Annotated in this window: 63 protein-coding genes and 1 pseudogene (2 of these 64 only partly in view); 21 read left to right on the forward strand and 43 right to left on the reverse strand. The window is 62.6% G+C overall.

What is annotated here, in order from left to right:
- From BLW80_RS18165 to BLW80_RS18200, 8 genes are all read right to left on the reverse strand, one after another.
- Positions 1 to 444 carry the 5' portion of a DUF2460 domain-containing protein gene (locus BLW80_RS18165; RefSeq protein WP_093758991.1) on the reverse strand. The gene continues 195 nt to the left of window position 1, outside the view, so the window shows 444 of its 639 coding nt (coding positions 1–444); its start codon is at positions 442 to 444; its stop codon lies off the left edge, out of view.
- Between the two features lie 58 nt (positions 445 to 502).
- Positions 503 to 1,072 carry a phage tail tape measure protein gene (locus tag BLW80_RS18170; RefSeq protein ID WP_093758992.1) on the reverse strand — a complete coding sequence of 190 codons (570 nt, stop codon included), beginning with the start codon at positions 1,070 to 1,072 and terminating at the stop codon, positions 503 to 505.
- Positions 1,065 to 1,280, reverse strand: a complete 216-nt coding sequence (locus BLW80_RS18175) for a rcc01693 family protein (protein WP_093758993.1) — start codon at positions 1,278 to 1,280, stop codon at positions 1,065 to 1,067. Before BLW80_RS18175 ends, BLW80_RS18170 begins: the two co-directional genes overlap by 8 nt.
- The gene (locus tag BLW80_RS18180; protein ID WP_093758994.1) at positions 1,277 to 1,603 is read right to left on the reverse strand and encodes a gene transfer agent family protein; all 327 of its coding nucleotides are present in this window, start codon (positions 1,601 to 1,603) and stop codon (positions 1,277 to 1,279) included. The genes BLW80_RS18175 and BLW80_RS18180 overlap by 4 nt, the downstream gene beginning before the upstream one ends.
- A gap of 170 nt (positions 1,604 to 1,773) precedes the next feature.
- Positions 1,774 to 2,181: a phage major tail protein, TP901-1 family gene (locus BLW80_RS18185; RefSeq protein ID WP_093758995.1), complete on the reverse strand. Its 408-nt coding sequence runs from the start codon at positions 2,179 to 2,181 to the stop codon at positions 1,774 to 1,776.
- Between the two features lie 12 nt (positions 2,182 to 2,193).
- Entirely contained in the window at positions 2,194 to 2,604 is a 411-nt protein-coding gene (locus tag BLW80_RS18190) for a DUF3168 domain-containing protein (protein WP_093758996.1), read from the reverse strand.
- Between the two features lie 170 nt (positions 2,605 to 2,774).
- Positions 2,775 to 3,095 carry a head-tail adaptor protein gene (locus tag BLW80_RS18195; protein ID WP_093758997.1) on the reverse strand — a complete coding sequence of 107 codons (321 nt, stop codon included), beginning with the start codon at positions 3,093 to 3,095 and terminating at the stop codon, positions 2,775 to 2,777.
- Positions 3,092 to 3,658, reverse strand: a complete 567-nt coding sequence (locus BLW80_RS18200; RefSeq protein WP_093758998.1) for a head-tail connector protein — start codon at positions 3,656 to 3,658, stop codon at positions 3,092 to 3,094. Before BLW80_RS18200 ends, BLW80_RS18195 begins: the two co-directional genes overlap by 4 nt.
- A gap of 73 nt (positions 3,659 to 3,731) precedes the next feature.
- Between BLW80_RS18200 and BLW80_RS18205 the strand changes: the two genes are divergently transcribed.
- From BLW80_RS18205 to BLW80_RS18215, 3 genes are all read left to right on the forward strand, one after another.
- On the forward strand, positions 3,732 to 4,538 hold the full coding sequence (locus tag BLW80_RS18205; RefSeq protein ID WP_502688611.1) for a S1 family peptidase: 807 nt from the start codon (positions 3,732 to 3,734) through the stop codon (positions 4,536 to 4,538).
- A 111-nt stretch (positions 4,539 to 4,649) separates the two neighbouring features.
- Positions 4,650 to 4,970, forward strand: coding sequence for a hypothetical protein (locus BLW80_RS18210; RefSeq protein WP_093759150.1), 321 nt, complete (start codon positions 4,650 to 4,652; stop codon positions 4,968 to 4,970).
- A 188-nt stretch (positions 4,971 to 5,158) separates the two neighbouring features.
- A complete protein-coding gene (locus tag BLW80_RS18215; RefSeq protein ID WP_089267048.1) occupies positions 5,159 to 5,368 on the forward strand; it encodes a hypothetical protein in 210 nt (69 codons plus the stop codon).
- Positions 5,369 to 5,449: 81 nt separating this feature from the next.
- Here BLW80_RS18215 and BLW80_RS18220 read toward each other — a convergent pair whose 3' ends face one another.
- The 4 genes and pseudogenes from BLW80_RS18220 to BLW80_RS18235 form a co-directional block, all read right to left on the reverse strand.
- Complete coding sequence (locus BLW80_RS18220; RefSeq protein ID WP_093758999.1) at positions 5,450 to 5,761, reverse strand: hypothetical protein; 312 nt, start codon at positions 5,759 to 5,761, stop codon at positions 5,450 to 5,452.
- An 84-nt stretch (positions 5,762 to 5,845) separates the two neighbouring features.
- Complete coding sequence (locus BLW80_RS18225) at positions 5,846 to 6,193, reverse strand: DUF2019 domain-containing protein (RefSeq protein ID WP_320443757.1); 348 nt, start codon at positions 6,191 to 6,193, stop codon at positions 5,846 to 5,848.
- A gap of 20 nt (positions 6,194 to 6,213) precedes the next feature.
- The gene (locus BLW80_RS18230; RefSeq protein ID WP_170849702.1) at positions 6,214 to 7,050 is read right to left on the reverse strand and encodes a hypothetical protein; all 837 of its coding nucleotides are present in this window, start codon (positions 7,048 to 7,050) and stop codon (positions 6,214 to 6,216) included.
- An 88-nt stretch (positions 7,051 to 7,138) separates the two neighbouring features.
- A pseudogene (locus tag BLW80_RS18235) lies at positions 7,139 to 7,345 on the reverse strand (phage major capsid protein); the annotation flags it as partial.
- A 120-nt stretch (positions 7,346 to 7,465) separates the two neighbouring features.
- Between BLW80_RS18235 and BLW80_RS18240 the strand changes: the two are divergent.
- Positions 7,466 to 7,786 carry a hypothetical protein gene (locus BLW80_RS18240; protein WP_170849703.1) on the forward strand — a complete coding sequence of 107 codons (321 nt, stop codon included), beginning with the start codon at positions 7,466 to 7,468 and terminating at the stop codon, positions 7,784 to 7,786.
- A 132-nt stretch (positions 7,787 to 7,918) separates the two neighbouring features.
- On the opposite strand, the gene BLW80_RS18245 is transcribed toward BLW80_RS18240, so the two are convergent.
- Positions 7,919 to 9,178, reverse strand: a complete 1,260-nt coding sequence (locus tag BLW80_RS18245; protein ID WP_093759001.1) for a phage major capsid protein — start codon at positions 9,176 to 9,178, stop codon at positions 7,919 to 7,921.
- A gap of 209 nt (positions 9,179 to 9,387) precedes the next feature.
- On the opposite strand from BLW80_RS18245, the gene BLW80_RS30420 reads away from it, so the two are divergent.
- On the forward strand, positions 9,388 to 9,552 hold the full coding sequence (locus BLW80_RS30420; protein WP_170849704.1) for a hypothetical protein: 165 nt from the start codon (positions 9,388 to 9,390) through the stop codon (positions 9,550 to 9,552).
- On the opposite strand, the gene BLW80_RS18255 is transcribed toward BLW80_RS30420, so the two are convergent.
- The 3 genes from BLW80_RS18255 to BLW80_RS29930 form a co-directional block, all read right to left on the reverse strand.
- Positions 9,549 to 10,268, reverse strand: coding sequence for an HK97 family phage prohead protease (locus tag BLW80_RS18255; RefSeq protein WP_093759003.1), 720 nt, complete (start codon positions 10,266 to 10,268; stop codon positions 9,549 to 9,551). The two genes, BLW80_RS30420 and BLW80_RS18255, sit on opposite strands and share 4 nt — an antisense overlap.
- 227 nt (positions 10,269 to 10,495) lie before the next feature.
- The gene (locus tag BLW80_RS18260) at positions 10,496 to 10,678 is read right to left on the reverse strand and encodes a hypothetical protein (protein ID WP_093759004.1); all 183 of its coding nucleotides are present in this window, start codon (positions 10,676 to 10,678) and stop codon (positions 10,496 to 10,498) included.
- 12 nt (positions 10,679 to 10,690) lie between these two features.
- On the reverse strand, positions 10,691 to 10,906 hold the full coding sequence (locus tag BLW80_RS29930; RefSeq protein WP_139285850.1) for a hypothetical protein: 216 nt from the start codon (positions 10,904 to 10,906) through the stop codon (positions 10,691 to 10,693).
- 192 nt (positions 10,907 to 11,098) lie between these two features.
- Between BLW80_RS29930 and BLW80_RS18265 the strand changes: the two genes are divergently transcribed.
- Positions 11,099 to 12,109 carry a tetratricopeptide repeat protein gene (locus BLW80_RS18265; protein WP_170849705.1) on the forward strand — a complete coding sequence of 337 codons (1,011 nt, stop codon included), beginning with the start codon at positions 11,099 to 11,101 and terminating at the stop codon, positions 12,107 to 12,109.
- A 50-nt stretch (positions 12,110 to 12,159) separates the two neighbouring features.
- Here the strand turns inward: BLW80_RS18265 and BLW80_RS30425 are convergent, their stop codons facing one another.
- The 7 genes from BLW80_RS30425 to BLW80_RS29935 form a co-directional block, all read right to left on the reverse strand.
- Positions 12,160 to 12,309, reverse strand: coding sequence for a hypothetical protein (locus BLW80_RS30425; protein WP_170849706.1), 150 nt, complete (start codon positions 12,307 to 12,309; stop codon positions 12,160 to 12,162).
- A gap of 59 nt (positions 12,310 to 12,368) precedes the next feature.
- Positions 12,369 to 12,626: a hypothetical protein gene (locus BLW80_RS18270; protein WP_089267034.1), complete on the reverse strand. Its 258-nt coding sequence runs from the start codon at positions 12,624 to 12,626 to the stop codon at positions 12,369 to 12,371.
- A 75-nt stretch (positions 12,627 to 12,701) separates the two neighbouring features.
- Positions 12,702 to 13,382, reverse strand: a complete 681-nt coding sequence (locus tag BLW80_RS18275) for a metallophosphoesterase (RefSeq protein WP_093759006.1) — start codon at positions 13,380 to 13,382, stop codon at positions 12,702 to 12,704.
- Positions 13,383 to 13,425: 43 nt separating this feature from the next.
- Positions 13,426 to 15,054, reverse strand: a complete 1,629-nt coding sequence (locus BLW80_RS18280; RefSeq protein ID WP_139285852.1) for a chymotrypsin family serine protease — start codon at positions 15,052 to 15,054, stop codon at positions 13,426 to 13,428.
- Between the two features lie 86 nt (positions 15,055 to 15,140).
- On the reverse strand, positions 15,141 to 16,346 hold the full coding sequence (locus BLW80_RS18285; protein WP_093759008.1) for a phage portal protein: 1,206 nt from the start codon (positions 16,344 to 16,346) through the stop codon (positions 15,141 to 15,143).
- A 36-nt stretch (positions 16,347 to 16,382) separates the two neighbouring features.
- The gene (locus BLW80_RS18290) at positions 16,383 to 17,654 is read right to left on the reverse strand and encodes a DNA-packaging protein (RefSeq protein ID WP_093759152.1); all 1,272 of its coding nucleotides are present in this window, start codon (positions 17,652 to 17,654) and stop codon (positions 16,383 to 16,385) included.
- The gene (locus BLW80_RS29935; RefSeq protein WP_139285853.1) at positions 17,623 to 18,348 is read right to left on the reverse strand and encodes a hypothetical protein; all 726 of its coding nucleotides are present in this window, start codon (positions 18,346 to 18,348) and stop codon (positions 17,623 to 17,625) included. Before BLW80_RS29935 ends, BLW80_RS18290 begins: the two co-directional genes overlap by 32 nt.
- 12 nt (positions 18,349 to 18,360) lie before the next feature.
- On the opposite strand from BLW80_RS29935, the gene BLW80_RS30430 reads away from it, so the two are divergent.
- Positions 18,361 to 18,825 (forward strand): hypothetical protein, encoded by a 465-nt coding sequence (locus BLW80_RS30430; RefSeq protein ID WP_170849707.1) that lies wholly within the window; start codon positions 18,361 to 18,363, stop codon positions 18,823 to 18,825.
- Between the two features lie 46 nt (positions 18,826 to 18,871).
- Here the strand turns inward: BLW80_RS30430 and BLW80_RS18310 are convergent, their stop codons facing one another.
- From BLW80_RS18310 to BLW80_RS18320, 3 genes are all read right to left on the reverse strand, one after another.
- On the reverse strand, positions 18,872 to 19,180 hold the full coding sequence (locus tag BLW80_RS18310) for a hypothetical protein (RefSeq protein WP_139285854.1): 309 nt from the start codon (positions 19,178 to 19,180) through the stop codon (positions 18,872 to 18,874).
- 29 nt (positions 19,181 to 19,209) lie between these two features.
- Positions 19,210 to 19,494, reverse strand: coding sequence for a DUF3551 domain-containing protein (locus BLW80_RS18315; protein WP_170849708.1), 285 nt, complete (start codon positions 19,492 to 19,494; stop codon positions 19,210 to 19,212).
- Positions 19,495 to 19,660: 166 nt separating this feature from the next.
- Positions 19,661 to 19,825, reverse strand: a complete 165-nt coding sequence (locus tag BLW80_RS18320) for a Flp family type IVb pilin (RefSeq protein ID WP_093759013.1) — start codon at positions 19,823 to 19,825, stop codon at positions 19,661 to 19,663.
- 230 nt (positions 19,826 to 20,055) lie between these two features.
- On the opposite strand from BLW80_RS18320, the gene BLW80_RS18325 reads away from it, so the two are divergent.
- The gene (locus BLW80_RS18325) at positions 20,056 to 21,543 is read left to right on the forward strand and encodes a serine hydrolase (RefSeq protein ID WP_093759014.1); all 1,488 of its coding nucleotides are present in this window, start codon (positions 20,056 to 20,058) and stop codon (positions 21,541 to 21,543) included.
- 19 nt (positions 21,544 to 21,562) lie between these two features.
- Here BLW80_RS18325 and BLW80_RS18330 read toward each other — a convergent pair whose 3' ends face one another.
- The 5 genes from BLW80_RS18330 to BLW80_RS18350 all read right to left on the reverse strand — a co-directional run bounded on the left by BLW80_RS18330 (position 21,563) and on the right by BLW80_RS18350 (position 28,598).
- Complete coding sequence (locus tag BLW80_RS18330) at positions 21,563 to 23,176, reverse strand: MDR family MFS transporter (RefSeq protein ID WP_093759015.1); 1,614 nt, start codon at positions 23,174 to 23,176, stop codon at positions 21,563 to 21,565.
- A 235-nt stretch (positions 23,177 to 23,411) separates the two neighbouring features.
- Entirely contained in the window at positions 23,412 to 24,689 is a 1,278-nt protein-coding gene (locus BLW80_RS18335; protein WP_093759016.1) for a ComEC/Rec2 family competence protein, read from the reverse strand.
- Between the two features lie 13 nt (positions 24,690 to 24,702).
- A complete protein-coding gene (locus BLW80_RS18340) occupies positions 24,703 to 26,736 on the reverse strand; it encodes a S8 family peptidase (RefSeq protein ID WP_244528297.1) in 2,034 nt (677 codons plus the stop codon).
- 35 nt (positions 26,737 to 26,771) lie between these two features.
- Entirely contained in the window at positions 26,772 to 27,962 is a 1,191-nt protein-coding gene (locus BLW80_RS18345; protein ID WP_093759018.1) for a patatin-like phospholipase family protein, read from the reverse strand.
- Positions 27,963 to 28,076: 114 nt separating this feature from the next.
- Positions 28,077 to 28,598, reverse strand: coding sequence for a YcgN family cysteine cluster protein (locus BLW80_RS18350; protein ID WP_093759019.1), 522 nt, complete (start codon positions 28,596 to 28,598; stop codon positions 28,077 to 28,079).
- Between the two features lie 291 nt (positions 28,599 to 28,889).
- On the opposite strand from BLW80_RS18350, the gene BLW80_RS18355 reads away from it, so the two are divergent.
- The 3 genes from BLW80_RS18355 to BLW80_RS18365 are packed head-to-tail and all read left to right on the forward strand — an operon-like array spanning position 28,890 to position 32,356.
- Positions 28,890 to 31,178 (forward strand): transglycosylase domain-containing protein, encoded by a 2,289-nt coding sequence (locus BLW80_RS18355; protein WP_093759020.1) that lies wholly within the window; start codon positions 28,890 to 28,892, stop codon positions 31,176 to 31,178.
- Between the two features lie 24 nt (positions 31,179 to 31,202).
- Complete coding sequence (locus BLW80_RS18360; protein ID WP_093759021.1) at positions 31,203 to 31,781, forward strand: DUF1214 domain-containing protein; 579 nt, start codon at positions 31,203 to 31,205, stop codon at positions 31,779 to 31,781.
- Positions 31,778 to 32,356, forward strand: coding sequence for a DUF1254 domain-containing protein (locus tag BLW80_RS18365; RefSeq protein WP_089267023.1), 579 nt, complete (start codon positions 31,778 to 31,780; stop codon positions 32,354 to 32,356). The genes BLW80_RS18360 and BLW80_RS18365 overlap by 4 nt, the downstream gene beginning before the upstream one ends.
- A 103-nt stretch (positions 32,357 to 32,459) precedes the next feature.
- On the opposite strand, the gene BLW80_RS18370 is transcribed toward BLW80_RS18365, so the two are convergent.
- Entirely contained in the window at positions 32,460 to 33,593 is a 1,134-nt protein-coding gene (locus tag BLW80_RS18370; protein WP_093759153.1) for a helix-turn-helix transcriptional regulator, read from the reverse strand.
- A gap of 242 nt (positions 33,594 to 33,835) precedes the next feature.
- On the opposite strand from BLW80_RS18370, the gene BLW80_RS18375 reads away from it, so the two are divergent.
- Positions 33,836 to 34,657 carry an outer membrane protein gene (locus BLW80_RS18375; protein ID WP_093759022.1) on the forward strand — a complete coding sequence of 274 codons (822 nt, stop codon included), beginning with the start codon at positions 33,836 to 33,838 and terminating at the stop codon, positions 34,655 to 34,657.
- Positions 34,658 to 34,790: 133 nt separating this feature from the next.
- The gene (gene olsE / locus BLW80_RS18380; protein WP_093759023.1) at positions 34,791 to 35,771 is read left to right on the forward strand and encodes an ornithine lipid hydroxylase OlsE; all 981 of its coding nucleotides are present in this window, start codon (positions 34,791 to 34,793) and stop codon (positions 35,769 to 35,771) included.
- Positions 35,772 to 35,803: 32 nt separating this feature from the next.
- Here olsE and BLW80_RS18385 read toward each other — a convergent pair whose 3' ends face one another.
- A complete protein-coding gene (locus BLW80_RS18385; RefSeq protein ID WP_244528299.1) occupies positions 35,804 to 36,595 on the reverse strand; it encodes a hypothetical protein in 792 nt (263 codons plus the stop codon).
- A gap of 16 nt (positions 36,596 to 36,611) precedes the next feature.
- The gene (locus BLW80_RS18390; protein ID WP_068730489.1) at positions 36,612 to 36,818 is read right to left on the reverse strand and encodes a hypothetical protein; all 207 of its coding nucleotides are present in this window, start codon (positions 36,816 to 36,818) and stop codon (positions 36,612 to 36,614) included.
- Positions 36,819 to 37,087: 269 nt separating this feature from the next.
- On the opposite strand from BLW80_RS18390, the gene BLW80_RS18395 reads away from it, so the two are divergent.
- Positions 37,088 to 38,062 carry a DUF2336 domain-containing protein gene (locus tag BLW80_RS18395; protein WP_244528301.1) on the forward strand — a complete coding sequence of 325 codons (975 nt, stop codon included), beginning with the start codon at positions 37,088 to 37,090 and terminating at the stop codon, positions 38,060 to 38,062.
- Here BLW80_RS18395 and BLW80_RS18400 read toward each other — a convergent pair.
- Entirely contained in the window at positions 38,059 to 38,406 is a 348-nt protein-coding gene (locus BLW80_RS18400) for a DUF1491 family protein (protein ID WP_093759025.1), read from the reverse strand. The genes BLW80_RS18395 and BLW80_RS18400 overlap by 4 nt on opposite strands.
- Positions 38,407 to 38,547: 141 nt before the next feature.
- Here BLW80_RS18400 and BLW80_RS18405 point away from each other — a divergent pair, with 141 nt between their 5' ends.
- Positions 38,548 to 38,829 carry a type II toxin-antitoxin system RelE/ParE family toxin gene (locus BLW80_RS18405; RefSeq protein ID WP_349633108.1) on the forward strand — a complete coding sequence of 94 codons (282 nt, stop codon included), beginning with the start codon at positions 38,548 to 38,550 and terminating at the stop codon, positions 38,827 to 38,829.
- A 74-nt stretch (positions 38,830 to 38,903) separates the two neighbouring features.
- Positions 38,904 to 39,227 carry a helix-turn-helix domain-containing protein gene (locus BLW80_RS18410; protein ID WP_093759026.1) on the forward strand — a complete coding sequence of 108 codons (324 nt, stop codon included), beginning with the start codon at positions 38,904 to 38,906 and terminating at the stop codon, positions 39,225 to 39,227.
- A gap of 31 nt (positions 39,228 to 39,258) precedes the next feature.
- Here BLW80_RS18410 and BLW80_RS18415 read toward each other — a convergent pair whose 3' ends face one another.
- Positions 39,259 to 39,975 carry a peptidoglycan-binding domain-containing protein gene (locus BLW80_RS18415; protein ID WP_244528303.1) on the reverse strand — a complete coding sequence of 239 codons (717 nt, stop codon included), beginning with the start codon at positions 39,973 to 39,975 and terminating at the stop codon, positions 39,259 to 39,261.
- Complete coding sequence (locus tag BLW80_RS18420; protein ID WP_093759155.1) at positions 39,968 to 41,770, reverse strand: PAS domain-containing sensor histidine kinase; 1,803 nt, start codon at positions 41,768 to 41,770, stop codon at positions 39,968 to 39,970. Before BLW80_RS18420 ends, BLW80_RS18415 begins: the two co-directional genes overlap by 8 nt.
- A gap of 447 nt (positions 41,771 to 42,217) precedes the next feature.
- On the opposite strand from BLW80_RS18420, the gene BLW80_RS18425 reads away from it, so the two are divergent.
- Both BLW80_RS18425 and BLW80_RS18430 read left to right on the forward strand, forming a co-directional pair.
- Positions 42,218 to 42,607, forward strand: a complete 390-nt coding sequence (locus BLW80_RS18425) for a DUF5330 domain-containing protein (protein WP_093759027.1) — start codon at positions 42,218 to 42,220, stop codon at positions 42,605 to 42,607.
- A 92-nt stretch (positions 42,608 to 42,699) separates the two neighbouring features.
- A complete protein-coding gene (locus BLW80_RS18430) occupies positions 42,700 to 43,143 on the forward strand; it encodes a SufE family protein (RefSeq protein ID WP_068734257.1) in 444 nt (147 codons plus the stop codon).
- A 73-nt stretch (positions 43,144 to 43,216) separates the two neighbouring features.
- On the opposite strand, the gene thrS is transcribed toward BLW80_RS18430, so the two are convergent.
- The 4 genes from thrS to BLW80_RS18450 form a co-directional block, all read right to left on the reverse strand.
- The gene (thrS, locus tag BLW80_RS18435) at positions 43,217 to 44,428 is read right to left on the reverse strand and encodes a threonine--tRNA ligase (protein ID WP_093759028.1); all 1,212 of its coding nucleotides are present in this window, start codon (positions 44,426 to 44,428) and stop codon (positions 43,217 to 43,219) included.
- A gap of 323 nt (positions 44,429 to 44,751) precedes the next feature.
- The gene (locus tag BLW80_RS18440) at positions 44,752 to 45,351 is read right to left on the reverse strand and encodes a DUF6456 domain-containing protein (RefSeq protein WP_093759029.1); all 600 of its coding nucleotides are present in this window, start codon (positions 45,349 to 45,351) and stop codon (positions 44,752 to 44,754) included.
- Between the two features lie 537 nt (positions 45,352 to 45,888).
- Entirely contained in the window at positions 45,889 to 46,302 is a 414-nt protein-coding gene (locus tag BLW80_RS18445; protein WP_089267012.1) for a Ros/MucR family transcriptional regulator, read from the reverse strand.
- Positions 46,303 to 46,465: 163 nt separating this feature from the next.
- A complete protein-coding gene (locus BLW80_RS18450) occupies positions 46,466 to 47,329 on the reverse strand; it encodes a hypothetical protein (RefSeq protein ID WP_093759030.1) in 864 nt (287 codons plus the stop codon).
- 352 nt (positions 47,330 to 47,681) lie between these two features.
- Here BLW80_RS18450 and BLW80_RS18455 point away from each other — a divergent pair, with 352 nt between their 5' ends.
- Positions 47,682 to 49,331, forward strand: a complete 1,650-nt coding sequence (locus tag BLW80_RS18455) for a glycosyltransferase family 39 protein (protein ID WP_089267010.1) — start codon at positions 47,682 to 47,684, stop codon at positions 49,329 to 49,331.
- Positions 49,332 to 49,485: 154 nt separating this feature from the next.
- On the opposite strand, the gene BLW80_RS18460 is transcribed toward BLW80_RS18455, so the two are convergent.
- Positions 49,486 to 50,199, reverse strand: a complete 714-nt coding sequence (locus BLW80_RS18460) for a DNA helicase (protein ID WP_093759031.1) — start codon at positions 50,197 to 50,199, stop codon at positions 49,486 to 49,488.
- Between the two features lie 227 nt (positions 50,200 to 50,426).
- Here BLW80_RS18460 and bla point away from each other — a divergent pair, with 227 nt between their 5' ends.
- The gene (gene bla / locus BLW80_RS18465) at positions 50,427 to 51,296 is read left to right on the forward strand and encodes a class A beta-lactamase (protein ID WP_093759032.1); all 870 of its coding nucleotides are present in this window, start codon (positions 50,427 to 50,429) and stop codon (positions 51,294 to 51,296) included.
- On the opposite strand, the gene BLW80_RS18470 is transcribed toward bla, so the two are convergent.
- Positions 51,256 to 52,212, reverse strand: a complete 957-nt coding sequence (locus BLW80_RS18470; RefSeq protein ID WP_093759033.1) for a DMT family transporter — start codon at positions 52,210 to 52,212, stop codon at positions 51,256 to 51,258. The two genes, bla and BLW80_RS18470, sit on opposite strands and share 41 nt — an antisense overlap.
- A 109-nt stretch (positions 52,213 to 52,321) precedes the next feature.
- Between BLW80_RS18470 and pdxR the strand changes: the two genes are divergently transcribed.
- Positions 52,322 to 53,204, forward strand: partial view of a MocR-like pyridoxine biosynthesis transcription factor PdxR gene (gene pdxR / locus BLW80_RS18475; RefSeq protein ID WP_093759034.1) — the 5' portion only. It continues 614 nt past the right edge of the window; the window shows 883 of its 1,497 coding nt (coding positions 1–883); the start codon lies at positions 52,322 to 52,324; its stop codon lies beyond the right edge, outside the window.

Below are 53,204 nucleotides of genomic sequence, written 5' to 3' on the forward strand. Positions count from 1 at the left end.
ACCGCTCGCCAGCTCGTTGCCGCCAACGGCGATCCGCACGCTGCCGTCGACGGGCTTGGTGATCGGCCGCTGATACGGCGCAAAACTGCTGCCATAGGTCTTCATCAATTGAAACGCGGCGGTTGCGCCATCGCCGATGCCGATGCCCTGATCGCGAGGCGAGATCGTTCCACCAGAAACGTTAGACGTCTGATCGAGCCGGTCGCGCCAGCGAAATCCGTGCAGCCGTCCCCGCCGCTCCTCGAAGAACGCCACCACGCTCTGCAGCGCCGCCAGCGTCTTGATGCCGTAGCCCGCGTCAAAGCGGCGGCGCGAATGCGCCCAGCGTGCGTTACGCTCCTCGCGCCCGGAGCCGAACGACACGATCTCCGTGCGCCGCTCCGGTCCGCCTGCGCTCTTCAGCGCGATATCGAGCGGAAACAGGATGTCGTGAAAGGCTGTCATGAGACTCTTCCTTTACCCTCCCCCTCCAGGGGAGGGTAAGCAGATCGCACGCTATCCATCACAGACTGCGCTGTCCGCGCGCCACCGCGCGGGCAATCTGGCCGGTGACGTAGCTCTCCGAACGACGGAAGCCGTCGAGATCCGGCGTCGCGATCTGCACATGGATGGTGTTGCCACCGCCCTGCACGGCGACGCCGAGGCTGCCATCCGCGGCACGCTGCAGCGGCATGATCGCTTCCGGCCCGGACTCGCCGGCCAGACCGGTGCCGCCGCCGGGCATCGGGAAATAGCTGGGCGTGCCGATCACGCCGCCCGACGCGAACGCCTTCACCGGACTGCTGACACCAGCCTTGCCCGCGCCGCCGAACAGGCTAGAGACCAGCGAGGAAATGCTCGATGACATCGCGCCGGCGCCGGCCTGCAGCGCGGATTTCGTCGCCAGATCGGACATTTTCAGCGCCAGCGATTTCAGCACGTCGTCGAACTTCTGGCCCGATGCGACCGAACTCGAAAAGGCCTGGGTCATCACTTTCGAGAAAGTCGTCGCGGCTGATGTCAGGCCAGCGGTCTTCGTGGTCATGCTGTCGAGCGTGCCGGACGCCGCCGAGAGGTCACTGGTGTCACTCATGGAGAAGCTCCCCGGAATCCGGAAACTGTTTCATCAGGTCATTGAGCGCGCCGCGATCCATCGGCGTGGATACAGCGCCGCGCACCGCCGCGATGGCATGCGCCAATTCGCGCGGCGTCATCCGCCAGAACGCATCGGGCGACAGCCGCAGCACGCCGAAACCGAACTGCATCGCCTCGGCCCATGGAAATGGCGCAGGCGATGTCATCGCGCGGCCTGCGGCGTGTCGGTGAAGGTCGCTGATATCAGTTCGGCGGCGATGCCGACAAAGCCTGCGGCGCCGCCCGGCACGGTCATGGCCGCGACCTCGTTGTCGCTGACGGCTTCCCCCGCCCCGCGCAATCCGGCGCCGATGATGCGGATGAGATCGCGCGCCGACATCCGCCCGGAGCCGAAACGTTCGGCCAGCGCCGCAAGGTCATCGGCGCCGAACGCGCTTTCGAGCTCCGCCAGCGCACCGAGCGTCAGCACCAGTATGCGGCTGCGGCCACCGAGTTCGGCGGCGATCTCGCCGCGCAATCTGTTGGGCATGATGATCTCCGTTCTTACCCTCCCCTGACGGGGGAGGGTCGGTGAGCAGCGCGCGAAGCGCAATGCGAGACGAGGTGGGGTGAAGCCACAGGCACCGTCGATGAACATTCACCCCACCCCGCCACGCGCTACGCACGTGACGACCCTCCCCCTCCAGGGGAAGGTAAGGGTCACACCGCGGCAAAGGTCAGCGCGCCCGCAGACTCGAGCGCGAGATCGAAGCTCACTTCGCCATTGTGCTCGCCGGCAAATTCGAGACTGGCGATCTGGAACAGCCCTGTGATGGTGCCGAAATCGGGTACCAGCACCTGGCAGTTATTGATGGTGCCGTCGAAGAACGCCTGCCGCACCAAGGCGTCGGACGAGCCGTCCTTGAACAATCCGCGGCCGGAAATCGACGCGCGCCGCACGCCGGCGCCGGCCAAGAGCTCGCGCCAGCGATCGACGGATTCCGCATGGGTGATGTCGACGATCTCCGCATTGAAGGCGATGCGCCGACTGCGCAGCCCCGCCACCGTGACGAATGTCGTACCGTTATGGATCTTGATCAGCAGATCCTTGCCCTTCTGTGCGCCCATCGCGTGCTCCCCTTAATCCTCTGGTTCGGTGATGGCGCGAAACCGCACCACGGCGTGATAAGTCCGGCCATCGGCCTCGCGCCGGATATCGGCGATGGCAAAGCGCAGATTGACCAGCCGATGGCCATCCGGCGTCAGCGGCGCGTCGTCCAGCGCCTGCAGCAGCGCGCCGGTGATCACATGCGCCTCCTTGTGGCCGCCCTGCCGCGACCAGGCATGCAGCGTGAGCTGATGCTCCTGCACCTGGCCGTCATCGGCGGAGACATCGACGATGCGCGCATCGCCGAGCGTGACATAGGGAAAGGCGGCATTGGCCGGCGGCTCGTCATAGACGCGGTGACCGCCGAGCGCGAAACCCAGCGCCGTGTCGGCCTTGAGCGCATCAAAGATCGCCGCGCGCAAGGCGACGTGAGCTGCGGGCATGGGATGATCCCTCTTTTTTACCCTCCCCTGGAGGGGGAGGGTCGATGCGAAGCGTCAGCGAGCATCGGGGTGGGGTGAAGCCACAAGCATCGTCGATGAACATTCACCCCACCCCGCCACGTGCTATGCACGTGACGACCCTCCCCCTCCAGGGGAGGGTAAGATTCAGTTCAGTCGATGCGCCATTCGGCATCGATCTCGACGAACCGGCGCTCATCGATCTCGCGCAGTGCGGTGATGCGATAGATTTTCGCGCCGTCGATGAAGCGATGCCGCAGGGTCAGCGCAAAGCCGCTGCGCAGGATGATGCGCAGATGCACCAGCGCGCCGTCGGCATCGGCCTCGACCGCGTGAGTCATGCGCGCCGGCAGCACCGCGGCCCAGATCGTGACGACGGCGCTGTAGCTGCGCGCGACGCCGCCCTGCCCGTCATCGGCCTCGATGGGCGCCTCGATCACCAGCCGCGTCTTCAACCGTCCGGGATCGATCATAGCGACAGCCCACGATTGGGCGCGATCAGCGCGTGCAGACCTGCGGGCTGCATCGCAGTGCCGCCGATCGCTGCGAGACCACGATTGTCATACCAATGCGCCAGCAGCATCTTCAGCGCATGAATGAGATCCGCCGGCACGTCGCTCGCAAGCGCGCCGAAGCCGCAGATCACATCGAGCTCGATGCCGGCGACACTGCGGCCCGGTGCGGGTAGTCCCCAGCACGGCGCGGCGATGACATTGGCAGCGCTATCGACGACGAAACTCTCGACATCCAGCGCATGCGCGACGCCACTCGCATCGAACACCCGCACCGCGAGCAGTGTCTGCAGCGGCCCGATGCGCGGCGTGAACCGCCCATTCGCCGGCCATGCATCCAGCACGAACCGCCAGGTCTGCGTCAGCAGCGCCCGGCGTGTCAGCGCTTCCACATGCGCGCGGGCGGCGGCGATCAGCGCGGTGATGACAGTGTCATCGTCGGCGTGGTCGACACGCAGAAATTGTCTGGCCTCGGCAAGCGACAGCGGTTCGCTTGCCGGCGGCACCAGCAGAATGGCGGACATGGGGATCTCCCGGGAGGCTCGTGTGACCAATCAGGGAATTGACATCGCGGGTCCGCGGGGCTGACATCCCGCCATGATTCAGACAGGTTCCCGCATGCCGCCGCGCGCTCGCGTGACGCGGCGCTCTCTCGCCATTGCCAGCATTGCGCTTGCATCGCTCATCTCAATTCCCGCCTCCGCGCTCGTCGGCGGCGCGAGCGTGCGCGATGACGAGATCGGCCGCGCGGTGATCACCATTGTCGGCTCGCGCGGCAATTTCTGTTCGGGCGCACTGATCGCGCCGACCCTGGTGCTGTCGGCGGCGCATTGCGTGACGCCCGGCGCCAGCTACAAGATCGTGCTCTATGACGCCCAGCGGCAGCCGCAACTGCTCGCGGTGAAACGCGTCGCCGATCATCCGCAGTTCAATGCGGAGGGCATCAAGGCGCATCGCGCCAGCGCCGATGTGGCGCTGCTGCAGCTCGCAGATCCGCTGCCCGGCAAGACCGCGCTGCCGCTCGGCGTGCCCACCGAGCCCTTCGCCGCCGGGCAGAGCTATCTCGTGGCCGGCATCGGCGTCGCCGCGCGCGGCGACGGCAAGAGCGGCGGCACCGTGCGCGCCGCGCAGCTCACCTCCACCAGCCATCCCGGCAAATTGCAGATAAGACTGGTCGATCCCGCCACCGACAACACACGCGACGGCCTCGGCGCCTGCACCGGCGATTCAGGCGGGCCCGTGCTGCAACAGCAAAATGGCCGCAACATCGTGATCGGCGTGGTGTCGTGGTCCACCGGCGCGAAGAACGCCGCCGGCTGCGGCGGCCTCACCGGCGTGACGCCGCTGACGCTGTATCGCGACTGGATCCTGCAGACGGCACGCGCCTGGGGCACGCCGCTCTGATCGCAGGCGCCATTCAGGCAACGCTGTGCAAGCAAGCGCCGCGAAGGCAGGTGTCGTTAAGATCCGTGAAAGGTTCTCCGCTATGATCCGCGAATCATGGAGACATCCCGCATGCTGCGCCTGCTCACTCTCACCGTCGTCGCGATGGCCCTGATCGCGGGCGCGCAGGCTGCCGACATGGCCGGCCAGGGCCGCATCGGCCGGCTGTTCGACGAGCCGGTGGTGAAGAGCCGCCGCGTGGTGGTGGTCAAGGACGAAAAGCCGATAGAAGAGCCGATCGTGCAATATGCGCCGGAGGTGGATATCTCCTCCATCGTGCATGGCTATTACGGCAAGCCGAATTCCTATTATTACCGCAACTATTACGGCACCCCGTCGGAGACGATCTTCAGCCGCGCGCCCTATGGCTGCGGCTATTACGGCTATTGCTGAGCGCCGCGCGGAACAGGCGCGCCGACTGCGGAGGCTTCAGACTGCGACAGCATTTTCATGCGACAGCATTTCCTGCGACAACATTGCCTGCGACATTGTGATAGTGGCGTCTCTCATTCTTGTGAACTGCATTTCCGAAACGCCTCCCTAGCTAGAGGGGTGCTTCAGAGCATCACGGGAAGCCGGTTATGGGAAAAGAAGAAAAGACCGAAGCCGAACTTGAGGAAATGATCGCCCAGCGCATTGTTGTCGGCGGCGTCTATGTGTCGGTACGCAGGGATGCCCTGCTCGGCTGGCGGCCGATGGTGATCACCGCGCCGAAACACGCCACCTATGCCCAGCAGCTCGCCGACGAAGTGGCCGTGGAACTGCGCAAGAAGTTCGTGCTGAAGGATTGAACCTGTCCACACCAGGAATTCCGGGCGCATGGTCCCATGCAGCAGTATCGCCTGCGGCAGCAGCCCATGCGCCCGTATCGCCTAGTCTTTCTTCTCGGTCACATTGCTGATCGTCTTGACGCCATTGCTCTCGGTATAGGTCACCGTGACGCGCTCGCCGGCATGCAGCGACTCCGGAACCGTGCGCAGCCTGAATTTCTCCACCGCGCCCGGTGTATTCGCGCCGACGGTCTCGCCAGCCGGCGCCTGCTTGATCACCACTTCGCTGGTGGTGCGATCGAGAATGGTGACGACCCCGGTGAAGGTCTGGTCAGCAGCCTGGGCCGCCGATCCCGCAAAGGATCCCATCACGGCAATCACGGCCGCACACGCGACGCGTTCGGTCAGTCTCATTGTCGTTCTCCCAAAGCTTGCGTGAATGGAGGTAACGACGGCAGCGGGGAAATGGTTCCGTGCGGACGTAGGCAGCAACGGCAATTATACCGGCTTAAAAACACCCAAATCTAAGTTTCGGAGCGACATGCCTGCATCCCCTGACTGCGGAAACCATTGCAATTGTACGATCTCCTCAAGTTGAGCTCGCGCTTGGCCAGGTGCAACCGCAAGCGTGAGTTTGGCGGCCTGCAAGCGCACCTGGACGTTTGGATGCTTGAAAAGATCGAGCAGCAGAATGCGCTGATCGCCCTTTCTGCGCTTCAGTTCATTTGAGACATCCATCATGTTGTCGAAGAGACGGTTGAACTTTTCTATTTGACCGCCGAGACTGGCCTCGTCCTGCGCCACCACAATTTCAGCGAACGATTTCACCAGATCAGCCGTGGACATCTCAGTAAGTGCTATCCGCTTCATCGCTGCAAAACCTTGAACAGCTCCAGTGTGTCTAGACCTACTCGCCGACGTTCCTCTAAGCTTTTGTCGCTTAGATATTCGCGAGGCGTAAGGCCGCCAAAGTCGGCATTCTTGGTCATGTACCATCCCGTGATCTGATAGTGCTTCAATCTCGGAATACTGACAACATTCGATCGATCATCAATCTGGCTTCGTGACAGGCGCCATCGCTCTGCGGCTGTCTGCTCAATGATGTGGTGATCATCGTAACCCGGCCTTCCCTTGCCAACGGCATTCTGCAGCTCGCGCATAGTTTTCGGCGGATCGCGAGCGGCTTGGATCAAGTCCTGATAGCTTTCAAGCCACTCGATTTCATTCATCAGACCGATGAAAACATCTGCAATCAGGCCGCTATTTCGGCCGAGAAAACTCGCGATCGAGCGAAGAACGGCGTTGCGCTGCGAACTTTTTGGGGGCTTGTCGTCGGGAATTTGCGGCGGTTCTTCGGTCGGCCCGCCAAGGTCTCCTGCCAGTTGCACATTTTCCCAGGCATCTCCACTGTCATTGTCTCCACCAGCCCCGAGATCTTCGAGCTGATTGATAATGACATACGGCCTCCCGGATCCGGTTCCAGTGCGGTCAGGATCCCGCCCGAACGTGAACTGCCCCCCGCCCTCCCCCTCCGGAATTCGCGGCTGACCTTCATACTTTCGCGCCAGCGCCGGATAGACATCGGCCTTCTCACTTCCCGGTTTGAGAAACCGCGCAGCGTGCGGATTCAAGTAGCGCGCCGCATCAGGCCGCATGAAGCGCTGCAGCTGATGCCGCAGATAAACGTTCTCGCGCAGGTCCATGCGAGTTGTTCCGACCGTTGGTGAGGCCAAACAAAAAGCCGGCCCAAGGGCCGGCTCCGATTAATCAAGATCGAACTGAACGCGCCCCTCAGCTCGCCGCCATCTTCAGCAGCTTGATCGCCTCAAAATCCTGCACGCCGCCCCCAACCCGTTTGGTCGTGTAGAGCAGCACATAGGGCTTGGCGCTGGTGGGATCGCGCAGCACCCGCACCCCTCGGCGATCTACGCTTAGATAGCCGCGCTTGAAATCGCCGCAGGCGATCGACAGCGCCCCCGCCGCGACATCCGGCATATCTGCGATACACGCCGCGCACGTCAGATCAGCCTCACACAAGCTCTTTCTGGCAAACATGCATCGCACAACCGTCGCCATCGCTCTCGCGCAGCGACGCGCCGATCAGAAGGAATGCCCGTCGTGCTGCGCCAGCTCGTTTTCGCCTGCATCGCCGCTGCTGTGACGTTGCCGGCGGCAGCCGCCGATCTCTCGGGCACTCCGCGCTATGGCCAAGGTCAGGTGGTCGAGCCGGCACCGCTTGTTGGCGGCGGGCGTTTCCTTGCCGTCGAATCCCCGCCATTCGACAAGGTCACCACTTATTCGTCCCCGGGCGGAGCTCCAATTCAGGTTCACCGCTATTTCGGCCCGCCGCAGGTTTCCTATTACTACAGCCATTATGGTGTGCCGCCGGAGCTGCTTGTTGGCCGCCAGCAATTTGGCTGCAACTACCGCTATTGCTGATCCACAGAGCATGATCCCGAAAAGCGGCTTTCCGGTTTTCGCCGACAAACGAATTCGTTTGTCGAGGGATCATGCTCCACAAAGGAGAAAGCGGCGGACGACGGCACGTCGCCCGCGCCAATCGCCGATCTCTCAGCTCACCGCCATCTTCAGCAGCTTGATCGCTTCGAAATCCTGCACGCCGCCGCCCACCCGCTTGGTGGTGTAGAACAGCACATAAGGTTTGGCGCTGTAGGGATCGCGCAGCACGCGGACGCCAACGCGGTCGACGATGAGATAACCACGCTGGAAATCGCCGAAGGCCAATGCGAGCGCATTTGCCGCGATGTCCGGCATGTCCTCCGCTTCCACAAGCGGGAACGTCATAAGCGTGGCGCGCCCTCCGGCCTGCGCCGGTGGCTGCCAGAGATAGGCTCCGGTGGAGTCCTTGAACTTGCGGATGGTCGCCTGGGTCTTGCGATTCATCACGAAGCTGCCATTCTGGCGATAGCCCGCTTTCAGGCTGTAGATCAGATCGATCAGCACATCCGATGGGTTGGAAGCCGCAAACGCTCCCGCCGCGCCGGAGGCGATGTAACCGAGATTACCCCAGCTCCAGGATGCATTGGCCATCGTGGTGTAGCTGAGAAATCCCTTCGGCTTGTTGACGCCGTCGCCTGCCACAAAGGCCGCGCCTTCCTGCATAGCGAAGACCAGTTCGACTTCGGAGGCGATCCACTGGTCGAGATCCACCGCGCTGTCGTCGAGCAGCGTCGCCGTCGCTGCCGGCATGGCATAAAGCTCCATCGCCGGAAATGACAGCGCGTCGAATGTCGCCGACGTCGTCTGCGTCCGCGCGTCGGTTTCGCCGACCCAACCCGTCGCCGGCCCCGCGGTCATGAACGGCTTCTTGTAGACATTCCCGGAGATCTCGCGCACCGACGCGATGCTGCGGATCGGCGAGATCGCCATCACGCGCTGGTTGATCGCGTGTTCGAGCTCCACCGGCACCAGATAGCCACCGTCGGCATTGCTGCCGACCGACATAGCCTTGGTCTCGATCTGGCGCAGGCCATCGACATCACCGGCACGCACATAGGCATCGAAGGCACTCTTGTGCTCGCGCGCCACGCCATCGCGCGGCTGCCGCCGGATGCCATCGATCGAGGGCCGCGCCTGGCGCAGCGCCAGATCATCGAGCCGCCGATGTTGCGCATCCAGCGCCCGGTTGATGCGATCGACTTTCTCCTCCAGCAGCACGTCGCCGCGCTTGTGCTCGATAACAGCCAGTCGCTCGTCGTTGGCGGCCTTGAATTCCTCGAAGGTCTGACGCAACTCATCATAGTCGTCGCGCGCGCCGGTCGAGAAACCGGCTTTATGTTCGGGGGCAGCATCGGTGATATCGAAATTCATGGGGCAGATCTCCGTTGAAGGGTCGTTGGGGTGTGGAACCGAGGTCACGCGAACAGAGCCGCGCTGGCACGTTGACGGGCTCGGTGGAGCTTGCGAAACTTGCCGCGAGCGACGTTGAATTTGATCTGGAATTTGATCTGGAACAGTGAACCCGTGGGCGGGGTATGGTGTTATCGCCCGGTATTGGTGACCAACACGGAGCCGACGCGATGCAACACGCTCAACCACCGATGACGAAATACGAGCAGTTCCTGCAGCAGGCGCAGGCCCAGATGCTCGCCTTCGAGCGGCGCGAGAGTGAGTTCCGCAAGCAGGATCGTGAGGAGCGCGCGGCGCAACTGTACCTGCCGATCCCGCGCGACGAGCTGCACTAGGTCCTTTCACGGTTCTCGGATTTCCGGCGAAACGCGACACCGGCGCTCACCGCGCCTAGCGCCCGCTTGCGATCGGCGCGGGCGCGCAGCGAACAGGTCTGGACAGGCCCGCTCGCCTTGCGCCCGCGCCGGATGACCGGCGCCGGTGGTGCATCCGCGGCGCCGCTCAAGCCGGTGAGATGTGAGCCGGCGACGTCGCCGGTGAGTTGCGTCCAGTCGCGCTCGGCGCGCAGGCGCGAGCGCGGCGCCTCCTTCACGGCGCTCACCCGCGCACCGTTGAGCAGCGGGAATGTGACGATGGACACTTCCCAGAGATCGACCTGATAGAGCTTGCGCACGCGCGTCTTCGGCTCGATCTGGCCGCGCTGGGTGCGATAGCCGATCGATAATCCGTCCACCGCACCGGCCTGCAGCAGCGCCAGCAATTCGCGGGCGCGTGTCACATCCGGGATCAGCCGGCCTCGCGCCCATAATCCGCGCAGGTCTTCCTTCATCTCGAGCCAGACACCGACGGGCTCCGAGGGATCGTGCTGGAACAGCATCGGGATTTTTCGCAAGCCCCGCTGCTTCAGCGTCTGCGTGAAGGCGCCGGGCATCATCATGTCGCGCGCCTGGTCGATCTCGCCGAACAGCGAGGCATAGCCCTCGATCACGCCGTCCGGCGTGAGTGCGAGGCGTGCAGGAGATGGCCAGGGAGATGGCGACGGGGCATGCATCGGCGGCCTCGCAACATGCGGGGGAAGAAGAGCGACAATCGATGTCAGGAGTGTCCCCTCTCCCCCGGGCGCAGCGCAGCTGCGTCTGGCGGGAGAGGGTCAGGGAGAGGGGGCGCTACAAGCACTGCGGCGCCCTCTCCCGTCTCGAATGCACGATGTGCATTCGATCCACCCTCTCCCGCGGCGCACGGCTGCGCCGTGCTGGGGGAGAGGGGAAGAAAAACGAACTACACTTTCGCGCGCCGCGGCGGCTTCCGTCGCGCTGCCGGCTTCACCCGCGGCCTCGAAGCTAGCGCCTTGCGTTGCAACTGATCGAGATGGGCGAGAAATTCTCTGAAGACGCTGAGATGATCCTTGCCCGCTTTGGTCTCCGGGCGGATCGAGCGCATCACGTCGTGCAGACTGTCCATGGATGATCCCTTTCAGATGTCATCGGTCTCGTCGCGCATGCGGTGGCGGCGATGCGCACGGCGGTTGAAGCGTGCGAGCTGCCGCACGAATTCGTCGAAGCGGCGCGAGGCGCCGGCAAGTTCGCGCAGCGCGAACAAGGCCGCAGCGCTGGCCACGCTCGCCCACAGAAACAAAGCGAGATGCGCGAGGTCGCCGCGCTCGGTGAAAATGCGGATCAGGTCATCCATGGCGATTGTCACTTCCATCTTGCGCGCCCCGCTGCCGCGTTCGCGCGCCGTCGAACCTTTTGGCTGACGCCGCCGACCAAGCAGCAACGCCGTCCCGGCTCCCTCGCCATCCGAGCACGACACATGCACCCGAACGCACGATCTGGCCTGTCCTTGCGCCTATCCTTGCGCCTGCCGTTTTGCAGCACGCTGATGGCAATGGCGCTGGCCGCCAGTGCCGCCGCGACGCCGACTTATGCCACCGCCGCCACACTGGCCGGCCCGGGCGGCGATTATGCCATTTGCCTGAAAGGCCGCGGCACAAAGGCGATGGAGGCCTGCGACCGCGCCATCGGGCTCGACTATTACCGCGGCGGCGATCTGGCGGCGCTGCATCGCAGCCGCTCGCTCTTGCATGAGACCTATAGCGAAACGGATGCAGCCATCGCCGACGCTGACGCCGCCATCCGACTCGAGCCGGACGACGCATCGGGCTACGCCATGCGCGGCCACCTCTGGCAGGTCATGAAAGTGTATGACCGGGCCATCGCCGATTTCAGCGCCGCCATTCGGCTGCGGCCCGACGATGCAGACTTCTACAAGGACCGCGGCAGCATCTGGTTCGACACCGCCAAGCCCGACCAGGCCATTGCCGATTTCGATGCCGCGATCCGCCTCGCGCCGGACGATGCCTCCGCCCATGAGAGCCGCGCCCGGGCCTGGAAAGACAAGCACGATCTCGACCGCGCCATCGCCGATTACAGCGAAGCGATCCGTCTCGATCCCACCAATGCCGTGACAGTCTATTGGCGCGGCCGCACCTTTGACGACAAGGGCGACAGGGACCGCGCCATCGCCGATTTCGAGACAGCGATACGGATCAGCCCGGACTATCCCAGCGCCTATAACAGCCGCGGCGTCATCCACTACATGCGGAACGATCTCGACCGCGCCATCGCCGATTTCGGCATGGCCATCAAGCTCAACCCCGAGTCCGAGCTCTATCTGTTCAACCGCGGCGCGGCCCTGATCGACAAGCACGAGCCGCTGCGCGCTATCGCCGATTTCGATGCCGTGCTGACGCACACGCCCGACAATGCCAAGGCGCTGTATTACCGCGGCGTGCAGAAGCGCGTCACCGGCGATGCCGAAGGCGCACTCAACGATATCGCTGAGGCGACCCGCATCGATCCCGACTGGGTCGCGGCACAAACCACGCACTAGACGCCTTTGCGGGGGGCCGTTGCACGCAGCGCGATACGGGCCGATATCCGTCAGCGATCGCGGTGGACGTCCCAGTAATTGGTGACGCCCTCTTCGTGGTTCCTGCCGCTGGGCGGCGCCCGCGGCGTGTGCAGGAAGGCGCGATATAGAACGGCGAGGATTCCGATCAGCAGCAGCAGCGGCAAGATCCAGTCCGGCATCGGTGCATCTCCTCAGTCTGTCGTGGCGCCAAGCATCGCCGGTGTCACAGTCATGGCGATCACTCCGTCCGCGTCGCCGCCGCGCGGCGCAGGCGCCAGAACCACACCAGCAGCAACCCACCAGCACCGATGCCGACAAGACCACCGATCACCAGTGCCTGCACGCGCTCAGTGCCCGATGACGACAGTGCCACGACCGCGCCGGCCACGAGGCAGGTCGCTCCTACGGCGTCCCCGACCCATGGCCATCGCGCTGTCACCCAGCCCCAGACGAGCTCGGCAAAAAATTCGACGACGGTTTCGATGATCGAGGACATGCCAGCGTGCCGGTTCAGTTGCGTTGCCGGTTAGGCGTCGCGGCGCGGTCTTTGGTTCAAGAGGTCATATCCGCCTCAAGGCGCCGGCGGCGCGGTGATCTCGATCAGCTCTACCGGCCCGCCCGGCAGCGCGTCATCGAACACGCCGATCACCAGCCGGCCTGTCTTCCAGGCATAGGTGTCGAGATTACTGCGGCCCTGTTTCAGCAGCGGCCCATCGGCATGGCGGTCATGGCCATGCACCACATGGCGCGCGCCCTCGCCTGCATCATGGCCGGACGCGTCATCATCCGCATAGCGCTTGGTCATCAGCAATACCGGGTCCTGCTGCGTCAGCGGCAGCGCGGGATCGACGCCGGCATGGACATAGATGCGATGCGCATCCATGTGCCACAGCGGCCGGCCATCGAGCCAGTCGATGTCATGCACCGGCACATCGGCGATGTCGCCGCCATAGGAGGCCAGCGCGGTATCGCCGCCTTTCGTCATCCAGCTCGCCATCGCCACATCGCCGCGCAGCGCGGCGACCATCAGCGCATCGTGATTGCCCTTGAGCATCGCCAGCCGCAGGCCAGGTGCCACCCCTGCCCGCAGCCGCGCAATGACGCGGCGCGAGTCCGGCCCCTTGTCGACATAGTCGCCGAGCACAATGAGCGTGGCACTTTCACCGGCCCGATGCGTCTCGATCTCAGCCAGCGCCCGATCCAGCAGATCGCGCCGGCCGTGCAGATCGGGGATGACGTAAGTGATGGGCATGATCCACTCTATCACACGACAGCTCGCGATCGATTGCAAAGCATCAGAGCAGATTAAGATGGTTCCGGTCGAGAAAATCCTTTAGCGGCAAGACGAGGCTTTTCTCGTTGCTTCTCGCCATCAATATGCCGACCAGTCGTTCCTGGGTATCCAGCACTGGCGCCCCACCGTCGCCCGGCGAGGAAATTCGTGTCACTGCAATCACGTCCTGTTCGGCACCCGACGCACTACCCATTGAAAAGAGGGATGACTTCTCAATTCCGATCATCGTCCCTGACACCGATTTCGACGTGCGCCCGATCAACTTCAGGGTATCGCCGGGTTTCGGCATATCGGCGACGCCCGTTATCCCGGTATTTGCCAGATCCGTGCGCGACGTCTCGATAAGCGCGATCCCTTCGACAATCGCTGCAACCTTTCCGACGTCACGCGACGGCGCCTCGTCGATCGTCGCCGGCGATACGATCATCGTTCCGACGTTGCCGACGACATAGCCGGCGGTCAGGAGATAGTGCTTGCCGTCGCGATCCTTCACGAAACAGCATAGCGTTCCCGCAGCGGCCGTATCCACAGGACCGATGCTGGCGCCGGGATGTGGAGTCGTGATGGCCACGCCGATCCGGCTGCGCGGGATTTTCTCGATCGCGCCGAGAAACTCCTTCGTATTCGCCGATGTCTGAGCCGTCTGAGTCAGCTGACCGCGCCGCGCAGCCAGATACGTGATGCGCTCCTGCACGTCGGCGTCCCTTGCTTCGGCTTTGATCTCGATGAGCCTCTTGAGATATTCCTTGAAGCCGCCTTCGGCGCTGTCGAGCATCTCTTTGATCTTCGCGGCATTGGCCGCGGGGATGATGCCCGATCTTTCGATGTCGATATAGCCCGACAGTTTGTAGGCGAAGATGAGATTGGTTCGCGACGCCAGCAGCCGCTGGACTTCCACCTGGGCTCGCGCCAGCGGACCGTCCTGCGCTTTCTTACGGTCGTCGTCCGAAACTGCTCTGTCCCGCAGGCTGACATATTCCTTAAACGCGACCAGCGACTTCGAGAACGAACAGAAATCTGAATCCCCAATGTCTTTCCAGACGGGGTCGGCCGATCCGATCCGCGCCAGGAAGATCCGGCAGGCGATCTCGAAACTCGCACCGTCCACGTCGGTCTGTTGCGGCGGAACGAACGTTCTCGCCTCTCGGCCATTGCCCTCGCGTTTGGGGGCATCCGGCCAGTTTGCGGTGACATAGATCGCGGTGCCCACCTGGTCGATGCTGCCGGTGATCTCGTTCGGCGGACGCACCCATCGCTGCAACGTTGACAGCACGGATGTGACGTTGATGCCGGCCGCTTCGATTTTCAGTTCGTCGAGCAGCGATGTCGGAATGTCTCCCAGATCGGAAACGGACTGAATGTGGATCGACTCGCCCGGCGCGCGAAATTCACCCGTCTTCGCGGCTCCCGGCTCGGTCCGGTAAAGCTGATACAGGCGTCGTTGTTGCTGCACGATCAACCGGCGAAATGAATCGCCGGTGGCCGGAACGCTCAGTCCGTCTTTCGTTGCGGCGAAGCTTCCATAATGGACCGTGGAATCGAACCATGTCAGGTAGGTCTCCCGCAAGCAGAGCACTGCAAGAGAGACGAGAATGAACGTGTAGAATGCCTTCGCGGCAATTTCGAACATGGACCGCCCCATCGCATCCACCGATCGATCTACCTATAGTAGAATCGCAGAAGCCGAGCAACGTCCGCAGTGCGTTCTGTCCGCCGCTAGCCCAACCGATCCCCGCCCTCCACCGGCGCATAGCCCACCGCTTCGCGTTTCTCGTTCAGCGTCAGGAAGTCCGCGCTGCTGACGCGCTCCCACAGCGCGGTACGATCGGCGGCGAGCGCATCCACGCGGTCGGTGTCGATGTCGATGCGGATGCCGTCGCCGAACGCGGGCGCGAGCCATTGCGCCAGCGCGTTGCCGGTGCGCGCCGCCAGCGGCAGCACGGTCTGGCGGAAGAACACGCGGTTGGCTTCCTGGAAATTCGCGAATGTGTTGTCGCCGGGGATCCCCAGCAGCATCGGCGGCACGCCGAAGGCGAGCGCGATCTCGCGCGCGGCAGTGTGCTTGGCCTCGAGGAAATCCATGTCCTTCGGCGTCAGCGACATCGCCTTCCAGTCGAGCCCGCCTTCCAGCAGCAGCGGCCGCCCGGCATTGGCGGCGCCCTGATAATTGCCCTCGAGTTCGCGCTTGAGGCGATCGAATTGCGGCTCGGACAGCACCGATCCCTCCGGTCCCGCATAGACCAGCGCTCCCGACGGCCGCGCCGCATTGTCGAGCAGCGCCTTGTTCCATTTCGACGAGGCGTTGTGGGTGTCGAGCGCGGTCGCGGCCGCGTCGATCGGCGCCAGACCATAGTGATCGTCGAGCGGATGAAAGAAGGTCAGATGCAGGATCGGCGGCACGCCGGACGCCTGCTGATCGAAGCGCACGCTGCGGCCGCCGACGCTGTAGTCATAGGCCTCGGCCCAGCCGTCGCTGCCAGGCACGACTTTCATGCGATCCGGCCGCAGCGCGTAGAGTTCGCGGACCTCGTGCTGCCGCACCTCGTGCTGCCGCACCTGCGTGTCGAGCGTGACGGCTTCGACATAGGCATTGCCGGCGAGCAGCAGATGCGCATAGAGCGTCTCGAAGAACACCCCGCCATCCTGCCGCGGATTCGGCCGCGTCAGCAGCTGTGCCAGCGGATGCGCCTCGCGTTCCTGCGCGCCGTCGAAGACGAGAAAGCTGCAGGCCGCCGCATTCTCGGCGATCAGCCGGACGGCGCGGTGCACGATGGCATTCGACAGATAGCCCTCACGGGCGAGCGCCGCAAAATCCTTCGGCGTCCATCGCGCCCGCCCGCCGCTCTCGAATGCGAGCACGCGCGCGGTGCGCGACGCCTTCACTTCCGGCGCCGCCAGATAGGCTTTCAAGCGATCGAACATGATATGATCCAATTCAACTGTGCACGGGACACGAGGTCACAACACCCTGATCCTTGGCCCATCCCCGCGCGGCACCAGCGCCAGCGAGGCAACCGCCCAGACCATGGCGTCCAGGCGATCCGGCGAATGGCCAGACGACAGGCCCGAACTTGCGAAGTCGCACATCTCGTCTTCGAGCGCGGCAAAACTGCCGGCGTGCTTCACGCGCCCCTGCTCGTACAGTGTCGCCACCGGCTCGGCGCGCAGCCATTTGCCGCGCAAGGCGCGCACCGGCGTCACCGGCACGGTGTGATCGACTTCGTTGATCACGCTGCGCACCATCTCACCGCCCTGATTGACTTCCACCACCAGCGCATCGGCCTCCAGCCGGCGCCACAGTGCGATCGCCTTGTTGGCCCAGGCCGTCGGCGTCACCGACGATACGGTGTCATCGGCCAGCACATAGACGATGCCGCCCTCGGCGATCCCCGCGGCAACGATGCCGCAGCAGTCTGCGCGCTTGCCGGACGACACCGGCGGATCAACCGCCACGACGATGCGCTGCAACGGCGGTGCCTCGCGCACGCGGCACCGTTCGAGCAGCCCCCGCGACCACAGCGCGTCAGGCCGATCCTCGATGATTTCGCCGTCGAGCTCCTGTCGGCCGAGCCGAGTGCCAGCATAGCGATCCATCACGCTCTGCAGAAACGTCGGCGCGAGGTTGAACGCATTCACTACGGTTGCGGCGCGCGTCGTCACCGTCGTCGGATCGCCCATCAGGCGTTTCAGCAGCGCCGTCGGCCGCGGCGTCGTGGTGATCATCTGCCGCGGCCGGTGGCCCAGCCGCAGCCCGAATTGCAGCATGTCGAACGTGGTTTCGGCATAGCGCCACTTCGCCATCTCGTCGGACCATGCGCAGGAGAATTGCGGGCCGCGCAGGCTCTCGGGATCTTCCGCGGAGAATACCTGTGCGACGGCGCCATTGCTCCATTCCAGCCGCTTGCGTGACGGCATCCAGACCGGGCGCTCGTGATCCGGATGCACACTGAGCAGCCCGGACACTCCCTCGATCATCACTTCACGCACGTCGTGTTCGGTTTCGCCAACAAGCGCAATACGACGGGCTTTTTCGTGCGCTAGTGGCGCCTGACCGAGCGCCTGCGCACGCACCCATTCGGCACCGGCGCGTGTCTTGCCTGCGCCTCGTCCGCCAATCATGAGCCATGTCAGCCACGGCGCACCATTCGGCGCGATGTCAGGCGGCACCTGATGCGCATGCGCGAAGACATTCCAGCACTCACTCAGGAAGCCTCTCTCGCCCCGCGTCATTCCCGTCGACAGGAATTGGCGGTCGCCCGCCAGGCCGTCTTGCAAGACGTTCAGCAATGCGTCGACGGAGTTCGTCGAGGTCTCGGGGGCGGTCGTCATCTTCGGCGGGCCTCTGTTCGTTGCCGCCCTGCACTTTCTTCAGTTCGGTCAATGTGCGCGCCAGGGAAGCCAGCGTGCGGGCGCGGCGCTCGGCCTCTGTGCGCAACGCTTCATTCAAGCGCCGGCGGCCAACGATCTTCTGGATCGAATCGAGTTCGCGTTCGATGGCTTGGGTAACGCGATCGGTCAGCGGCGCGTCAGGCGGCAAATCATTGAACCGATCGACGGCCGTTCGCCGTCTTGCACGCGGAGCGCTGGACCGCTTCTTGGTAACAGCTTTCATTGCGGCCGGTCGCTTCTTGATTTGAGTTGGAGGTATATCAACTTCAGCAGCGGATGCTGGTTTCGGCCTCCCCGGTCCGGCGAAGATTGTCGTTGCCGCAATCGTCCTCTTCCGGGCCGCCACGCTGGCCCGGATTTTTTCAGCGGCTGCTGCCATGGTGGCCGGGTCAACGGCGCTCCATGTTTTCTGTGAATTCTTTACTTTCGAGTTCTTGGAGCTCTTCTTCGCCGCCCTTGGTTTCCGCGCGGCCTTCACAACGACAGCAGCCCGCGCCGGCTTTCTCGCCGGGCGGGCTATTGGCTTTCTGACCATGTTGGGAACTCGTTGCTGCTGTCAGTCGATCATGCCGGACTGACTGAAATTGATCGGCCGATCGCCGAAACCGATCACGTCCTGAAGAACACAAACCAGACCACGCCGAGGATCAACACAGCGAGGCCGAGGCTGATCGCCAAAAGCGCGAGGATCGACGGACCCGGTTCGGCCTGGCGTGCCTCGGTCGCGGATTCGACGATCTGCTCTTTTTGCTTGGTTGCCGAATTCCTGATTATCATGGCACCCTCGTTTGGCTTGCTGTTGGATGCCGATGAGATTCCTTGCGGCACCGTATGGAAAGCAACGCAGGATTTGGATCGATGTTCCGGGTATTCACCGCACACCGGGCTAAACAGCGCGGCGCAGATTCGCCGCCAATCAGCAGCGGCGTTTCCTGCGAACCCAATTGTGGAGCATGCCGCAAACCTACTTCGACAGCGCAACGCTGTCAAGGCTAAAAATCCTAGAATTTGAATTTAGTCCTTAAATCGGAATTTTGTCCGAGCGATCAACGCGCTGGCTATCGCGGCGGCTGCGACCACGCCGCTCCCGGCGCACCGGTGATCTTGCCGGGATAGTCGATATTGACCACGCAATTGCCGCGCAACGCAGCCGCGGCCTGCAGGCACTGCTGATAGTCGAAGAACCGGCAGATCTGCGGCACACTCCCCGGCCCGCGGGGGCCGCCGGTCAACACGCAGAACGGCGGAATACCGGAGCTGGCCGCGACCGATGGCCGCGCCTGCGCAGAATCCACAGCCGGCAACGACGCCGACGCGATTGCAATCGCGGCCACAGCCCATAGGAGCCTGCGAATCCTTGTTGTCATCGATGCGTCCTTCACGAGCGGGCGATCACTCACCGCGCGCGCCGGCGACGTTGTGGCGCCGGTTCCGCAGCAGCTCCGCCGCGATACTCGACATTGCCCACGCAGTTGCCTCGCGTACCGACGGCAGCATTGATGCATTGCTGGTAGTCAGAAAAGATGCAGTTGCTGACATAGGAGGATTCGCCGTTGGCGCCACTCTGGGCGATGCAGAATTGCGCACCAGCCGCCGAGGCCGGCGTTGCTCCCGCGAGGACGAATGCCGCAAATCCCAAACCGGCCAATGCCGAAAGCTTCAAACGCGAATTCAATGTCATGATGGTCATCCATATGAAAATGCGCAGGCTCGAGGCCCGCGCACGATCATATAGGGTGCAACACCGCAATCGATAGGACATTCACAACATTGCGTTTCGACAAGACAGCCATGTCTTTTGTCGATTGCAATGGCGGCGCGCCCGGCACCGGCCGGTCTTCGCTGCCCTATTTCAGCGAGGTATTCACGGCGGCGTAGCGCCCGTTCAGCGTGGTACCAAGGCCCTGCACAGCCACGATGATCGCGAGGCTGATGCCAGCAGCGATCAGCGCATATTCGATGGCCGTTGCACCGGACTCATCGTCGATAAATTTCGAAATCAAACGCAACACGAAAATCTCCTCATACGGCTGCGGATTTCTTCCACGCCGTCCCCTGAAAACTGAACTCAACCTAAGCGGCAGAGGTTGCAGGAAGGTTCACCAACAGGCTCAATTATGAATTAATCGTGCGGTAACTATGTGTGCGCTCGCCCGGAGCAACGGGACTTGGGAGTATCGTGGGGCCGGGTATCGTCTGCATTTCAGCTTGCACTTAACCAGAAGTGTCGAGGCTTGTCCCAATGGCATCTGAACCTGTCGCATGCAGCCAATCCGTCGCGGCGTTCATTCCCGAATTCGAGCATCTTGTCGTAGAGGTCATGAAGGAGTGGAAGGTCCCGGGCCTCGCCGTCGCTATCGTGCAAGACCCGGAGGTTGCGTTCGTTGGGACCTATGGCCTTCGCGATATCGCAGCCGGCCTGAACGTCACGACGGATACGCAGTTTCAAATCATGTCGGTCTCGAAGTCGTTCGCCGCTACGGGCCTGGCCCTCTTGGTTGACGAGCGGCGCATGGATTGGAAGAAGCCGGTGCGGGAATACATCCCGGAATTCCGGCTCTATGACACCGTTGCGAGCGACCGCGTCACGGTGCGCGATCTGCTATGCCACCATTCCGGATTGCCACGTCACGATTGGATCTGGCTGCCCGGCGATCTCTCACCCGCCCAAATGCTGGCAGCGCTGCCCTATCTCGAACCGAGCGCCGACATTCGCAGCGCCTTTCAGTATTCGAACCTCGGCTACCTCATTGCGAGCGTGGTGGCCGAGCGCGTCAGCGGCCGGAATTGGGCCGACTTCACCCGCTCGCTGACCGACAAGCTGGACATGAAGGTGACGTTCACTGTGGAGGAGCTTGCCGCAGCTACCGACGCGGCCGTGCCCTACGGGATGATGGGAGACACTTGTCAGCGCACGAAACTCTGGCCCATCAGCGTGCCGGCTGCGGGCGGCATGAGCACGTCGATTACAAGCTTCGCGAACTGGCTTCGTTTTCATCTCGGCCAGGGCGCGTTTGAAGGACAACGTCTTCTGTCATCCGGCCTGATACAGGAGCTCCAGAAGCCGCGCGTGCATGTCGGGGCAACCGGATTCGCCGAATACAGCGATGTGCATTTTGGTTTCGGCTTCCGCTCGCACTGGTATCGCGGAGAACGCGTGGTGTGGCACGGAGGCGGCTTCACCGGCACGAACGCGCTGATGATGATGTTGCCCGATCGCGGCGTCGGTGTCGCGGTGCTCGCCAATAATGGCATGACTCCGATACTCGCTCCGCACATCCTCGCGAATTATGTCTTCGACCGCGTCTGCGGCAAGGAGCCGGTACCCTGCTTCGGTCGCTTCCGCGAGCAACGCCGCAAATTCGTGACGCAATACGAGGCTTGGCTGCGGGCCGGGAAAGCCGCGCCGACGCCGGCCACCGAGCCGCACCGTAACCTCGCGGATTATGCCGGTAACTACGAGCATCCCGGCTATGGCCGGATGACGATCACGCATGCCGAAGGCAAATTGCATTGGGCGTTTCGCGGCATGTCGGAGCCGCTCGCGCATCGAAACTCGGACACGTTCGAGCTGCCAGAGGCACCCGAGTCGCCCGGCGGCCTGATGCCGAGCCGGCTTTCCCTCTCATTTTCCACCGGCGAAGACGGGAATATTGCGAGCGTGGCAGTCCCGCTCGAGCCGCAGGTCAAGGACATCGTCTTCACACGCGTGGCAGCGGAACATTTCTGAAGTCGGATGACGGCTTCGCCTACTCCGAAACCAGCGACGGCTTCGCCTTTGCCGGCCCTGCCAGCGGGCGTTCTTCCATCAGCAGCAGGAACAGTGTCGACAGCGCCAGCAGGGCTGCCGCAGCTTCGAACACATAGCGGAAGGCGCTGACCATATCGCTGGCCGCGATCGGATGCGTGCTGGCGGCATGTTCGCCCGATATCGAGATGTCCGTGCCGAGCGCCATCAGGAGAATGGTGGTGAAGGCGGCGACGGTGAAGGACGCCATCAGCGCGCGAAAGAAGTTCATGGCGCCGGTCGCGGTCCCGATCTGCGGGCGTGGCACGGCGTTCTGGATCGACACCAGGCTGACCGGAAATGCCGTGCCGAGCCCGATGGAGAACAGGCCGAGCATCGTGAGCAGCGCCCAGAGTGGCAGCGGCGTCGCGAGCGCCAGCGCCAGACCCATCAGCGCCGACATGGCGGTGCCGGCGATGGCGACGCGCTTGTAGTGCCTGGCCTTGGTCATCATGTGGCCGGCAAAGGCAGCGCCGCCGACTGACACCGCCGCGATCGGGATCAGCGCAACGCCGGCTTGACCTGCGGTCAGGCCGTAGACCACTTCGTAATAGAGCGGCATGTGTACGGTGAGCCCGAGCATCGCACCCATCGCGCAGCCGCCGGCGGCCATCGCGAAAGGCACCACCGAGCCTGACATCAGCGGCAGCGGCAGGAACGGCTCGTCGTGATGGATCGCATGCCAGATGAAGGCGAAAGCCATCACCGCTGCAGCGCCGATCATCGCGACGATGGTCGGCGACGCCCAGGAGAATTTGGTGCCGCCCCATGTCAGCACCAGCATGAAGACGACGGCGGACGCCATCAGCAGCACGCCGCCCAGCCAGTCGACCTTGCGGCGGCGATGAAACACAGGAAGCTTCTTCATCTTCGGCAACAGCAGCGCCAGCGATCCCACACCGAGCGGAATGTTGATCCAGAAGATCATGGACCAGTGCAGATGTTCGGCGAACAACCCGCCGATGATCGGGCCGCCGATGCCGGCCGCCACCCACACGCCGCTGAAATAAGCCTGATACTGGCCGCGCTCACGCGGCGACACCACGTCGGAAATCACCACCTGCACGATGGGCAGGATGCCGCCGCCGCCGAGGCCCTGCAGGGCACGTGCGATGATCAGCACGATCATGTTCGGCGCCAATGCGCACATGATCGAGCCAACCATGAACAGCGACATCGCGGTGATGATCATCGCGCGGCGACCATAGATATCACTGAGCGTGCCGAACACCGGCGCCACCGCGGTCGATGCGAGCAGATAGGCGGTGATGACCCAGGACAGGTTGTTCACATCGGCGAATTGCCGGCCGATGGTCGGCAGCGCGGTGGCGACGATGGTCTGGTCGAGCGCTGCCAGGAACATGGTCAGCAGCAGGCTCATCAGGATGGTGCGGACTTCGGCGGGGGTCAGCGGCGCCTTCACGACAGCAGGCGCGTCGCCGGGTTCGATCACTTCCGTGGGGATCCGCGACAGTTCCTGCGCGACTTCGTCCGACAGGAGCTCATCCGACGAGATTTCCTCGGGCAATACCTGATCATCGGCCGCTGACCGGCTCTGTCGCTCGAACTTGTTCATGAAACTTCGGATTCAAAGGACTTGGGAGGTAACCGGAGAGCCAGAACGGCGCGACCTTCCGCGCGCAGACTCTCTTTGGAAGAAATCTATTCCCCTGCCCCATGCAGCAACAGTTGTTTCCTTGCATGGGAGCGTCCCGCGGCGGGCGGACCGAGGGGCTGAAGGTCCCTAGCTCCGTCAGACCATGCCCGGGACGCATCCGTTTCGGCGAACTTCGGCCCCCACGGGCCAAAGATCACTCGAGCTCGAACTCGTCCCCCAAATGGATCAGATGCGGCGTTTCATCTTCAACCACGACCACTTTTCCCTCAAATTTCGGGTGCGCCTTGAAGAACGCCACCAAGCCATTCTTCGCCGGTGACCAGTTCGGTCTGACTGGCTTGTCGCTGCCTCTCTCCTTTCGTTTCTGCTCCTTGGCTTGTTCCTTTTTCCAATCGGCCTTGCGTGCCTCATCGATCTCATCGATCGGATAGGTCAGGTGGATGGTGAAATCCTCGTCCTCGTCTCGTGCCTCCAACAACATTTCAAGCGTCTCCCGCTCCGGGTTGCCGTGCTCGCCATTCCCGGAGAAAACATAATGATCGGCGGTCACGCGCGCGAAGAAGGTCGTCGCCATGTTGTTGCTACTGCCGTGATGCGGCACTTTGAGAATATCGACGTGAAGCTCGCCGCCGTTCTTGATGACCCCAACCAATTCTAACCCCTTGAGAATCTTATCGCCGCGCGCATCGCCGGTGAGCAGCATTTTCTTTCCCTCTGCCTCGACGAGCACGACGATACTGGAGAGATTCGGCACTGACTTGTCCACGAACGCCGCCAGCATGGCTTCCGGTGTCGTCTCTTTGCCCTCTTCGTGGTCCTTCAGCCACTTGTCATGCGCTTTCTGTAGCGCGAGCAGTTCCGGCTGCATCGGTCCAACAACTGTGACCTGGAGAGGCCCAAGATCGACCGGCCCCGCAGCCCCGACTGCCATGATGAGCTTGCCGCCGAACTTGTGATTGGGATTCCAATTCAGAAATTCCGCGTCATCGCGCAAGGTCCGGCCTTGCGGAATGCTCGAAAGCACCTCGACCGTCTGATGCTGGTCTTCGTTCTCGATATCGATGTCGCCGAGCGCGTCATCGTCCATCCCCGCCAGCACCGAGGATGTCGCATTTCGACCTGCTACGACCTCGTCAGTGCTCAAGAGATCGTCGAGGCTGTTGAACCACAGGCTGGAAACCTTCAACCGAAGTCCGGGGGCGTTTTGGCGCTGCTCCTCGGTCAGTTCCAGAATGCCATTTATGTGATCATCATCGATATGCGTTACCATGACCACCTCCACCGGTAGTGGCTTTCCGTCATCCAGCGTCCGTGCTGTGCGAATCATTTCAAGACGCGGCTTTAGATGCGGAGTGTAGACATCAGCGGGTCCGCCATCGATCAACATCAGCCGCGGCTTGTCTTCGGTGCCGTAATGCAACATCAGGCAATCACCCTTGCGCGCAGGCAATACGTCGAGACTGAAGAACATTTTTGAGCTCCTGTCAGATCGATTGAAACGCACGTAGTACGTCGAGCATGCCATGCCCCTGAAAGCTTCGTTCGCGGCCGAGATCAGTAGCACTTTCGCATAGAATACGCTTTACGCGGCGCGGCTGCCCAACCAACTCGTCGTAACGTGCGAGCAACAGCGCCGCCGCGCCGCTGACGTGAGGGGTCGCCATGCTGGTTCCGGAGTTCGGTCCCCATTTCCCTTCTAAAATCGTGGACATCACTCGCTCGCCGGGCGCTACTAGATCTGGCTTCATACGACCATCGCCTGTGGGACCACGGCTGGAGAAGAAGCTGACGCCGTAAGTATGCGGCCAGTTGCCGTGGGTGGACCCGACGGTGATAACGCCGTCACCATTACCTGGATCGGTAATACTAAAGGCCGCGTAATTCTCGAAAATACCGTCCTTGGTTTCGAATTTTTGGAAACCGTGATTGCCTGCTGCCGCAACCACCACAACCCCGCTTTCCACAAGCCGCTCGCATTCATTGCATACTGGTGTGCGCCCGCAGGCGTAGTTGCGCACATTGTGCGGAATCGACAGACTCAGATTTGCACCGTGAATGGTGATATTGCTGTGCCGCTCGTTGACGTAGCGGATGTATTGCAGCGCCGCGATGATGGCGAATTCGGTATCCTGCATCGTTTTGCCAAGCACGCGTAAATCATAAAACCGTATGTCGGGACACATACCGCCAGCGTGCTGACTATCCCTGCCATTGCCATGCCGATCGGCGCCGATGATACCGGCCACGTGTGTGCCATGCGAACTGTTCGGCTTCGAATTCTCTGGATTTTTCAGCGTGATCAGTTTTTCAACGATCGCCCAGTTGACTGGCCGCTCTTCGTCGGCGTCGGTCGCGATCAAACTGAGATATTTTCTGGTATCATCGATTGTCAGCCCGGCAGCCTGGGCCAACGCCACCCGCTCCGTGCCATCGAGATCGCTTTCATTATTGCTGACGATCTCGCGGATTTTGCTGAAGTCAAGCGTCTTCACTATTCGCGACACAAATTGCGGAGCCGCGCCTTCATTCGGCTTACCCTTCACCGTCATGAATGCATCGTGGGTGCTGTCGATTCCCGAATCCAGCACTGCCCAGATCATATTCTTGCAGTTGACCTTGAACAGCGAATGCACCGCGTCCGCCTTGACGGCCGGAAGCGAGCGGTCGAGCGCAGGTGACGCGATGCGGTTCAGCGACACCTGAAAGATCAGGCCCGGCAGTTCGACGTCATCGTCATCGCTATCCGGCGGCAGTTTGCCCTCCATGATCTTGCTATCGTCCTGAACCGTTCGATAGAGCGCAAACATGCCGCTCACGATTTCAGAGATATGAGGTGAGTACCTGATGAAAGCATCGTCGATTTCGGTCATCGGCAATTTTTCGACCGGCAGCTCCGGCGCTTCGCGCTGATGCGGACGTGATAGACTTGAGACCCAGTAAATGAGTCCCGCCAACGCAATGTAACGTTCGAGCGATGTGTAATTGGGATCGGGAACCGGGATCCGAGAGAGCTTTGGCTTGGCCGCGCATTCCGTCAGCAGATTCGCCAGCCGTCCTGGATCGACCTCTCCAATCCGTTCCCAGAGTTGGGGCTGAAACCACCATTGTGTCACTGGCACGAGAACGCGCAGTACCTCATCGAAATAGAATTTTGCGCCCACAATTCCCTGCAAATAGGCGATCTTTGCTCTGGCGTTCGGCTTGATCCTCTGCAGCGCTTTCGAAATACGGCTTGCCACCTTTGCAGCGGTCGCCTGTCGATGTGGCGTGATCAGCAGATCTTGGCTAACGCCGGGATCTGCTGCAAAGGCGGCCCAGACGTCTCCCAATAGTGGAGAGTCCTGTAGCACTCGTCGATCATCGGCTGGGCCAAGCAGTATGCTTTCGACCAGACCCGGTGGAATGGCGAATTGCTCGGGGCGCTCCGGCACTCCCGGAGGCGTCGGTGGCGGTGCAACTGGCGGTGCTCCGCTCGGTTGCTCTGGACGCTGTTGGATTTTACTTGTTTTCTTTGCCACCCGCGCCACTCCAGATTACAACGTCCAAACCGCTTTCAGACCTTCGCTTTAGGATACGGAAATCCGTCAGGCTTCTTCAGGTTCGGATTGACTTGTTTGCGCAGTGCCGCGTCGCAAACCGCGTAGCCCCAGTTGATCAGACGATCTTGCGTGAGATCGTCGAGCCGCTTGAGACGCGTCGCGATCTCGGCGAGTAGCATTGTGTTTGCATGCGGACACGGCAGCGCGTCAGACAATTGATAGTGGGCAATATCGGTGCGGATGCCCCAATAGGCCCCCTTGCGCGACCGCTCGCTGTTAGGCTCGGTCGCGTGCAGCTTCAGGGAGTCGATGACCTGGCGCACGCGGAGCGCACGGACTTGGCTGTCGATCAGGTTCAGAACCCGGTAGGAATGCTGTGCCCAGTCGCGTTTCGGCTCCTCCTCCGTCTGCGTCTTGCCACCGGCGTCGCTGACAAAAACCGTCTTGTGCCGCTTCCACGCAGTTTCAAGCCCGAGATTGTCGTAAACTCCGCCATCGGTGAGCACGACCTTGGTGGTGAATGGCGGCCGCTGCAGGTCGTCGCCCGTGTGTGGAGTGAAGTCGCTGTCCTTGAGCCGCAACTCGAACGGTGAAAGCACCGGCGGAAATGCAGAGGATGCCGCCACCGCCTGCGCAAGCGTCACCTTCAGCTTCGGCGCCTCGACCTTGCCGACGCGATAATCCCACATGTACTTCTTGGTGAAGCGCCACAGCACACCGGATTGCACATTGGTCGCATTGATGACGAAGCGCGGTGCGTCCGGCAGATCCTGCAGCGTCTTGCCCTTGAACAGCGCGTCATCGTAGGCGCTGGCGATGCGATCACTGACGGCGCCCGGCAGCAGCACGCCCCATATGACGGACTCCGCATCAATCGTCTCACCGGCGAATTCACGCAGCGGCGTCACGAAGTTGGGAATGAAGCTGCCATTGACGTCTGGCGTCGTGAAATTGATCCGGTTCCAGTTGAGGCCGAGAAACGCCGCCGTGATCGAACCGCCCGACACGCTCGAAATGCGGGAGATGCCGTCTTCGCCGCCAAGCAGCCCGGTCTCATAGAGACGCCACAGCACGCCGATGTGAAACACCATGGCGCGGTATCCACCGCCTGAGAGACACAGCGCCGGTGTATCCTCAAGCGGTTCGGCGACCTCACCGGGGACGACCTTGACGGGAGAAGCGGCGGCAACGGGCACTTCGGACATAACGGGTCCCCCTACCTGAAATGCTTTCTACCTATAGATGTTATTATTTGTGACACGTTATAGGGAGATTGCGACAACGTGAAGTGATCTGCGGCGCAGTGAGACAGTATGTCTCTAGACCTTATCGGCCGGCCGCTTCTTCAGCTTCGCCTTGCGCGGCAGCAGCGCTGGCCAGGTCACGATGTGATCCTGCAGCTCGTCGTCGGAGATCGTATCCTCGCTGCCCTCGACCCGCCCGCGAACCGATACGCCGGCTTCATGGACGGTGTCGGCGCTGCCCGAGATCAGCGGGTGCCACCAGTAGAGATCGCGCCCCTCGGCTGCGAGCTTGTAGCCGCAGCTCGGCGGCAGCCAGCTCAGAGTGCGAACATTGTCGGGGGTCAGCCGCACGCAATCGGGAACATGGTCGGAGCGGTTCGGATAATCCTTGCAGGCGCAGAGGCCGGCATCGAGCAATCGGCAGGACACATGGGTGTAATAGATCTTGCCGGTATCCTCGTCTTCCAGCTTTTCCAGACAGCAGCGTCCGCAGCCGTCGCACAGGCTTTCCCACTCGGCGCCGGACATCTCTTCCAACGTCTTGGTTTTCCAGAACATTCCCTCCTGTGCGGAAGGACGCGGGGGACGCGCGGTCATGCGATTTGAATCGATCCAGGTTGCGGCGAAACGCCCTTCTAGGAGTTGCGGTGCAGGCTCTGCAAGCAACATCGTGTCGGCCGGCTCGCAAACAAGGGCAAAACCGGCAAGCTGTTAGCCCTGTCGTGCAAATGATAAGCAATGCCATTGGTTTATCCGCCCTGCTCGGCTAGAACTTGAACGACTCTCCGGCGGCCGCAAACCTGCCGCCGGGTTGCCGCATTATTTCAGCATGACGTCCGCGCGGTGCCGGTGGGTGCACGCGAGCGCTGCAACAAACCAAGGGCCCCTGTGCCTCAGATCGTGCCATCCCGTTGGAAGACCAAGTTCCGGCATTTCCTGCTGGATCTGGATGCGCGCATCGATTCCGGCCTGTTCTCTTCCGGCCGCGGCACCCGCGAACTGTGGGAGCGCTACTCCACCTTCATGGACCGCTTCTATGTCGGCCGCTGGAAGCGCTGGGTGTTCATCGAGCCGCTGTCGGAAATGGCAACCATCGGCCTCGGCGGTCTGATCCTGATGCTCGCGCTGGCGCAGCCGGCGTTTCGCGAAACCGCCGATGAAGACTGGCTGAAGAAATCCGACCTCGCGGTCACGTTCCTCGATCGCTACGGCAATCCCATCGGCAGCCGCGGCATCAAGCACAACGACTCGATCCCGCTGGAAGACTTCCCGGACAACCTGATCAAGGCCACCCTCGCCACCGAGGACCGCCGCTTCTACGATCACTTCGGCATCGACATCGCCGGCACCGCGCGCGCGCTGGTCACCAACGCGCAGGCCGGCGGCGTACGCCAGGGCGGCTCGTCACTGACGCAGCAGCTCGCGAAAAATCTGTTCCTGTCCAACGAGCGCACCATCGAGCGCAAAGTCAACGAAGCGTTCCTGGCCATCTGGCTGGAAACCCGCCTGACCAAGAACGAAATTCTGAAGCTCTATCTCGACCGCGCTTACATGGGCGGCGGCACGTTCGGCGTCGACGGCGCAGCGCATTTCTATTTCAACAAATCCGCGCGCGACGTGAACCTTGCAGAAGCCGCGATGCTCGCCGGCCTGTTCAAGGCCCCGACCAAATACGCGCCGCATATCAACCTGCCCGCCGCGCGCGCCCGCGCCAACGTGGTGCTCGACAACCTCGTCGATGCCGGCTTCATGACCGAAGGTCAGGTGTTCGGTGCGCGGCGCAATCCCGCCGTCGCCGTCGATCGTCGTCAGGAAATCTCGCCGAACTACTATCTCGACTGGGCCTTCGACGAGATGCGCAAGCTCGTCGATACATTCCCGAAATCCTATGTCGAACGCGTTTTCGTGGTCCGCACCGCCATCGACATGAATGTGCAGCGCGCCGCCGAAGCCGCCGTGGAAAACCAGCTTCGCCAGTTCGGCCGCGACTATCATGCGACGCAGGCCGCCACGGTGGTGTCGGACCTCGAAGGCGGCGTCCGCGCCATGGTGGGTGGCCGCGACTATGGCGCAAGCCAGTTCAACCGCGCGGTGGACGCGATGCGCCAGCCCGGTTCTTCGTTCAAACCCTATGTCTATACGACGGCACTGCTCAACGGTTACAAGCCGACCTCGATCATCCTCGACGGCCCGGTCTGTATCGGCAACTGGTGCCCGCAGAACTATGGCCACTCCTATTCCGGCAACGTCACGCTGACGCAGGCCATCACCCGTTCGATCAACGTCGTGCCGGTGAAGATTTCGATTGCGCTCGGCAAAGGCGCGCAGAATCCCGCAAAGGCCGGCCGCGTCAAGATCGTCGAGACCGCGCGCCGCTTCGGCATCACGGCGCCGTTGCTTGATACGCCGTCGCTGCCGATCGGCTCCACCGAAGTCACCGTGCTCGAACACGCCGTCGCCTATGCGACCTTCCCGAACAAAGGCCGATCGTCGAAGCCACATGCCGTGCTGGAAGTCCGTACCGGCGCCGGCGACCTCGTCTGGCGGTTCGACCGCGATGGTCCGAAACAGTTGCAGGCCATCCCCGCCTCCGTCGCCTCCGATATGGCCGGCATGATGAGCCACGTGGTCAGCGAAGGCACCGCACGCCGCGCGGCGCTGGACGGCATTCCGACAGCAGGCAAGACCGGCACCACCAATGCGTATCGCGACGCATGGTTCGTCGGCTACACCGGCAACTTCAGCTGCGCAGTCTGGTACGGCAATGACGACTACTCGCCGACCAACCGCATGACGGGCGGCTCGCTGCCGGCGCAGACATGGCACGACATCATGGTCGCCGCGCATCAGGGTATCGAGATCAAGGAAATCCCGGGTGTCGGCGCGGGTACCAAGAATCCTGCCGCAGCCGCCTCATCCGTCATGGCCGCCAACGCGCAGGACGCCAAGCCCGGCCCGCCACCGGTGCTGACGCGCCGCGGCGCCGACGTCCTGCTGCGTGTCGAGAAGCTGCTCGACGACGCCGGCAAGACCGCCGGCCGCACATCATCCAACGAACCGTTGAAGCCCCGCGCCTCCTCCGCGTTGGCCTTCCCCGAGAGCTACGCGTCGGCGAATGATGCACCGGATGCCAAAACGACCACATCCGCAACCGCCCCCGCGTCGCGCAAGAACTGAAGCTGCTATCATGACGGTGCGCACGTGCGGCTGATCTTCCTCACGCTTCTGGCGCTCGCGATCGCCACTGCTGTCGGTCTCGGCCTGACCTGGACCACCGCGACCCGCGGCACAGACCTTGGCACACTCACCATCGGTGCATGGACAGCGCGCCCGCGCACCGGCACCAGCGAGATCGATCCCTATGCGCGTGCGTCCATTGCACGGTCGGGCGAATTGCCGATCGGCACGGGCGACGGCGTCACCTTCACTGCCACCGCCGACGACAGGAAAAAGCCGCTGGACGGTCGCTGCGATATCGTCGTGTCAGGCGTGACACCGGCTGCGCGTTTCTGGACGCTCTCGCTCTATGACACCAAGGGCCGTCTGGTGCCCAACACATTGCAGCGCTACGGCTTCACCAGCCAGGAAGTGGTGCGCAATGCCGACGGCGCGTTCGAGATCCGCATCGCTGCACGCTCGCGCGCGGGCAACTGGCTGCCGACATCAGCGCTGGAACGCTATGTGTTGATGCTGCGGCTGTACGATACGCCGGTTGGCGTTGCCACCCGGACGCAGAAAGACGCACCGATGCCCGCCATCGCCACGGTGAGCTGCCCATGATCCGGCTGATGTTCGCGCTCATCGGTGGTGTCGTGCTTGGCGGCATCGTGCATCTTGTCAGCGTGCTGGCGCTGCCGCGTATCGCGACGCAGGACGCCTATTCGCGCCTCGCTTCGGTGACGAAAGAAAATGCGGTGACAGCATTGCCGCAGACCGAGCCGGCCAATGCGCTGCTGCCATTCATGGACCCGGCCTTCGCCATGGCGGTCTGCCGCTACGACCTGGCCAAAGGACCGATCAAGCTCACCGTGCCGGTCAGCCAGTCCTACACGTCGGTGTCGTTCTATACCCGCAGCGACGTCGCTTACTACGCGATCAACGACCGCTCCGCCGGCCGGCGCGTCATCGAGCTCGATCTGATGACCGAGGCGCAGCACGAAGCCCTGCCCGAGGAAGAGGACGTCACGTCCGCCGACCGCCTCATCATCGACTCGCCGACCGCGACCGGCCTGATCGTACTGAAGGCGCTCGCCGCCGAACCCGGCCTGATGATCCAGGCCCAGGCATCCCTCGCCGCATCGAATTGTCGGGTGCAGACCGATCCGCCGGCTGCGCCGGTGAAAGGCAAGCGCTGATAAGCGATCGTCATCGTAGGATGGGTAGAGCGTCTTCGCGAAACCCATCATGTCGTCGTGTGTATTTGATGGGTTTCGCTGCGCTCTACCCATCCTACGTGCGCTATCCCGTAGCCAGCGGCGTGCCGATATCCGCCACGAGCTTCACGAGATCGGCCTGCCGTGACCTGCCGGTCTTGGCGTAGATCCGGTTGAGATGTGTCTTCAGCGTATTCTCCGAGATCCCGAGCGAAGTGGCCGTCTGGGACGGGTTGAGCCCCTTTCCGGCGCTCACGAGCACGCGCGCTTCGGCGGGCGTGAGCTCGAACAGCGTTGTCAACACGGCCTCCGGCATTGGAGAGGCCGAGGTCGTTGTCGAGACGAAGACGGCCGCACATGCGGGGCGAAAAGCGGCGCGCGCCGTACCAGCGGTCAAAGGCAGGACATAGGCGACCGCGGGCGGTTGTCCTGCCGCCGACACCGGCAAGCCAATGCCTTTGGCGCCGAGCGAGAGGTCCGAGGCAGCGCTTGCGATCGCCTGCAGCAAGGCGTCGCCCATCAATGCGTTCTGTGCCTGAATGGTTCGCCCCTGACGCAGGATCGGACCATCAGTTGCGAACATGCGTTCGGCACTTGCATTGGCATGGAGCACCGATCCGGCCGCGTCGGTCAACACGACGGGCACCGCGAGGTTCTCAAGCGATTCACGAAACAGCTGCGCGGTCACGCGCACGTCATCGAGCAGGTCGCTGATCATCGCGGCCCTGCGCAAATGCGGAGACAGCAAGGTCAGAAACCGTTGATCCTCGGCAGATACGGCAGCCTTGTCCGCCCAGGTGGTGCAGCCGAGCAGACCGATGCGGTCCGGCGTGTGGGCGAATTTGACAATGCACCCTTCCCGCAATCCCTGCGGTCCGGCCCAATTACGAAAGAAAGCGGTCTGCTGCAATTCACTTTCGGGCATCAGCGAGAGCGTGGATACGGGCGTATCGATATCGCCGACCACTGCAGCCTTCAGGCCCGGAATATCATCGAAACTGTAGTCCTGCAGCGCGCGCATGCGCTCGGCATCCCAGGGCGATTGGGCAGCAAACCGGCCGTGATTGTCCGACGTGCCAGCGAGCGCAATCGTGGTGTAGGCCGCATCCATCGTCTGTGTGATGCGGGTGAGAACACGCGACCATCCCTCACGGTTCAGAACGCAGTCGTAGATATCTCCGATGATTGAAGAGAGTACGTCATTGTCGACAACGTCCATGAACATTCCAAATCCGTGATTGCGCGCGCTCTGGTGTGGTAGGGCGAGATCGAAGTCAATTTCCGGACGCGCACACGCAGCATATTTTACCACATCATACTTCAGGGTGACGACACGAAATCCCGCAGCGCTTAGCAGTAGCGATGGCGACTCTGGGCTGTTCGGAGGGCGCATATGGGGGCCTGCTTGCCTGATCGCCCCCGCATGTCTGGAATTCTCGTCTCGAAGTGCTGGAGAACTCAATGTCGAAATCCGCTAAGTTGGCCTGCGTAATCGGCTGCATTCTGCTTGCGTCAACGCCCGTGCTGGCCGCGGACAATCTCGCTCAACCGCACTACAAGGCGGCAGTGTCCCCACAAATCGTGACATGGACAGGCGCCTATATCGGCGCCACCTTGGGCTATGGCTGGACCGAAAGTGCGTCCACCATTACGGCCATCGACACGATCATCACGCCATTTTTCCTGTCGCAAGGCACGATGCCCCGATCGCTCAATTCCCGCTTCGATGGATTCATCGGTGGCGCTGAAATCGGCTACAATTGGCAGATCGACCGTTGGGTAACAGGTCTGGAAACAGACTTGGCCTATTCGAAAATGGGCGCGGGCGTCACCTATTACGCCCCGGAGATTGGTGCCAATCCGGAAACCCTGACCAGCCATAACACCGAGCTGAGCTGGTTTGGTACCGCGCGTGCACGATTGGGCTATCTGGTGACACCGGAGACATTGTTCTTCGCTACCGGCGGTCTGGCCTACGGCCACGTGAAAGTCTCGTCCACTCTTGTGCCGGAGCCGACATTTCCATGTGCCCGGAACGCTCTCTGCTCCGCAGGGTCTGCATCGGAGACACGGATCGGCTGGGCGATCGGCGGCGGCGTGGAATCGAAGATCGCATCGAACTGGACCGCGAAGGTTGAATATCTGCATTTCGATCTCGGAACGATCAGCGATACGAGCTTGAGCAAGGCCACCTTCGCGGCTTGGCCAGGGAAACCGATCATGGGCGTTAATTCGAACATCACAGGCAATATCGTCCGCATCGGCGTGAATTATCAGCTGTAAGACGACCTCGGCGTGACGTTTTTCCGCATAGAAAACGTCCAGGGAGCCCTCTGGCGTAATCTGCCTGCAATCTCCCGCAGCGAAGCTCCGCATCCATCGCCGACCCACGAATCGGCGCGAATGCGGGGCCTCCATGCAACACGACCAAGAGCCGTCCGATACGGCCGCCAGCTATTTCCTGTCCTTGATCTGGTGGCCGCTGCTGTATTTCGGGGCGCTGACGGGCGCATGGTTTGCCTTCGCGAGCACCGCACCGATCCTCTGGTTCAATGTCGTCTATGCAGCGCTGCTGCTGACGATTGTGCTGCTCGAACGCATGACGCCGCATCGCGCCGAATGGCTGGAGCATGATGGCGAAACGCTGAATGACCTCGGTCACACGCTGCTGACCAAGGGGGCGGCGCAACTGGCCGTCGCGGCGACCTCGATCGTGCCGATGGCGATGGCGACCGTGACGCGCGCGGACGATCATGCCTCGCATTTGTGGCCGACGCAGTGGCCGCTGATCGCGCAGGTCGTGCTCGCGCTGGTGATTGCCGAATTCGGGCTCTACTGGTCACACCGGATCGCCCATGAAAACCTGTTCTTCTGGCGCTTTCATGCGCTTCATCACAGCGTGGTCCGGCTCTGGGTGGTGAATACTGGACGCTTCCATGTGATCGACTCGCTGATCAAGATGGCGCTCAGCCAGGCGCCGCTCTACCTGCTCGACGCGCCCCTGCCGGTGTTTCTGTGGGTCGGCGCGGTGACGGCCATCACCGGCCTCCTCACCCATTGCAATGTGGAGACGCGCACAGCGCTGTTCGATCCGATCTTTGCGACGCCAAAACTGCATCGCTGGCATCATTCGAAGACGCTCAAGGAAGGTAACAGCAACTATTGCGAGAACATCATGGTGTGGGACCATGTGTTCGGCACCTATCTCAATCCCGCTAAGGCGTCGCCGGATCGGCTCGGGATCAGCGGCAAGGTTGCATCGGATTTTCTGGGACAGATCGCGCAGCCGTTTTCGCGCAAGGGCGCGCGGCAGATTCTCGGCCGCCAGACCGTGCCGGACGATCAGGTGAAGCCAGTGGAAACGTCCGACGCCGTAGCGCGGATCAGCGAAGCGTAGTCCGCCCCGCGCTTCCAGCCCTACACGTCCAACTATCCGCCGACCTGGAGCACCTTGCCGGGGCGAACCGGCGTGAGGCTGCCGGCCATGGCCGTGGTCTGCGCCGCCAACTCGCCGATCAGCATATCAGCGCTGGACGCCATGCCATCGGGGGCGTGGATCACCATCCGTTCCAGCGCCCACTTATAGGACGATACCCGGCGCTGCAGGCATTGCTCGACCCACTGCACGATCAGCGCGTTCTCATCCATGCGTGCGATGGCGTCGGCGCGCTCCTTCGGTTCCAGCGCCGACACCAGCTTCAGGCTGGCATTGCGTTTGCGATCGAGCTCGACCACCTTTGCAGCCGTCGCATAAAATCCCTCGAAACGCAGGATGTCGTCGCGCGCGTCGTCCATCAGCACGCTGTAGCGCGACGTATGCGAGCGATGTGGCTCGTCGATCAGGAGCCGGCCATAGGCCGTGCGATCGTAGGTGACGTTCTGCCGCCATGGCGATGCGATCGGCTTGTAGTCGCCGAACACACTCTTCCACAGCGGGCGCGAATGCGGCGGCTCGATCAGCGGATAAGCGAGATCGCGCATCTGGCGCTCGAGATCGGTGAGCTGGAATTCCGACGACTTCAGGCCGACGCTGCCGGTGGCCTCGACGCCGATCCAGCGATGCATGTCGTCGGTCACCGCATTGTTGCGGGTACGGCCGAAATCGCCACCGGCGCAGCCGCCGAGCGTGCTGCCGATCAAGGTCGCAAGTATGAAACACGGCGCAAGAAACGACGTCTTGCGCCGAAGCCGTATCCGGTTCGGATGGGATATCGCCGACATCAGAATAAGTCCGGGGTCAGGAACGGGCGCGGCGCTTGCGGCGGCGCCCCGGCGCAGTGCCCTCTTCCGGGCCGCTGCCGCCATTGCTGTCGTCGATCTGACGCTCGATTCGGATCACCGGCAGGATCAGGATTTCTGCGGAGGTTTCGCGGGGAGACGGCGCCACATTCACGCCCAGCCGTCGCGCTGCCGCATCCGCCGGGAACTTGATGATGGTGCTCATTATCCAGTCTCTCCGCGCCGCTTCGCCCGTTTTGCCGACGCATGGTCATTAAGGACATTCATGGTTAATGGCGTGTTAACGCCACAGGTATCATCGAAACAACGGTTCGTTGATGCCGCGCGATGTCAACGAACGCGCGCTCCGCTCGCACCCGCATCGTTGAACCGACTCGTCGGAATCAGGTCTGCCTCGGCCAGAGGCCCATGGTTAAACACATATTAATGCGTCCGCGATAATTTGAGGCAAGGTTCCCTTAGTAAGCGTATGCCATGCCTGCCTCACCTCCAATGTTTCCGGGCTTTGACGGATTGCTGACGCTCTCGCGTCGCGAAGGTGTGGACGTGCGACCGACCTTGCTGCGCGTGCTGACGGATCTTTATGTCCAGGCACCGAACCATACGATCGACGAAGAGAAGCAGTTCGTCGAACTCACCGCGCGCCTGATCGATCAGGTCGACGACGCCACCCGCGCCGCGGTGCGCGCGCGGCTGTCGATCTATCCGAACACCCCGCGCGCGATCCTCAACCGGCTCAATCTGCGCCCGACCGAACCCGGCCAATCGGTGCCGCTCGCGCAGCCCATTTCCGCCGCGGAATCTCCCGCGCCGACCGTGAAGCAGCCCAGCGAAGCGCAGATGCGTGTCGCCGCCAATATGGCCATGGCGCCCAGGGACGCGTCCGAGATCAGTACACTGTTCTTTGCGGCGTCGAGCAGCGAGCGTGCGCAGATCCTGCATAACCTCGCCGAAACCCCGCTGCGATCCTCCGCCCGGATTCCGCAAGCCCGCGCCGCACGCGCGATGCACATTCTTGAAATGGCCGCCTTCGCCGAAGACCGCGACAACTTTGCGCGCGAGCTGAGCGAAGCCTTGATGCTGCCCGCCGCCATTGCCGAGCAGGTCGTCAGTGATCCCGGCGGCGAGCCCCTCGCCTGCTGCGCCAAGGCGCTCGGCATGCGGAGCGACATCTTCCAGCGTGTCCTGCTGTTCCTCAATCCGGAATTCGGCACGTCCGTGACGAACGTCTACCGGATCGCGCGCATGTATGACGTGCTGAGCGAACGCTCGGCACTGATCATGGTGGCCGCCTGGCGCGGCGCGCATATGGCAGCGACGCGCGCCAAGTTCCGCCCTGCGCTCTATGACGACGAACGCCAGCGCGCGCGGCCAAGCGCGCCGCAGGCACGACCGGGCGTTCAGCCAGGCGAGGATATCACGCGCATCAGAAATTCGCCGGGGCGCTAGCCCTTCGCCAATTCGAGAAAATGCCGCCCGGCCTTGTCCTCGGTCTCGACGATCCACACGTCGGGATCGAACGAGATCTCCTTCTGCAAGCGCTCTTCGATCTTGCGTTCTTCGACGGGCTGCGGCGGTGACGGCGCGAAGACGCGATCGACAGGGCGGCTCTCGTCATAGGCGCTTTGCGGCGCCGGCGTGTAAAGCATCGCGGTGCCATCCAGCAGCGCGACCTTCACGAATACGGCGCCCGCTTCCTCTGCACCACGACGACGCACGGCGCCGAACACGCCTTCGGTCTGGCAACGGCGCAGATAGGCTGCGACCCAAATGGCTGACTTCAATCGTGACATCTGAGCCTTTGATTACTCCGGAGAACGAGATTGCGAGGTGACTTCGAGACCGGGAACCAAGCCCGAAATGCGCAATTGACGCGACGCCCATTTATAGTATTATGACTATAACGCGCAACGTCGCCCGGCATCAATATCAGAATGTCACCCACCGACACACCCTTGGAATTCGTGGGGTCGTCGAAAGACGATCTTTCTGAGTTTCCGGTGCCCGTGAAGGTATGCATCGGTTTTGCTCTGCGAGCGGCCCAGAAAGGCAAAAAGCACCCCGATGCGAAGCCTTTGAAAGGCTTCCACGGCGCAGGCGTTGTGGAGATCATCTCTGATTTTGATGGCGCTACGTTTCGCGCGGTCTACACCATCAAACTGAAGGGCATGGTCTACGTTCTCCACGCGTTTCAGATCCGGGATCCAGACCCCTAAGACCGAGATTGACCTGATCAAATCCCGTCTAAAAGACGCAATGGCGCTTTACGAAGAAGCCATGGAGGGCAGCAATGAAAAAGCCAGCAAGCACAAAGAGCAGCGGCAACGTATTCGCCGACCTCGGCCTGCCAAACGCTGATGAGCACCTCATCAAGGCAGAGATCGTTCTCGGCATTGCCGTACGCATCAAAAGCAAGGGACTGACCCAGGCACAGGCATCCAAGCTGATTGGCCTTGCCCAGCCCGACGTCTCCAAGCTGCTGCGCGGACAGTTCAGCGGCTACTCTTATGAGCGCCTGTTTGGATTTCTCGTTGCCCTCGGCGAGCGCGTCAAAATCGAGGTGTCGGACGCGAAGACGAAGAAGCAGGCACGCGTCGAACTCGAAATGTCGTGAACCGCATCGCCGGGCCAGCAGCCCGGCAGCGCTAGTCGATCGCGCGCCCGGTGACGGTGGCGAGTTCGCGCACCATGCGATCGGACACCTGCCCGGTCACCGGCAGCTTCCGTTCGCGCTCGAAGCGCTGGATCGCAGCCGCTGTATCCGAGCCGACATTGCCGGTCGGCTTCAGCTGGCCGTAACCGTATTCGGTGAGCGCACGCTGCACGGCAGCGACGCGGCGCGTATTGGTGATGAGGTCGCCGAGCGGATCGGTGCGGGTTGCATTCGGGATCGCCGCCGGCGGGCGTGCCACGGCGCCCGTGGTCGCCGGTGGTGCCGGCGCCTTCAGGAGATTGCCGACCGGATCAGCCGCGCGCTGCTCGACGGGCTTGGCGGCGAGTGATGGCTTCGGCTCATTGGCGCTGTTGACCGGCTTGGAATCCAGCATGCGGGAATCGAGCTTGGTGTCTGACGCAGCATCCAGCGGACGCGGCTTGGGCAGCGGATTGGCGACCTGCGCCGGTGCCGGAAATGCAACGACGGTGCTCGAACCGAACATCGGCGACGGATGATGGCCCTTCTGCAGGAAAATGGCATTGGCGATGATGGCGCTGACCGCGGCGAACGCGATCAGGCCGGCGACCATGTCCTTCGGGCTGTGCAGCAGCACGCGCAGCACGATACCGCGCTCCGCGGGCTCGTCGACGATGGCGACGGCGCGGCCGCGTTTGGACTTGGTCGCTTTGGAACTGGCTTTAGGCACTCTTCTTCACCTGATGGGCTTGGTCGGACGGCGCGGTGCGCGCCGCGGGATTCAAGATCGCGATATTGCTGACGTGTTCAGCCTGCGGCGTAAACTCCAGCGGCAGCGCGATTGTGATGGTGGTGCCTTCGTCGATCCGGCTCTGCACCTGCATCTCGCCACCATGCATGCCAACGAGGCTCTTCACAATGGACAGGCCGAGCCCGGTGCCCTCATGGCGCCGCTGATAGGTCTTGCCGGCCTGGAAGAACGGATCGCCGATGCGTGCGAGATCGTCGGATGCGATGCCGACGCCGGTATCGCTGACGCGCAGCATCAAGCGTGATCCTTCGACGCCCGCTGCCACGGTGACGCTGCCGCCGCGCTCGGTGAACTTGATGGCATTGGATACGAGGTTGAGCAGGATTTGCCGGAATGCACGCGGATCGCCGTTGACCTCAGGCAGATCCTTCGGCGCATCGGTGATGAGATCGATGCCGTTCTCGCGCGCCTTCAGCGCCAGCAGATTGCAGCAATTGATCAGCGCCGGACGTGGCGCGAACGGCTCAGGCGAAATCTCGAAATTGCCGGATTCCAGCTTCGACATGTCGAGGATGCCGTTGACGACCGAGAGCAGGTGCTGGCCGGAATCGTTGATCAGCTGGGCATACTCCTTGCGCTTGGTCGCATCGAGCATCATCAGCTCTTCCTGCACCAGCATATCCGAGAAGCCGATAATGGCATTCAGTGGCGTGCGCAGCTCGTGGCTCATGGTGGCGAGGAAGCGCGTCTTCGACGCATCGGCGCGCTCGGCTTCGATGCGGGCCTGCGCCAATGCCTCTTCCTGCAGCTTGCGGTCGGTGACATCGCGCAGCACCGCGACGACTTCCGCATCGGCATTGGGCGACGAGATATCAGCGCCCTGCTCCAGCGGCCGGCAGCGCATCTCGACCCAGATGAATTCGGCGCCAGACGGACGCATGCGATCATTGCCGCGCACAACATCGCGGCGCAGGCGGAATTCGACGCTGCGGGCTTCGCCGCCGCGCGCGGCGTCAGACAGAGCCGTGAGATAGGCGGGGCGATCCGCGACATGGACGCGATCGAACAGGCCATGGCCCAGGAGTCGCTGTGCCGGGGCGCCGACCAGTGCTTCAGCCGCCGGCGAAATGAACTGCACGGCGCCATTGTGACGATGACGCGAGATCACGTCGCTCATATTGCGCGCCAGCAGGCGATAGCGGTCTTCCTCGACATAGAGCAGCGAGACGCTGGTGCGCGCCAGCGACTCCGCGCCGAAGGCCAGACCTGCTGCATAGATGGTGGCGGAGGCAATACCAAAGCCCATGAAGACGCCGTGGCCGGCGACACCAGCTTCGGATGCGGGCAACCAGTCAAGGCTGGTCAGCGCGATGAGAATGCCGACGCAGGACAGCGCCAGCGCCGATGCAAAGGCAACGATACGGCGCGAAGCCGAGAGTGCCGCCTCGATCGGCACCACGACAAGCCAGATCGCGGCGAACGAATTGATGCCACCGGTGGAGATCGCCATCATCATCACGAGGCCGGCGAGTGCGACGGACGACAGCACCTGTGCGCTTTCATAGCGGCCGGTACGCGACAGAAAATATGAGCAGAGGATCGGCGCCATCAGCCAGGCGAAAGCCGCGACCTCGATCGCGTTCGGCGCGCCGCGCAGCGCGAGATAGACAGGAAAAGCCGCAAGGGCCGCAAGGCTGCCGAGCAGACGCGGCGCCATGAATGCGCGATGACGCGCACTCGTCAGCGCATCGTAGCGCACTGAAGGGTGCAGCATGGCATCAAGGCAGTCGCGGATGATGGTCGATACTGTCACTGGTCTCGCTTCGGCTTGATCGTCAATTCAGACGCGCCGAAACGCCTCCTTTTATCGTTGTGCCAACGTGTCAGAGCGACATTAAGCGAACACTAAAGTGACCGCCGCGTTCGCCATGCCTAACGTGCAAGTGCTGATTTAAGAGGAGTTTTCGCATTTCCATTCGGCAACGATGGTGAACGAGTAGTTTCCATCGCCGCGTCCATATGGTTTCGAAAGTGTGCATCCCCAACATCGTGTCGGAAAACGCACGAACAGCTCATCAATGGAAAATTTACGCCAAACCGAATGAAGCGAATTTTCGTCGATTTAACCGCATCGCAAATACTTGCAATTTATCGACTGCTGCTAACTTCGATCCCAATTGCGACAAATCGCAACGGTTCGAAGAGACTAACGGGGTTCGCGATGTTCTTCCTGCTTCGCATGGCATTCTGGCTCGGGCTCGTGCTCGTGCTGCTGCCGAGGGACAAGACGCCGGAATCGGACAAGCTGCCGCAGATCGGCGCGTCCGATGCGGTATCGGCTGCGAGTGCGGCGATGTCCGACATGGCTCAATTCTGCAAGCGCCAGCCGGCCACCTGCGAAGTCGGCGGCCATGCGGCCACCGTGCTCGGCGAACGAGCCAAGGACGGCGCGAAGAAAATCTACCAGATCATCACCGAGAAAAAGCCGGATACCACCGGCTCGATCGGTGGCGAAGGTGAAGACCAGGGCGCGGTCGCCATGGTCAAACCTGACACGCTCACCCAGGACGACCTCGCCGCCGAATGGCAGCCACCCACCGTTGCCCCCTAAACGGCTGATTACGGCGGATAATTACCGCAAACGGCGGTCGCTTTCGGCGCTGTTCGTCCCTATATAGGGCCTGACATTGCTTGCAGGCCCCGATGACCACGATTGACGATATCCGCGATAATTTCGAGCTACTCGAGGACTGGGACGACCGTTACCGGTACGTCATCGAACTCGGGCGCAGCCTCACGCCGATGCCGGATGAGGAACATTCCTCCGCCAACAAGGTCAACGGCTGCGCGAGCCAGGTCTGGCTGTCGCGCCAGGTCGCCCGCGACCACGGCACGCCGGTGCTCAGCTATCTCGGCGACAGCGACGCGCATATCGTTCGCGGGCTGATTGCGATCCTGCTGACGCTGTATTCGGGCCGCAAGGCCGAGGATATTCTGGCCACCGATGCCATCAAGGTGTTCGACGAGCTCGGCTTCAAGGAACACCTCACGCCGCAGCGCTCCAACGGCCTGCGCGCCATGGTCGAGCGCATCCGCCGGGACGCCACCGAGACCCTGGCAGACGCGAACCAGGGCGTGACCCCATAGGCTCGAGCGTCCGCGGGCGCTGGCACCAGCGCTCCGCCAGGGATCCACTGATCGGAGCGCATCTGAGGCCCGTTTACCGGGCTTCAGCCCCAAGCGCGCCCGACCGAGCTCTCGCCTGCAGCCGGGACACCGCCTCGGCTAAAGGAACGTCGGCCTGGGAGCCGTCGCGCTCGCGCAGGCGCACTTGGCCGTCCCTCATCTCGCGCCCGCCGACGATCGCCATCACCGGCACCGCCATGTCATGCGCCGCCACGATGCGCCGTGAAAGCGTATCGGCGCCGTCATAGGCAACGGCCCTAACCCCCGCATCCTCGAACGCCGCCACAACGTCAGCGCCATATCCGGCCTGGTCTTTCGAAATCGGCGCAACGGCGACCTGATCCGGCGACAACCAGAAGGGAAGCACGCCGCCGTGGTGCTCGAGCAAGATCGCGATCATGCGGCCAAGCGATCCGAAGATGGCATGGTGGATCATCAGGGGCCTCGCGCGGCTGCCGTCGGCGGCGATGTAGGACGCGTCGAGCCGCTGCGGGAGAACGCTGTCGAGCTGCACCGTGCCGCACTGCCAGGATCGTCCCAGCCGGTCGCGCAACGCGAATTCCAGCTTCGGTCCGTAGAACGCGCCTTCGCCAGGATTGATGTGAGGCGCGAGGCCGCATTGCCGCGCGGCATCACCGAGCTTCGCCTCCGACCAGTCCCACGTCGCGTCGTCGCCAGTGCGCACCGCCGGACGCGTCGACAGCGCCACTTCGTAGTCGGGAAAACCAAGATCGCGATACACCTCGCCCAGCAAAGCGATGAAGCGCGCGACTTCGTCCTCTACGTCCTGCTCGCGGCAGAACACATGCGCGTCGTCCTGCTCGAAGGCCCGCGTTCGCATGATGCCGTGGAGCGCACCGGATGGCTCATTGCGGTGGCAAGCGCCAAATTCGGCATAGCGGATTGGAAGTTCCCGCCACGAGCGCAGACCCTTGTTGAATATCTGCACGTGGCAAGGGCATGACATCGGCTTCAGTGCCATCGCCAATTCGCCGTCATCGACCCGGAACATGTGCTCGCGGAATTTGTCCCAGTGGCCGCTGCGGCTCCAGAAGTCTTTTGGCAGCAGCTGTGGCGTTTGGACCTCGACATAGCCGGCTCTGCGCATCTTGCGCCGGAGATAGTCCTCCAGCACGCGGTAGATCGCATAGCCGCGCGGATGCCAGAACACCATGCCCGGCGCATCGTCCTGCAAGTGCCAGAGTTTGAGTTGTACGCCGAGATTTCTGTGGTCGAGATCGTCCATGGCTGTGTTCCTTACGAGGGGAAAAAGCGCGGACGGGGATCATCAAAAACAGAAAAGGCCCCGTCCGTCGCCGGCGGGGCCTTTTCTGGGTGAAGTACGCTTGTCTCTAGCGCGCGCGACCAGAAGGCGATCCGCCGTGAGCGGTCGCCGTGGTGGTCAATGCAGCTGATCGAAGCTTGTTCATGCGCTGTGTATGGCGGCAAAACGCGCAGGCGTCAACGCAAGCTGCTTGGCGTCGCGGGCCTGTGAGCGCGGCCACCGACCTCCCCGTCGTCAGGCTCGCATCCATCCGCACCCGGCTGCCTACGATCGACTCCGCGTTCCTAGCTCTCGAACGCCGCATCATCCGCGAGCCAGGTTCGCACTTTCGATGGCTGCCCCCTGACCTCACTGGCGAAGCCGTAATGCCGCGCGAGGCGATCCAGCGCGAGTTGCAACACGACCTTGGCGGAACGCGCCGGCCAGTTGCGTTCGCGCTCGACGTCTTCGAGGCCGCGCAGAAAGCAGCACACATCCATCAGAACCCCTGAAAATTCGGGCCCGCAGGCCTCCAGCGCCTGACTGACGCGCTGGCGCGACGTCATCATGATATCCGTCATCTCGCCGGGACTACTGCTGGCCCCGCGTGGGCGACCGCCGGTTGGCGCGGCCCAGTTCGCCGTCATGCGCGGCGCCATGTTGCCGCGCGTGAAATCGGCGCGCAGCTTTTCGCCGGCGATGAACTGATGCGGGCTGATCATGCAGCGACCATCGCGGCCCTTGCGCCGGGCCAGCCAGCCGAGCGGGCTTTCACTGTCATTGACGAGGACGCTGGCGACGCCGTCCTCGGTGAGGATCTGCCGCGTTTCCAGCGACAGATGCTGCGCGCGGTGGTGATCGACGCGGTCGGGATGCCTGGTGGTGGTGCTGCGGGATGTCTTCATCGGGGCGACTCCATTTAGGATAATAAGCTCACATCCCGAATGGCGCCGCAAGCAGAAACTTAGACTTTATTCCTTTCTGGGCTTTTATTCAAAAGAACCAGTGCCTTCGCACGATCGCTCAAAGCCGCGGCATTAAGAAAGCGAGTTTCCGGCGGCGACTGCGACTGATCCGCGGCCGGCGCGCGAAGAGTTCATCGCAGTCCTCGGCTACGACCTGCGGGCAAAGCCCTCCCCCGTCGTACGACAGATCACGTCCAGAATTCGCGGCACGGCATCGATGCGTGGGATGGCCTCAACGTCCGCTTGAAAGTCTCCCGTCATACGCACCAAGTTCACGTATCGCCTGTCTGTGTTGTCACACACCAATTGCGCGTGGCGGGAGATGTATCCCGCATCCTGACGTAGAACTTTCTTCGTCTCCGATTTGTTCTATATTGGTTCCTGCGGATGGAACCTGACTTTATTGCTTAGCTTTACTTGTGCGGATTACTTGCGGGATCACTCGCCCAGATCGCTTGCCCAGGTCACCTGTTCAGGTCACTTGCGCCGGCGGCGCTGCTGGCCCAGCCCCATTTTCTTGGCGAGCTGTGAACGCGCCACCGCATAGTTCGGCGCGACCATCGGATAGTCGGCCGGCAGGCCCCATTTCTCGCGATACTGTTCCGGCGTCATCGCGTACTGCGTGCGCAGATGGCGCTTCAACGACTTGAAACGCTTGCCGTCCTCGAGACAGACCAGATATTCGGCGGTCATCGATTTCTTGACGGACACCGCCGGTTTGGCCGGCTCCGCGGCGACCTCCGGCCGGCCGTTCGACACCCGCACCAGGGCAGCGTGAACCTGACCGATCAGCGCCGGCAGTTCTGACGCCGGTGTTGGATTGTGACCGACATAGGCCGACACGATCGTCGCCGTGAGATCGATGAAGCTCTTGCCGGCGATGTCGTTCATGATCCGTCGTCTTTCAAGGATTGGAGCCGCACTTTACTTGACAATCATGCGGGCATTACAGCCGCAAGGGCAATAACAACGTATAGCGCGCCGGTTTCATTCTGCGTGCAAGATTAGTCGAGATCAGCTGAAAGTGACCGCAAACGGAAATGGCTGAGGGGCGTCAGCCCCTGTTGTCGAGATGTTCGCGCAACTCGTCGATCGAGGCGAAGCGCATCATGCCTTCGGGCATCTGCGCCTCGATGGAGCCGTCGGAATACAGCGAATAGGCCATGCCATCGACGACCCCCGATTTCAGCACGGTGACGTCCGGTGCTTGCGACGGCTCTTCAGCCGGCGTCGGCGGAACGTAGCGATCCGGGATCAGCGCGGCATCCGGCAGCTTGTCGCTTGGCGAGGACGAGGTACGGGCGGCGCGGCGGATCGCGTCGGAGCGCGACCGATCCGGCTGCGGCCAGGCATCCTCGAAACTCTTCGGCTGCTCGGCGGGCGCCTCCGGCGTTGGCATGGCCGCCTCGAAAGCGGCTGCGGCTTCGGCCCTCTCCCGCTCCCGGCGCGATGATTGGAACAGCAGATTGCGACGCTTCGGCTCCTCAGGCACCGGTGCCTCGGCAGCAGCGGACGCGAGCCGCTCACGGTCGCGCAGCACTTCGTCCTGCCACGGAGGAACACCTGGCTCCGGAACGGCAGGCCGCGCGGCCGGCTGGTCACGGCTGAACAGCGGGGCCGGCGCGGGCGCGTCATCCGCCTCCTCTGCGTCCTCCCCCGGAACCGGCGGCAACTTCAGTTCCCGGCGCGGCAGCCGGGGCGACGGAACCGGTTCATCGATCTCGCCCTGCGGCCCAAACTTCTTCAGTTCGCCGACGGCGAGCGCCATGCTGACCATGATCAGGCCGGTGCAGGCGCCGACCGTTCCAGTCAGGATCAGGGTATTGCCGAAGCCGAATTCCTTGACCGGAATGCCGAAGCCGATCGCGGCAAGGCCCGCCAGAATGACCCCGATCCCGGCAATCAGCAGCAATTTCATAGTCTTCGAACTCCTCGACGGACCACTCGCGAGTCTCGTCATGGGTGCCACGATAGCGTCATATTGCGTGCACCGCCAAACGGCATTTTGCGTTCATCCCTTGTACATCGGCCTGGTGGTAAGTTTTGGGAGAGTTTTCTTCCACCGGAGACAACAGGTTTGGGACAGCCGACGCCGATCTATCCCTAAACGGTAAAGCTTTTACCTTGTCCTGTTTGTTGCAACGCATTAAGAAACTTCAGCCACAATTCTCAATTACTTCAAAAGAGAAGTGCGCTATATCGATGCCGGGGAAACGAGGCTCAAAGAGCGCTAAAGCCGAGCCATTGGGGACACCGGGTTATCCATCGCCATGTCATCGATTACGACTGCGGCCATCGACACGCCAGTAAGGCGCTCGGTGGAACGGACGTGTGACGACCTCGCCATCCTGGCGCTTGTCGTTGTCAGTATCGTCGCAAGCTTCACGTTCCGGGACTATGGTCTCGGATGGGACGACTATACCCACGCTGAATATGCAGATCTTCTATTGAAGATGTACGGGTCGGGCTTCACCGACACCGGCGCTTTGTCGTTTGCAAACCTCTACATGTATGGCGGCGGCTTCGATATGGCGGCCGCGCTGCTGCACAAGATCATCCCGCTGGAGCTGTTCGAGACGCGACGCCTGCTCGGCGCGATCGTCGGCGTCATCGGCCTCGGCGTCACCTGGCGTCTCGGCCGCCGCGTCGCCGGCCCCGTGGGCGGCCTCGCCACGCTGTTGCTGCTGGCGCTGTGTCCGACCTTCTACGGCCATATGTTCATGAACCCGAAGGATGCGCCTTTCGCCGTGGCGATGGTCATCCTGATGCTCGGGCTGGTGCGCCTTGCGCAGGAATATCCGAACCCGTCGCCGCGCACGGTTCTGATCCTCGGCCTCGGCGCCGGCTGCGCGATCGGCTGTCGCATTCTCGCCGGCCTCACGCTGATCTATGCAGTGATCGGTTTCATGCCGCTGTGGATCGAGGATGTCCGCACCAATGGCGTGCGCGAGAGCGTGCACCGCTTGCTGCATGTGCTCTACGTGCTGCTGCCGGGCCTCGCTTTCGGCTATCTGATCATGGGCCTGATCTGGCCGTGGTCGATTCTCGAGCCCGCCAATCCGCTGCGCGCCCTGGGCTACTTCTCTCACTTCTTCGAGAAACCGTGGAAAGAGATGTTCGACGGCGCGATGATCTCGGTGCCGGACATGCCGTGGTCCTATCTGCCGACGCTGTTCGCGCTGCAGCTTCCGGAAGTGCTGCTCAGCCTCACCTTCGGCGGCATCGCGCTGACCATCATGTCGCTGTCGCGCGACACCGTGCCGGCGCGTCGCAAGACCATCCTGTTGATGCTGACCTTTGCCGCCACCTTGCCGCTGGTGATCGCCATGGTGAAGCGCCCGGCGCTGTATAACGGCATCCGGCATTTCATCTTCGTGCTCCCGCCGATGGCCGTACTCGGCGGCGCGGCTTTCGCGGCGCTGATGGACTGGCTGCGCGTCAATCATCGCGGCGCGCAAGCGGCTGCCGTCGCCGTGTTCTCCTTCGGCCTGATGCTGCCGACGGCCGAGATGATCCGGCTGCATCCGTATCAGTACACCCACTTCAACTACATCGCCGGCACCGTTCGCCAGGCCGATGCGCTGTACATGCTGGACTATTGGGGCCTTGCGCTGAAGCAGGCCTCCGATGCGCTGCGCGAGCAGATCGTCGAGCGCCAGGAAAGCCCGCCGGTCGGCCGCAAGTGGAAGGTCGCCGTGTGCGGCCCGCAGCGTCCGGCACAGGTCGCGCTCGGTCCCGACTTCACCATCGGCTGGGACAGCCAGTCGGCCGACTTTGCGATGACGCTTGGCGAGTTCTACTGCAAGGGCCTCACCGCCCCCGTGATTGCCGAGATCAAGCGCGACGACGTCGTCTTCGCCAAAGTCTACGACATTCGCGGCAGCAGCATTTCGAGCCTGCTCGCGATCCCTGCGCCGTAAAATTCTGCGTTAGTACTAAGTTCCAAGTTTTCGTCATGCCCGGCCTTGTGCCGGGCATCCACGTCTTGGCGACCATGAAAGGCGTGGATGGCCGGGACAAGCCCGGCCATGACGACTCTTGTTGTTCACGGCCCGTGTCGGCCCGCGTCGTTGACTAACGTGCCGCCTGAAACCTGATGTCGCCGTTGTTCAGAAAACACGTCTTGCTGAACAGGCCGAGATCGACAGGATTCGGCAACCGCACATCCTCCAGATCGGGATACGGCTTCACAGCCGGATCGTAGGACCGATGAATCTGCGAGATGAAGACGAAGATCAGCCCGCGCTCCCTGGCGAATGACTGCAGCGCGCGCACCTGCACCATCAAGGCCGGGTTCTCGCGTTTCTGATCGAGCAGTTGCAGATAGTCGATCACCACAAGCGTGCCGCGCGGCGCGTCCGCCAGTTTCCGGGTGATGTAATCGGCGCTGATGTCGTCGGAATTGTCGAATGCGAACAGCGTATCGAAACGCCCCCGGTCCACGCCGATGGCACTGAAACGGTCCAGCACGTCCTTTTCAGCGTATTCCAGCGAGAAGAACACGCTGCGATGGCCGGATCGCATCGCCTCTACGGCGAGCTTCAGACTCATCAGCGTCTTGCCATGGCCCGGGCGCGCGCCGACCAGCACGAGATCGCCCGGAGACAGTTGTTCGAACAGTTTCGCGGCAGGTGTTACCGAAGACATCCGCGCCACCAGCAGGCTCCAGGCAGCAAAGCCTTCTCGCACGGCGATCCGGTCGAGTGCCTCGTGCAGCGGAATGTTATCGGTGCGGGATAGAAGCCTGGCCTTGCGCTTCAATTGATAAACAGGCGCAGAAAGACGCATTGTGAGAACCTCCTGGTGCGAGCGTTGTCACAACCCCTCCTTATGCTTGATGCTCGAACAGTTGGTTCGGTGATCAGAGAGCCCGGTATGATGGATACTTTCCCGTTGGAGGGGGGAGGCGTGGGCCGCGCCAGAATCAGAGTGTAGCGCAATCCCCTTCCCCGCGAAATTGCGGACTTCCAATCGCCCGCCATCAATTCTCCCTCTTCGCCCGCGAATGACACGCCATGATGATCAATCGACGAACATTGCTGGCGGCTGCGCCAGCGCTCATGGCCTGGCCGGCCTTTGCCAAGGAAGCGGCAAAGGACGCACCGGCGGCGTTGCAAGCCTATGAACGCGACACCGGCGGGCGGATCGGCGTCTATGCCGAGAACCTGAAGACGGGCGCAAAGATCGCGTGGCGCGCCAATGAGCGCTTCGTGATGTGCAGCACGTTCAAGGCCTCGCTCGCCGCCTGCGTGCTCGCCCGCATCGACCGCGGCGAGGACAAGCCCGATCAGATGATTTCCTACGCCGCGGCGGACCTGCTCGACTACGCGCCGGTCGCGCGCGACAATCTTGCCAAGGGCGCGCTCTCGGTCGCCGACATGTGCAAGGCCATCGTCGAGCTCAGCGACAACACCTGCGCCAACATGCTGCTGGCGCGCGTTGGCGGTCCGGCCGCCCTCACCGCCTTCTGGAACAGGACCGGCGACAGCGTCTCGCGCCTCGATCACAACGAACCGCTATTGAACCGTTCGCGTCCCGGCAATCCGCAGGACACGACCACGCCTACCGCGATGGCCGGCAACGTCAAACGCTTCGTCACCGGCAATGTGCTGACGGCCGCGTCGCGCGATCAGCTCACCGACTGGATGGTGAACTGCAAGACCGGCGACAAGCGCCTGCGCGCCGGGCTGCCGAAGTCATGGAAGATCGGCGACAAGACCGGCAATAACGGCAAGGACGCCGCCGGCGACATCGCCGTGACCTGGCCGAAGCCAGACCAGCCCGTCGTCATCGCCGCCTATACGCAGGGCGGCACGCCGACGGCTCCACAATTGGAGACGGTGTTCACGGCAATTGGCGAGATGGTCGGGCGGCAACTGGGATAGGCTGCGTCGTCGGCACAACATCTGGCTTCCGGCGCGACATCGTTCCGACGACAATCCCGCCAAGAATCATGGCCATCGCGGCGATCAGCGACAGCTCGATCGCCTCGCCCAGCACCAGCGCGGAAATCGCAACGCCCATTACCGGCGTTGCCAGCAGGCCGAGCGACGTAATGGTCGCCGGCAGGCTGCGGTTGATGATCACCATCGCCCAATGCGCCAGCGCCGTGCCGAATATCCCGCCGAACAGCAATGCGCCGACGAGTTCGCGCGTCCAGGCGATATCGGGGACGCCTTCGCGGATCAGCGCCAGCACTGTCAGCAGCACGCTCGCGAGCAGCGCCTGCCAGAACACGAGTTGAAACGGCTCGGAGATCCAGCGATGGCCGCGGACATAGACGATGTTCGCCGCCCAGCACAAAGCCGCGAGCAACAGCAGCCCGCTGCCGATCAGCGCATTGCCGTTGCTCCAGTCGAATGCCGACGGGTTGAACATGACAGCGATGCCGGCAAGCCCCAGCACGATGCCCGCGAGACGTTCTCGCGGAACGGGTTCGCGCAGCAGCAGCCAAGCGGCGGGCGCAACCCAGAGCGGCGTGGTGTAGCCGAGCACGATGGAGCGCCCGACCGGCACGAATTGCAGGCCAAAGGCAACCAGCACCGAGAATAGGCCCATATGCAGCACCGCGACACTGACGATCACCGGCATGTCGCCGCGCCGCGGCACGATGAATTGCCGGCGCGCCAGCGTAATCGCCGCAAGAGCGAGCGCTGCAATCACGGCGCGAATCGCCACCGACCACAGCGGCGAAATGTGCTGCACCAGAAATTTCGTCAGCGTCCAGTTCAGCCCCCACATGGTCACGACGACGGCAAACAAAAGCAGCGCCGTGCGGCGCGACAGGGGATATTCGGACATGGCTTCATCTCACGGCTTCGGTGCATGGCGCACTCGACAGACCGAGGACACTAGGTTTTACTGGCCCCAATCAAAGATCCATTCCAGTAAAAATGACTGAGCCAGTTTGATGGGCGACATTCTCGCAGGGCTGATCGATATCGCTCGCGGATCCGCGAGCGGCGAGACGTTGACGCGGCAGCTCTATGATCAGCTTCGCGCGGCGATCCTGAGCGGCGCGCTGCCGCCGGGCCATCGCCTGCCGTCGAGCCGCGACTGCGCGCTGCAGCTCGGCCTCGCGCGCAACACCGTCTCGACCGTCATCGATCAGTTGGCGATGGAGGGCTATCTCGATGTCGCGCAGGGACGACGCCCGACGGTCGCCGCCGCTGAGCGCAAGGCGTTGCTGACCGGGCGCAACATTGCCGGCAAGACACCGAAGCCGCTCGGCCTATCGCGCTGGGCCGAGCGCGTGCAGAAGTCGGATTGGCCGTTCATCAACAAAGGGAGGCCACTGCTGTTGGCCCCGGCGCTGGCAGATGCGCGGCTGTTTCCCCACGACATCTGGGCGCGCTGCCTGCGCCGCGCGGCGCGACGCGGATCGACCGGCGATCCCGCCATCAATCGCGCCTCGTTGCGCAACGCCCTGCTCCGCCATCTCATCGCCTATCGCGGCGTGCGGGCCGAGGCACGACAGATTATCCTGATGCCATCGGCGCAGTCTGCGCTTGAACTCATCGCGCGCGTGTTACTCGATGCCGGCGATCTCGCCTGGGTCGAAAGCCCCGGCTATGGCGGCGCATATGCGGCGCTCAATGCGGCCGGCGCGACCATGCGCGGCATTTCGCTGGATGGCAGCGGCCTCTCCATCAAAGGCCGGCGCGATCGCCCGCGGCTGATCTTCGTGACCCCGTCGCATCAGCATCCCACCGGACGGCTGATGCCTGTGAGCCGGCGGCAGCAATTGCTTGCATTTGCCAATGACATCGGGGCTGCCATCGTCGAGGACGACT

It is taken from the genome of Tardiphaga sp. OK245, from assembly GCF_900108575.1.
Lineage (GTDB): Bacteria > Pseudomonadota > Alphaproteobacteria > Rhizobiales > Xanthobacteraceae > Tardiphaga > Tardiphaga robiniae.

What these genes read in the sequence shown, in the direction of transcription:
- BLW80_RS18170 (WP_093758992.1), bottom strand. Translation starts at nt 1,072, where the DNA reads ATGAGTGACACCAGTGACCTCTCGGCGGCGTCCGGCACGCTCGACAGC.
- BLW80_RS18175 (WP_093758993.1), bottom strand. Translation starts at nt 1,280, where the DNA reads ATGACATCGCCTGCGCCATTTCCATGGGCCGAGGCGATGCAGTTCGGT.
- BLW80_RS18180 (WP_093758994.1), bottom strand. Translation starts at nt 1,603, where the DNA reads ATGCCCAACAGATTGCGCGGCGAGATCGCCGCCGAACTCGGTGGCCGC.
- BLW80_RS18185 (WP_093758995.1), bottom strand. Translation starts at nt 2,181, where the DNA reads ATGGGCGCACAGAAGGGCAAGGATCTGCTGATCAAGATCCATAACGGT.
- BLW80_RS18190 (WP_093758996.1), bottom strand. Translation starts at nt 2,604, where the DNA reads ATGCCCGCAGCTCACGTCGCCTTGCGCGCGGCGATCTTTGATGCGCTC.
- BLW80_RS18195 (WP_093758997.1), bottom strand. Translation starts at nt 3,095, where the DNA reads ATGATCGATCCCGGACGGTTGAAGACGCGGCTGGTGATCGAGGCGCCC.
- BLW80_RS18200 (WP_093758998.1), bottom strand. Translation starts at nt 3,658, where the DNA reads ATGTCCGCCATTCTGCTGGTGCCGCCGGCAAGCGAACCGCTGTCGCTT.
- BLW80_RS18205 (WP_502688611.1), top strand. Translation starts at nt 3,732, where the DNA reads ATGATTCAGACAGGTTCCCGCATGCCGCCGCGCGCTCGCGTGACGCGG.
- BLW80_RS18210 (WP_093759150.1), top strand. Translation starts at nt 4,650, where the DNA reads ATGCTGCGCCTGCTCACTCTCACCGTCGTCGCGATGGCCCTGATCGCG.
- BLW80_RS18215 (WP_089267048.1), top strand. Translation starts at nt 5,159, where the DNA reads ATGGGAAAAGAAGAAAAGACCGAAGCCGAACTTGAGGAAATGATCGCC.
- BLW80_RS18220 (WP_093758999.1), bottom strand. Translation starts at nt 5,761, where the DNA reads ATGAGACTGACCGAACGCGTCGCGTGTGCGGCCGTGATTGCCGTGATG.
- BLW80_RS18225 (WP_320443757.1), bottom strand. Translation starts at nt 6,193, where the DNA reads ATGTCCACGGCTGATCTGGTGAAATCGTTCGCTGAAATTGTGGTGGCG.
- BLW80_RS18230 (WP_170849702.1), bottom strand. Translation starts at nt 7,050, where the DNA reads ATGGACCTGCGCGAGAACGTTTATCTGCGGCATCAGCTGCAGCGCTTC.
- BLW80_RS18245 (WP_093759001.1), bottom strand. Translation starts at nt 9,178, where the DNA reads ATGAATTTCGATATCACCGATGCTGCCCCCGAACATAAAGCCGGTTTC.
- BLW80_RS30420 (WP_170849704.1), top strand. Translation starts at nt 9,388, where the DNA reads ATGCAACACGCTCAACCACCGATGACGAAATACGAGCAGTTCCTGCAG.
- BLW80_RS18255 (WP_093759003.1), bottom strand. Translation starts at nt 10,268, where the DNA reads ATGCATGCCCCGTCGCCATCTCCCTGGCCATCTCCTGCACGCCTCGCA.
- BLW80_RS18260 (WP_093759004.1), bottom strand. Translation starts at nt 10,678, where the DNA reads ATGGACAGTCTGCACGACGTGATGCGCTCGATCCGCCCGGAGACCAAA.
- BLW80_RS29930 (WP_139285850.1), bottom strand. Translation starts at nt 10,906, where the DNA reads ATGGATGACCTGATCCGCATTTTCACCGAGCGCGGCGACCTCGCGCAT.
- BLW80_RS18265 (WP_170849705.1), top strand. Translation starts at nt 11,099, where the DNA reads ATGGCAATGGCGCTGGCCGCCAGTGCCGCCGCGACGCCGACTTATGCC.
- BLW80_RS30425 (WP_170849706.1), bottom strand. Translation starts at nt 12,309, where the DNA reads ATGCCGGACTGGATCTTGCCGCTGCTGCTGCTGATCGGAATCCTCGCC.
- BLW80_RS18270 (WP_089267034.1), bottom strand. Translation starts at nt 12,626, where the DNA reads ATGTCCTCGATCATCGAAACCGTCGTCGAATTTTTTGCCGAGCTCGTC.
- BLW80_RS18275 (WP_093759006.1), bottom strand. Translation starts at nt 13,382, where the DNA reads ATGCCCATCACTTACGTCATCCCCGATCTGCACGGCCGGCGCGATCTG.
- BLW80_RS18280 (WP_139285852.1), bottom strand. Translation starts at nt 15,054, where the DNA reads ATGTTCGAAATTGCCGCGAAGGCATTCTACACGTTCATTCTCGTCTCT.
- BLW80_RS18285 (WP_093759008.1), bottom strand. Translation starts at nt 16,346, where the DNA reads ATGTTCGATCGCTTGAAAGCCTATCTGGCGGCGCCGGAAGTGAAGGCG.
- BLW80_RS18290 (WP_093759152.1), bottom strand. Translation starts at nt 17,654, where the DNA reads ATGACGCGGGGCGAGAGAGGCTTCCTGAGTGAGTGCTGGAATGTCTTC.
- BLW80_RS29935 (WP_139285853.1), bottom strand. Translation starts at nt 18,348, where the DNA reads ATGGTCAGAAAGCCAATAGCCCGCCCGGCGAGAAAGCCGGCGCGGGCT.
- BLW80_RS18310 (WP_139285854.1), bottom strand. Translation starts at nt 19,180, where the DNA reads ATGACAACAAGGATTCGCAGGCTCCTATGGGCTGTGGCCGCGATTGCA.
- BLW80_RS18315 (WP_170849708.1), bottom strand. Translation starts at nt 19,494, where the DNA reads ATGACATTGAATTCGCGTTTGAAGCTTTCGGCATTGGCCGGTTTGGGA.
- BLW80_RS18325 (WP_093759014.1), top strand. Translation starts at nt 20,056, where the DNA reads ATGGCATCTGAACCTGTCGCATGCAGCCAATCCGTCGCGGCGTTCATT.
- BLW80_RS18330 (WP_093759015.1), bottom strand. Translation starts at nt 23,176, where the DNA reads ATGAACAAGTTCGAGCGACAGAGCCGGTCAGCGGCCGATGATCAGGTA.
- BLW80_RS18335 (WP_093759016.1), bottom strand. Translation starts at nt 24,689, where the DNA reads ATGTTCTTCAGTCTCGACGTATTGCCTGCGCGCAAGGGTGATTGCCTG.
- BLW80_RS18345 (WP_093759018.1), bottom strand. Translation starts at nt 27,962, where the DNA reads ATGTCCGAAGTGCCCGTTGCCGCCGCTTCTCCCGTCAAGGTCGTCCCC.
- BLW80_RS18350 (WP_093759019.1), bottom strand. Translation starts at nt 28,598, where the DNA reads ATGACCGCGCGTCCCCCGCGTCCTTCCGCACAGGAGGGAATGTTCTGG.
- BLW80_RS18365 (WP_089267023.1), top strand. Translation starts at nt 31,778, where the DNA reads ATGATCCGGCTGATGTTCGCGCTCATCGGTGGTGTCGTGCTTGGCGGC.
- BLW80_RS18370 (WP_093759153.1), bottom strand. Translation starts at nt 33,593, where the DNA reads ATGGACGTTGTCGACAATGACGTACTCTCTTCAATCATCGGAGATATC.
- BLW80_RS18375 (WP_093759022.1), top strand. Translation starts at nt 33,836, where the DNA reads ATGTCGAAATCCGCTAAGTTGGCCTGCGTAATCGGCTGCATTCTGCTT.
- olsE (WP_093759023.1), top strand. Translation starts at nt 34,791, where the DNA reads ATGCAACACGACCAAGAGCCGTCCGATACGGCCGCCAGCTATTTCCTG.
- BLW80_RS18385 (WP_244528299.1), bottom strand. Translation starts at nt 36,595, where the DNA reads ATGTCGGCGATATCCCATCCGAACCGGATACGGCTTCGGCGCAAGACG.
- BLW80_RS18390 (WP_068730489.1), bottom strand. Translation starts at nt 36,818, where the DNA reads ATGAGCACCATCATCAAGTTCCCGGCGGATGCGGCAGCGCGACGGCTG.
- BLW80_RS18395 (WP_244528301.1), top strand. Translation starts at nt 37,088, where the DNA reads ATGCCTGCCTCACCTCCAATGTTTCCGGGCTTTGACGGATTGCTGACG.
- BLW80_RS18400 (WP_093759025.1), bottom strand. Translation starts at nt 38,406, where the DNA reads ATGTCACGATTGAAGTCAGCCATTTGGGTCGCAGCCTATCTGCGCCGT.
- BLW80_RS18405 (WP_349633108.1), top strand. Translation starts at nt 38,548, where the DNA reads ATGTCACCCACCGACACACCCTTGGAATTCGTGGGGTCGTCGAAAGAC.
- BLW80_RS18410 (WP_093759026.1), top strand. Translation starts at nt 38,904, where the DNA reads ATGAAAAAGCCAGCAAGCACAAAGAGCAGCGGCAACGTATTCGCCGAC.
- BLW80_RS18420 (WP_093759155.1), bottom strand. Translation starts at nt 41,770, where the DNA reads ATGCTGCACCCTTCAGTGCGCTACGATGCGCTGACGAGTGCGCGTCAT.
- BLW80_RS18425 (WP_093759027.1), top strand. Translation starts at nt 42,218, where the DNA reads ATGTTCTTCCTGCTTCGCATGGCATTCTGGCTCGGGCTCGTGCTCGTG.
- BLW80_RS18430 (WP_068734257.1), top strand. Translation starts at nt 42,700, where the DNA reads ATGACCACGATTGACGATATCCGCGATAATTTCGAGCTACTCGAGGAC.
- thrS (WP_093759028.1), bottom strand. Translation starts at nt 44,428, where the DNA reads ATGGACGATCTCGACCACAGAAATCTCGGCGTACAACTCAAACTCTGG.
- BLW80_RS18440 (WP_093759029.1), bottom strand. Translation starts at nt 45,351, where the DNA reads ATGAAGACATCCCGCAGCACCACCACCAGGCATCCCGACCGCGTCGAT.
- BLW80_RS18445 (WP_089267012.1), bottom strand. Translation starts at nt 46,302, where the DNA reads ATGAACGACATCGCCGGCAAGAGCTTCATCGATCTCACGGCGACGATC.
- BLW80_RS18450 (WP_093759030.1), bottom strand. Translation starts at nt 47,329, where the DNA reads ATGAAATTGCTGCTGATTGCCGGGATCGGGGTCATTCTGGCGGGCCTT.
- BLW80_RS18455 (WP_089267010.1), top strand. Translation starts at nt 47,682, where the DNA reads ATGTCATCGATTACGACTGCGGCCATCGACACGCCAGTAAGGCGCTCG.
- BLW80_RS18460 (WP_093759031.1), bottom strand. Translation starts at nt 50,199, where the DNA reads ATGCGTCTTTCTGCGCCTGTTTATCAATTGAAGCGCAAGGCCAGGCTT.
- bla (WP_093759032.1), top strand. Translation starts at nt 50,427, where the DNA reads ATGATGATCAATCGACGAACATTGCTGGCGGCTGCGCCAGCGCTCATG.
- BLW80_RS18470 (WP_093759033.1), bottom strand. Translation starts at nt 52,212, where the DNA reads ATGTCCGAATATCCCCTGTCGCGCCGCACGGCGCTGCTTTTGTTTGCC.